Here is a 55490-nt window from a genome sequence, read left to right as displayed (position 1 = left end):
GCATCCCCCGAACGCGCCGCCGATGGGCGTCATGACGGCAATGTCAGCGCCGCGGAAATCGCCCGTTTCGATACGCTGGCCTCGCGCTGGTGGGATCCCGACGGCGAGTCGCGCCCGCTGCACGATCTCAATCCGGTGCGCTTCGCCTATATCGCCGAACGCGTCGAGCTGGCGCAGGCGAAGGTGGCCGATGTGGGCTGCGGCGGCGGCCTGCTGAGCGAGGCGCTGGCCCGTGCCGGCGCCCGCGTCACCGGCATCGACCTGGGCGAGAAGGTGATCGAGATCGCGCAATTGCACCTGCACGAATCGGCGTTGTCGGTGGACTACCGCGTGCAGTCGTCCGCCGAGCTGGCCGCGGCCGAGCCCGCCTCGTTCGACGCCGTGTGCTGCATGGAACTGATCGAACACGTGCCCGATCCGGCCGCGCTGGTGGCTGACCTTGCCGCGATGCTGAAACCCGGCGGCCAGTTGTTCATGTCCACCCTCAACCGCACGCCGGCTGCATTCGGCGCGGCTATCGTGGGCGCCGAGTACGTGATGCGCATGCTGCCGCGCGGCACCCATCACTACGCGCACTTCCTGAAGCCGTCGGAGCTGGGCCGACTGCTGCGGCAGTCCGGCCTGGAGCTGGAGGACGTCAGCGGCCTGGGCTACAACCCGCTGGCACGCAAGGCCTGGATCAGCCGCTTCACCGCGATCAACTACGTGCTCAGCGCGCGCAAGCCGCTATGACGCCGTTGCCGGAAAACATCCAGGGCGTGCTGTTCGACCTGGACGGCACCTTGCTCGACAGCGCCGCCGATCTGTACGGCGCATTGGTCGAGCAGTGCGCCGAGGAAGGCGAGGCCGCGCCCGATTACGACGCCGTGCGCCAGGTGGTATCGCGCGGTTCGACCGCGATCCTGCAGCAGGGTTTTCCGTTGCGCGACGACGCGGAACGCAAGGCGTTGCTGCCGCGTTACCTGGCGTTGTACCAGCGCATGCTGGCGCAGCAGACGCGCGCGTTCGACGGTGTGGACGCGCTGCTGCAGCAACTCGAACAATGCGGCCTGCGCTGGGGCATCGTCACCAACAAGCCGGGCTTTCTTACCGACGAGCTGGTGCAGCGGATCGGCTGGACGTCGCGCGCCGCCGCGGTGGTTTCCGGCGACACCTTGCCGGTGAAAAAGCCCGATCCCGCGCCCGTGCTGCTGGCCTGTGAGCGGGCCGGGCTGCAACCCGAACGCTGCGTCTTCGTGGGCGACGATCGCCGCGACGTGCTGGCCGGCGAAGCGGCGGGGTTGTACACGGTGGCGGTGAGCTGGGGCTATCTCGACGGCGGCGACCCGCATCACTGGGGCGCCGACGCGGTGGTGGACCAACCTGCGCAACTGGCCGCGCTGCTGATGCCGTCATCGGTCGCCGCATGAGCGACGGAGACACAAGCAACGCGGCGTGGCAGGGCTTCATCGACAAGTGGCTGGCGGCGCAACCCCAGCAGCGTGTGGCGCTGGTGTTCGTCGATGGCCATCGCCATCCCGGTCACATCGCGCTGGCTGCGTTGGAGCAGGAGTTGCTCGATGCCGCCTACGGCATCCGCGAGCCGCAGGTGGCTGCTGCCAAGCTGGGTTGGTGGGCGGAAGAATTGTCCGGTGCGGCCAGCAGTGGCGGCCGGCATCCGCTGACCCAGGTGTTGTTCGACGACGAGCGTGCACAGGCGATTGCCGCCGAGCAGTGGGTGGCGCCGGTGCTGGCGGCGATGGCGCAGCTCGAACAGGGCACCGCCGCGGATTTCGCCGCGCAGGTGGATGCGGCGATGCCGCTGCACGGCGCGTTGGCCGCGCTGGAAACCGCCTGGTGGTATGGCGCGGCGGCGCCGAGTGATCGTGCCGCAAGGCTGGCCACGCTCGATCATTTGCTGGATGCACTGCTGCGCACCGAAGCCGACGCCGGTCGCGACCGCCTGCCGCTGTCGATGGCCAACCTGGCCCGTCACGGATTGAGCCGGTCGCAACTGGGCCAGGCCAGCGCCGCGCGGCAGCAGGCGATCCAGGATCAATTGCGCGAGCTACTGCAAAGCTGGCGCGAAGCGGCCCGCCTGCCCGGACCGCTCAGCGTGTTTCGCGCGCTGGCGTCCAGCCACGGTATGCGGATGGCGCAACGCGCGCTGCGCGCGCCCGATGCGCTGGCCAGTCTCGGCGCCGAGCGCCCGCGCATCCGGCCGGTGACCGCATGGCGGGCATGGCAGTCCGCGCGCGCGTGGCGCCGCAACGCGTCGTGAGTCGCGGCGAAAACGCAGCGTTTCCGCCGCGGCTATTGCACCGGGGCGCTGATGCCTCAAACTTGAACGTCGCGGCGCCATGCGTTTGCTCCGCCACGACGATCCCCAGGACAAAACCATGACCAACCAGGAAAACACCGCCCGCCTGCTACCCGATGTGGCCGTGCACGCACAGCCGCATCTTGCTGGCGCGCTGGACTGGGTCGGCATGGCCGAGATCCAGGTGCCGGTGCGTTTCGATGCCGGCGACGGCGATGTGCAGCGCGCCAGCGCGCGGGTGGGTGCGTTCGTCAACCTGAAACGGCCGGACAAGCGCGGCATCCACATGTCGCGGCTGTACCTGCAGGCCGAGCAGGCACTCAGCACGCAAACGCTCGGCGCCGACACGCTGCAGGCGCTGCTGCGCGGTTTTCTCGACTCGCACGCCGACCTGTCCGACCGCGCCTGCCTCAGCATCCGCTTCGAGCACCTGGTGCGCCGGCCCGCGCTGCGCAGCGCCAACAGCGGCTGGCGCGCCTATCCGGTGACCATCGAAGCCAGCCTTACCGGCAGCGCGTTCCTGCTGGAGCTGGGCACCGAGGTGGTTTATTCGTCCACCTGTCCCGCGTCGGCGGCGCTGTCGCGGCAGTTGATCCAGGACCAGTTCGCCAGCGATTTCGCGGCCGACGCCACGCTCGATCGCGCCGCGGTGCTGGAGTGGCTGGGCAGCGAAAAAGGCATCGTGGCCACGCCGCACGCGCAGCGCAGCGTCGCCTGCCTGCGGGTGCGTCCCGCGGCGGGCGCGCCGTTGCAGCTGATCAGCCTGATCGATCGCGTCGAGACGGCACTCGGCACGCCGGTGCAGACGGCGGTGAAACGCCAGGATGAGCAGGCCTTTGCGCTGGCCAACGGCGGCAACCTGATGTTCTGCGAAGACGCGGCCCGCCGCATCCAGAAAGCGCTGGACGCCGATGCCGCGCTGGACGATTTCCACATCCGCGTGGAGCATCAGGAAAGCCTGCATCCGCACGACGCCGTGGCCTATGCCAGCAAGGGTATCGACGGCGGCTACGGCGGCGCCAAGTTCTAGCGCTGTTTCGCCGGCGCCGCGCTGGCGCTGGCCGTATTTGTTTTGCGATGGATGATGTGCCGTGGCCGGTGCCTCGTCGTTGCGTTCTCGATCGAAGACACCATGCAGACCCGCGCCGAAAACATCCCCTTGTCCGCTGCTCCGGAAGCGTCGCCCGAGCGCACGCAGTTCGCCGTACTCGGCGGCATCAGCGTGGCGCACATGCTCAACGACATGATCCAGTCGCTGATCCTGGCGATCTACCCGCTGCTGAAAAGCGACTTCCACCTGAGCTTCGCCCAGGTCGGCCTGATCACGCTGACCTACCAGCTCACGGCCTCGTTGCTGCAGCCGCTGGTGGGCATGGTGACCGATCGCAAGCCGATGCCGTATTCGCTGCCGATCGGCATGGGCTTCACGCTGTGTGGCCTGCTGCTGCTGTCGGTGGCTCCCACGTTCCCGATCCTGCTGCTGGCCGCGGCCCTGGTCGGCACCGGTTCGTCAGTGTTCCATCCGGAATCCTCGCGGGTGGCGCGGATGGCCTCGGGCGGCCGCCACGGCTTGGCGCAATCGCTGTTCCAGGTGGGCGGCAATACCGGCTCATCGCTGGGCCCGTTGCTGGCGGCGTGGCTGATCGTGCCGCACGGGCGCGGCAGCGTGGCGTGGTTCTCGCTGGCGGCCTTGCTGGCGATCGTGGTGCTGCTGCAGGTGGGCCGCTGGTACGGCCGGCACCACCTCACCTGCGGCAAGTCGCAGTCGCGGCATCTGGCCGTAGTGGCGTTGCCGCGCAACCAGGTGATCGCCGCGCTGGGCGTGCTGGGCCTGCTGATCTTCTCCAAGTTCTTCTACCTGGCCAGCCTCAGCAGTTATTACACCTTCTACCTGATGCACAAGTTCGGCGTCTCGGTGCAGAGCGCGCAGGTGCACTTGTTCGTGTTCCTGTTCGCAGTGGCGGTGGGCACGCTGGTTGGCGGCCCGGTGGGCGATCGCATCGGACGCAAATGGGTGATCTGGGTTTCGATCCTGGGCGTGGCGCCGTTCACCCTGGCATTGCCGCACGTGGGCCTGATGTGGACCGGCGTACTGACCGTGATCATCGGCCTGATCCTGTCCTCGGCCTTCTCGGCCATCCTGGTCTACGCGCAGGAGCTGGTGCCGGGCCGTGTGGGCATGATCTCGGGCCTGTTCTTCGGCTTCGCCTTCGGCATGGGCGGCATCGGCGCCGCCGTGCTCGGCGCGCTGGCCGATGTGCACGGCATCGAATACGTCTATGGCCTGTGCGCCTTCCTGCCGCTGATGGGCCTGATCACGGTGTTCTTGCCGAACATCGAAAAGCGTGCCCACGCCTGACGTTTTTGTAGGAGCGCACCCTGTGCGCGATGCTCTTGCTTCAAGGCTGCACAAAACCAGAAAGCATCGCGACTGAAGTCGCTCCCACGGGTGCAAATCATTTTCGTGCGGCCGCACTCCTGTCGCGGATGGCGCGGAATTCGGAATCCTTGCTCCAGTCCGGCCATGCGTCGGCATTGGCCAGGTCGTTGCCCACGGTGTAGAGCAACTGCAGGTCGCGGGCCATGCCGGTGAACGGCCAGTCGGCCTGCCATTCATCGGCGGGCTGGTGGTAGCGCTTTTCGGTGTAGTCGTCTTCGGCGGCCTTGCCCGCGGCGATACCGCCGTCGATCCAGTCATTGCCCGAGCCGAACGAGACGGCGGGTACACCACGCTTGGCGAACGAGAAATGATCGGAGCGGAAGAAGTAGCCGGCTTCCGGTTTCGGGTCGGGGGTGTAGACCATGCCGTACGACTTCGCCGCCGCGATCAGGTCGTCCAGCAAGCCCAGCCTGGCACTGCCGGAGATGGTGAAGTTGCGGGCGGGGCCGTGCGGGTCGAGCGCGTCGACGTTGAGCACGCCGGCGGTTTTCGCCAGCGGGTACAGCGGATTGGCGGCGTAGTACTCGGAGCCGAGCAGGCCTTTTTCCTCGGCGGTGACGTTGAGGAAGATCACCGACCGCTGCGGCCGCGGGCCATGCGCGAACGCACGCCCCAGCTCGATCAGCGCCGCGGTGCCGGTGGCGTTGTCCACGGCGCCGTTGTAGATGCGGTCACCGCTGGCGTCGGGTGCGCCAACGCCCAGGTGATCCCAGTGCCCGCTGTAGATCACAGTTTCGTCGGGGCGCTTGCTGCCTTCGACGCGGCCGACGATGTTGTGCGAGGTGATCACCCTGGTGTCGGCCTTGAAGTGAGCGGAGAGGCTTTCGCCTTTCAGCACCACCGGATGGAAATCGCGGGTTTGCGCCTTCTGTTTCAGCGCCTCGAAATCCAGCCCGGCACCCTTGAACATGGCCACCGCCAGATCGCGCTGGATCCAGCCTTCCAGCTCGGGATGCACCTCGGCCGGTTTGTCGCGCACGATGTCGAACATCGTATTGGTGTTGGAGTTCTTCACCGTGGCCCAGCCATAGGAGGCGGGCGCGGTTTCGTGGATCACCAGCATGCCCAGCGCGCCTTGCCGCGCGGCTTCCTCGTACTTGTAGGTCCAACGGCCGTAGTAGGTCATGGCCTTGCCGCCGAAATCACCCTTGCCCGTTTCGAAATCGGGGTCGTTGATCAGCACCACGGCGATCTTGCCGTGCAGGTCCACGCCCTTGAAGTCGTCCCACTGGCGCTCGGGTGCGTTGACGCCGTAGCCCACGAACACCAGCGGCGCATCGGCGATGGTTACGCTGTTGCTGCCGTTGGTGGGGGCGCGCACCGCGATCTGCTCACCCTGGGTCAGCGTTTGCGGTTTGCCGTCAATGGTGAGGGTCAATGCCGGCGTGCCGACGATCGCGCTGCGCAACAGCGGCACGGCCTGGGTCCAGCTGCGCTTGCCGTCGACGATGTCGCCGCCCGGCTGCACGCCGGCTGCCTTCATCTGCGCCACCACGTAGTCGATGGTGCGCGTTTCCGCCGGTGTGGCCGGGCCGCGGCCCTCGAACGCGTCGGAGGACAGCGTCTTCACTTCGGCGGACAGGCGCCCGGTGCTGAAGGTCGGCGGGGTGGCGGCCATGGCCAGCGCGCAGGTGGACAACGCCAGCGAGGAAAGGATCAGTCGTTTCACGGGCAACTGCCTGTCGGAAAGGTTTTCCGATAGTAGTCAGCGCGGCGGGGCGTATCCATGTGTCGGTGGGCATGGTCGATCTACCGACGCGGCCCAATTCGAGGGCGATACCTGCAGCCGCAGATAGCCTTCGGCCACCAGCGCATCCAGATCCGCGGTCAGCGGAAGGTCGGCGGTTTCGGCCGTCGGCGTATGCAGCTGGCGCACGCCGACCCAGCTGTTGCGACCGTTGTGCTTGGCCGCGTACAGGCACTGGTCGGCCAGGCTCACCACGTCCTCCCAGCTGAATCGCCAGGGCTCGCTGGGCAGCACGGGGTAGCTGGCGAAGCCGATCGAGCAGGTGCGACGAATGAACACGCCGTTGCCGAGATCGAATTCATGCTGCGCCATCAGGCGGCGGATATGTTCGGCAATTACCGGCCCCGACTCACTGTTGGTGCGGCGGGCGATGACCAGGAACTCCTCGCCGCCCCAGCGCACCGGTGTATCCGTTTCGCGGATGGCGGCGAGGGTGATGTCGCGCAGTTGCGCCAGCACGCGGTCGCCTGCGGCATGGCCGTAGTGATCGTTGACGTCCTTGAAGTGGTCGATGTCGATCAGCAGGAAAAGCAGGTTGATGTTGGCAGCGGGGCCTTGCGCTGCGTTCGGGCCAAGGTCGCGATAGAGGCGCAATACCGAGGCGACGTCGCGGCCCACGTTTTCCAGCGCGTAGCGGCGGTTTTTCATGCCGGTGAGCGCATCGGTGATGGTCTGCCGCTGCAGCGCGCTGTTGGCTTCCTCCAGCGCGTGGTTCGATGCGGAGAGCTCCTCGGTACGCTGCTCGATCAGGCGCGCCAACTCGCGGTTGCGCCGCTGCAGCACGGCGGAGCGCAACTGGATGCCCAGTGCAGCCACCATGTAGGCGAGCACGAAATAGCCCAGGTAGGCCCACCAGGTGCGATACCACGGTGGCAGCACCTGGAAGGCGAATTCCGCATCGGCGCCGATGTTGCCGCGCAGATCGCGCGAGCGCACGCGGAAGCGGTAATCGCCTTCGTGGATGTTGGTGTAGTCGCGATAGGTTTCCGCGCTCCAGTCCGACCAGCGCGCATCGGCGCCTTCCAGTTGCACCTGGAAGGTGCTGGCGGTGCGTGCGCGGAAATTCGGCGAGGCGTAATCGAAGCGCAGGCTGTTGTTGCCCCACGGCAATTTCAGTGTCGGCGGTGCAGTGCTTGCGCCACCCCACAACACATGGCCGCTTCCGTCGGAAATTTTGCGCAACAAGGTGGGCAGCGGTTTGTCCGGGGGCGCGGCGATCGAGGAGTCCAGTCGATACAGGCCATCACTGGAGCCGAACCAGGTGATGCCGTCGGGCTCGGCATAGAGCGTGTACATCTCCACCCCGGACAGCTCGCGCAGCGGTTGCGGCTCCCAGTGGTAATGGCCCTTGGCGTCGGCCACGGCCACGCCGGTTTCGCGGATGGTCTTGGTGCCGTCGGCGGTGTACATCCAGAGGTGTCCGGGCACGCTTTCGCTGAGTCGCGAAAGCCGCCTCGCACCCTGCGGGAACAGGCTGGCGAATGCGGTATCCGGCTGCAGCCTGGCGCGCTTCTCGTCGTAGAGATAGATGCCCTGGGCGGTAACCACGCGCAACCCGGCGGCGAGCGACGTCACGAACGCATAGTTGGGGCTGGCAACCGAATCACGGTGCTGCTGGAACGACTGTGTCTGCGGTGGCACGCCGTCGCCTGGCTGCCATTCGTCCGGCAGGGCAACGCGGATGGCGCCGTTGCTGAGCGTGCCCAGCCAAAGGTTGTCGTGGTCATCGTGGGCCAGCGAGCGGATGTCGCCGGAAATGCCCGGAATCCTGCCTTCGTCGATCCACTTGTCGCCATCGCGGCGCATCACCGCCAGGCCGTTGCGCAGGCCCACGAAAACGCGCGAGGGGTCGCGGATCGAACGCAGCAGCGAAAAGGCCACGTCACCGGAGGTGCATACCGGCGCCGCGCAGGGTTTCGCGACGACATTGCTCACTTCCACCACACCTTGGGATGTTGCCGCCAGCAGCGAGTCGCCCATGTCCAGAAAGCTCCAGACCTGCGCGCGGACGCCATCCAGCGCCACGAATTCCGCGTTGCCGTCGATCCCGCTGTGCAGCAGGAACAGGCCCTTGGTGGTGCCGACGTAGAGCCTGCCCTGGAAACGCCGCATCGCCAGCACGGTGCCGTCCAGCCCGGAGTTGCGCGAAAACAGGGTCAGCGGGGATGCCACGTCGAGGCGGCTGAGGCCGTTGTCCAGCGCCAGCCACAAGCCATGTTCCCGGTCCTGGAACATCGACAGGACGGTGTCGTTTATGAGGCCTTCGTTGCGGCGCAGCCGCTCCAGCAGATGGCCCATGCGATCGACCAGCAGCACGCCGCCCTGCAAGGTGCCGATGGCCAGGGTGCCATTGGCAAGCCATTGCGCGTCGTACAGCTGGTCGTCGCGCAGGATCTTGTTCGTCTCGTTGGGCCAGGCGGCAAGGCGGCCCTTGTCCAGCACAAGCCAGCCCCGTTCGCGGGTGCCGACCAGCAGCGGCCCGTCGTGGTCGGTCTCGTCGCCCCAGGCCACCAGTGCGTGGATCCTTTCGTGCGCAAAACGCGCACCGCCCTTGACCATCTTCAACTGGTCGCCGATGACCTCCATCAGCCCGCGACCTTCGGCGCGCACGTAGAACCGGTCGCGAACCTTGAAGAAATAGTCGAACGAGGTGGTGGCCGTCCAGACGTCCATATGCTCGCCGCGCAAGCGGAACAACTGGGCCACCGTGCCGAAATAGACCCCGTCGTCGGTGACGAAAATGCGCCACACGTCGGCAAAATTGCGGTAGGCAGGGGCGATGCGGTCAAGCAGGGAGACGTAATGCATGCGGCCATGCACATCGGGTTCGAGATAGCCGAACTCGCCGATGCACCCCACGTACACGCGGCCGTTGGCGTCGACCGCCAGCGAGCGCACGGAGCTCTGGTTGGGCACGGGGATGCGGCGCCAGCGGGTGCCGTCGTATTCCAGCACGCCGTCATCGCTGTTGCCCACGTAGATCACGCCGCGCCGGTCCTGCGTCACCGCCCAGTTCTGCGGTGCGGCGCCGTAATCGAGCGGGCTGAAGTTCTGCAGCAACGGCACTCCGGCCTCGGCGGCGTGTTTGCTCTCGATGGTGGATTCCGCTTTGGCCAGGCCCGCGCCAAGCCACAGCGAGGCCAGCAAGGCGGCGATTTTCATCCACACCATGCCGGCGCGCCTTGCACAGGGCAAGGCGTGCGCAGCAGGGCCAACAACGCATGGCGCCGTCGACGATTGGATGACCACAGTCATGCTGAACGTGACTCCGGCTGATTTTGCTCAGCCATCGTTGAAGACAAGGCGCCCCCGCGGCCCGATCCGTGCCGATAGTGCGTCGGCCATGGCCGCTGCTTCCCCATCAACGCTGTTTCTCGTCCAGCTTCCGGTTTCAAACCTGCCCCTGCCCCTGCCGGCTCCGGCACAAACATCCATCGGCGATGGGCGCACGGATACCTGAGCGGCCATTATTGGCAAAACTTTAGGTGTTGGAGCGAATGGGGCGCTCCGCAGGGCGGCTGACGCCGCGAGGGGCAGGGTGGCGAGGACGCGCCATCGAAGGCGCGGAGGCCTCCGATGGCGGTGGGTTGGAGCGGGACTCAATCTTTGCCGATGACCTTGCCGGTGCTCGGGTCCAGCCGCAACTTCACCTTGTTGCCCGCTGCATTTTTTGCCTTGGCCTTCCACACCCCGTCATCGAAGTCCACGTCGTGGACATCGGTATAGCCCTGGGTGGACAGCGACGCGCGCACGTCCGCCTCGCTCAACTTCGACACCTCGTCCTCCGGGTATACCTTGCCGGTGGCCGGATCGATGCGCACGTCCACGTCGTTGCCATCCGCGCTTTTCGCGTCGGCGTGCCACATGCCGTCCTTGAACTCCACGTCGTGGATCTTGGTGTAACCCTGCTCGGTCAATCTGGCCTGCACCTGCGGTGCCGTCATCGACTGTGCCAGCGCTGCCGCGGAAACGCCCAGGCCGAAAGTTAAAGCCAGCGGAGCGGCCGCGATTTTCATCCATCGCATCTTGCGGGTGCTGCCCGAAATCATCTGCGTCATGTCCGACTCCTCGTGATGGGTGAGGCCGGGAGTGTTGGGCGCGATCCATCAAGTTGCGGTGAACAACACGCGACGGGAACCCGTGCCCAACATGTTTTCCACGCCCTCGCGACACCGCGAGCGCGACACTCCGGGGACGGTCGGCGCGAGCCGGCGCTCTTCGGACCATGCCCATGGGCAACACCAATCTCCCCCAGTTCGGCGCCGCCGGCACCGACAACAGCCGCGACACCTTGTCCGGTACCGAACAACTGACCGACCGGCAACGCAAGCAGTCCCGTTCGGCTGCCGGCAGTACCGAGCCGCCACCGGATTCGGTGCCGGCGCCCGGGCGGTCGCGCGATGCCGCCCATCAGCGGGGCGTCGACCGCAAGGGCGAACCCGAACCCGGCACGGCACCGGCCATCGACGACCCGCGCGCTTACGTGGGGCACCACAACACGGGCCACTCGCCCTCCGACGCTACCTGACCACTGGAGCAAGCCATGTCCAACGATCGACTCCGTAACGATCGACCGCAGAACGATCGACCGCAGCACCACGCGCAACCTGGCGAGCGCGGGCAAGGCGGCGACGGCCTCCACGCCGATGCCGTGACGACGCCCGCGCCGCAAGGCGGCCTCGGCGGGCTAAGCGGCACCGGCCAGGCCACGCCACACCACGGTCTGCAACCGCCCGGCGGCAAGGCCGCATTGAATCCGCCGGTGGGCGGCTCGGTGCCCGCGTCCGGCGTCGGAGCGAGCTACCAGGTCGGCGGTACCCGACAGGACCGCGCGCAGAAGGACGCCGAGCGCAAGGCTGACGAAGCCGGCCGCTCACCCGCCGACAGCCGTGGCGCCGCCGATCCGGCGCCCGGTTCTGCGCCCGATTCGAAAGGGCGGAACCCGTAGTGCGCCACCCTCGATACATCCGCGCAGGAGCCCCAGCGCGCAGGAGCCCCAGATGAACGACAACGCCCGTAACGACCACGATCGCAGAACCGCCGGCGAAAACGTGCAAAGCCAGGGCGGCATCGGCCCCAAGGCTGCCTCGGCAGTTGGCGAAAACGTGAACCCGCACGCGGGCTCGCCGCGCGGCGCGGTCTCCGTCCCCGGTCCCTCGCTGGACGAAGGCGGCGAGCGTACACGCGACAACCGCGCGCACCACGGTTTGACCGGTGACGACGGCCGGCACCAGGCGACCGACAGTTCCGGCACACCGCCGTCGGCGCAACCGGGCACCGGTACCGACCTGGGCGCTCAGGGCGACCAGCGCCGCCACGCGATTCCCGGCGATCCCGCCGAACGCGCCACTGGCGCCGACACCCCGAACGAAGGCGGTATCGCCGGTTCGCGCGGCGGCCCGAAAAACGCACCGGAGCGCGTGCCGGGACAAGACCGCGACTCCGATGCCACCACCGGCGGCAGCCAGAGCGGCAACGACCCGCAGCGCGATCAGCAGATCTGATCCCGACCCACGAATATCGGCCGGCGTGGTGCAAGCGGTAGCCGCAGGATGCGAAGACGCCCTCGACACGCTGCGCGCGCCCGCCCTTGGAACGCCGTGGAATTCCTGCAAGCCCACAAAGAAAAGGGCTCGCATCGCTGCGAGCCCTTCTCATGCATGGTGGCCGGGGACGGAATCGAACCGCCGACACGGGGATTTTCAATCCCCTGCTCTACCAACTGAGCTACCCGGCCGGAAACCTGGAACCATGGGCGAACCGTGCGGTTGCCAATGATGCGTGGGAGCCGCGCATTAGACCGAATGCGCGGGTTTTCGTCAAGACTCCGTGTCGGACGGGACGAAGCCGGGCGGCATGGCGGACTCGCCGCCGAACAGGAATTTCTCCATTTCCCCGCTCAGGTACTTGCGCGCTTCGGCGTCGAGCGGGTTGAGCCGGTACTCGTTGATGAGGATGGTCTGGCGCGCCAGCCATTGCTGCCACGCGGGCTTGGATATCTCGGCGTAGATGCGCTGGCCCAGCGGGCCGGGCCAGGGGGCGAAGTCGAGGCCTTCGGCGTCGGCGTCGAGCTTGGCGCAGTGAATGGTACGGGTCATGGGGTTTCCTGAAAGCTTCGCGGAATTTTGCGGGAGTGCGCTGCGTTGCGCCCTGATCGGCATCAAGCGCATCGCGCACGGATGCGCGTCTACGCGGTGTTCTGCAGCAGGGTGCGAACCGGTGCCGGCAGGCCGAGCGCGGCCAATTCGGTGGCGCTGCACCAGCGCAGGTCGGGATTATCGGCGACGGCGGCGTGCGCTGTCGTCCGATCGAACAATAGCGGTTCGATCGCGAGGCGGTAGTGGCTGAAGACGTGGGTGAAGGGGGACAGGGCCTGGGCGTCGTCGATCCGTGCGTGCCGTTGCGCGAGGCGCCAGGCGTCGTCGGTGCTGGCGGCTTCGGGCAGGCTCCACAGGCCAGACCAGACGCCTTGCGGGCCGCGCCGTTCCAGCAGCACGCGGCCATCGTGGTCGCGCAGCACCAGCATCACGGTGGCGCGGGTGGGCAGGGCTTTCGACGGTTTGCGGCTGGGTAGCTGCGCGGTGAGGTTGTCGCGGTAGGCAACGCAGTCGCCGGCCAGTGGGCAGGCGTCGCAGCGCGGGCGCGAGCGCACGCAGAGCGTGGCGCCCAGATCCATGATGGCTTGCGTGTAATCCGCCAGCCGCGTGGTGGGCGTGTGGCTTTCGGCGTGCTGCCACAGCAGCTTTTCCACTGCGCTCTGGCCGGGGTGGCCGTGGATGCCGTGGTAGCGGGTCAGTACGCGTTTCACGTTGCCGTCGAGGATCGCGAAGCGCAGGCCATGGGCTTGCGCCAGGATCGCGCCGGCGGTGGAGCGGCCGATGCCGGGCAGGGCGCTGAGGGTGGCAAAATCGCGCGGCAGATCGCCGCCGTGCTGATCGACGCAGATCTGCGCGGCACGGTGCAGGAAGCGCGCGCGGCGGTAATAGCCAAGGCCGGACCACAGTGCCAGCACGGTGTCTTCGTCCGCGGTGGCCAGGTCGCGCAGCGTGGGCAAGGCCTCGGTGAAGCGCTGGAAATAACCGATGACGGTGGCGACCTGGGTCTGCTGCAGCATGATTTCCGACAGCCACACGCGGTAGGCATCGCGGCCCTGAGCATCGCCCGACTGCCATGGCAGATCCTTGCGGCCATGCAGGTCGAACCAGCGCAGCAGGCGCGCCGCGACGGTCGGCGCGCGCCGGGTCGTGCTGTGGGTCACCTGGAAACCGCCGGCTTTTTTCCCTGCACGGGGGCGGGTGACGCCGGAGCGGCGGCGCTGGCCGTCGCGGGCACTTCGTCACCGGCACGCAATGTGAGGCCTTCGATGGTGATGCCACCCATGTCGATTTTCGCGATGTCGGCGTGGCCGCTTCCCGGCGGTACGGTCAGCTGGGTGTTGTCGCCGCTGCCCACGTGGCCCCACCAGCGCGCCAGCGCGAGCGGTGGCAGCCGCAGGTCGGCGTGGTTGTCGGGGCCGTCGAGCTTCAGCGAAAGCAGCAGCGGTTTGCTCTGGTCGGCGGGGGTCAACGCCAGCGAAATCGCGTATTGCCCGGCCGTCGCATGGTCGAGTGTTCCGGTGAGGCTGGCGGCCGCATCGGCGGCGCCATGCCAGCGTGCGCTACCGGCCAGTTGCATGTGGGTGGCGGCGCCTTGCGAGAGATACAGGGCGATGTTTTCCAGTTGCAGCGCGTTGCCCTGGATGCGCGGCGTGGCGGAGAGGCGCAGCTGAAGCGGCATGCCGTCGGCGGTGTTGGCGGAGACGCTGAGCGGAAACGGCACGCCGGACGCGAGGCTGCCCGCTTCCAGCGAAAGATTGCCCAGCAGCAACTGATCGCCGCGCACCACGCTGCCGTGATCGATGCTGACGCCGGTGTCGATGCGCGGGATGTCCGGCGGCGTGTCCTGGCCGCGCGCGGGCAGCGCGTTGATCCAGGCTTGCAGTGCATCCAGATCCACGCGGGGCGAGTTGATCTCCAGCCGGGTGATGACCGTGGGGCCGCCGAGCAGGGTGCGCCAGGGCAGTGCCAGCCGCCCGCCGGAGGCCAGCAGGATGGGGCGGTTGGCCCCTTGCGCATTGATGGTGATGCCGTGCAGGTCCAGCGCCGGGCGCGGGAACAGCGATGGACTGGCCGGGCGCGAAAGGTTGAGCTCCAGCCCTGCGTTGGCGGCCTGGTTCTGCAGCATCGCGGTGAAGCGGTCCGGTTGCAGCAGGAAATAGACCGACCCCGCCAGCAGCAGCAACGCCGCCAGGGCGGTGGCGCCGACGATCGCAAGTATTCGTCGCAACCGTGGGCTCATCGCTCAGCCTCGCGCCGCCAAGGTCGCCGCCATCCGCACGTGGCGCTGGCTGCTCCGGATGGACGCCGGCTCAATCACGACCGAGGCTGGCCGGCAGCAGGCCGTCGACATAGGCCTGGGCGTCGAAGGTGCGCAGGTCGGTGGCACTTTCGCCCAGCCCGACGAAGCGGATGGGCAACCCGAACTCGCGCGCCAGGGCAAACACCACGCCGCCCTTGGCGGTGCCATCGAGCTTGGTCACCACCAGGCCGGTGACGCCCACGATCTCGCGGAACTGGCGCACCTGGTTGACCGCGTTCTGGCCGGTGGTGCCGTCGATCACCATCAGCACCTCGTGCGGCGCCTCGGCGTCGATCTTCTTCAGCACGCGGGCGATCTTGCCCAGTTCGTCCATCAAGCCGCCCTGGGTATGCAGCCGGCCGGCGGTGTCGGCGATGAGCACGTCGGCGCCGCGTGAACGCGCTGCCTGCAGGGCGTCGAAGATCACGCTGGCCGCGTCGGCATCCTGGCCTTGCGAGATGACCGGCACCCGGTTGCGCTCGCCCCAGGTTTTCAGTTGCTCCACCGCCGCTGCGCGGAAGGTGTCGCCAGCGGCCAGCATCACCGCGTGCCGCTCGTCGCTCCAGCGCCGCGCCAGCTTGCCGATGGTGGTGGTCTTGCCGGCGCCGTTGATGCCCACCACCAGCACCACGAAGGGCTGCCTGCCCGATACCTGCAGCGGTTTCTCGACGGGCTGCAACAGCGCGACCAGCGCCTGGCGCAGCGCGTCGAGCAGCGCTGGCGCATCGGCGAATTCGCGCTTGTGCATGCGCTTGCGCAGGGCTTCCACCAGCGCGGTACTGGCTTCAACGCCCACGTCAGCGGTGATCAGCGTGGTTTCCAGCTCATCCAGCAGGTCGTCGTCGAGCTTGGGGTTGCGCACGAACAAGGTGCCGAGGCTGCGGGCGAACGCGTTGCCCGCCAGGCGCTCGCGCCAGCCGCGTCTGGCCGGCGCCTCGGCGCTGGCGGCCACGGCCGTTTCCGCGGCGGGAGCTTGTTCGTGGGGTGTGGGCGCCTCGGTCAGCGCCACCGGCAAACCCTGCGGGGGGCTTTCGGGGGCGGCGACATCGGCCTTGGTGTCGAGCTGCGGCTCCTGCGCGTCCTCCGTTGTGGCCGATGCGGTTTCGGTCGGCTTTTTCTTCCAGAATTTGAGCATTGCGGGCGCGATTCAAAGACAATGGGCGGCATGCTATCACCCCAACCTGTACTGCCCGCTGAGGATGTTTCGGCCGTCCCGCGTGCCCGCCGCGGCGATGGGTGGTGCTTGTGAGCACCGCCCGGCACGGCGCTCCCGGCCGCATCCGCATCATCGGCGGCAGCCTGCGCAATTCGCGGCTCGATGTGGCGGACATGCCGGGCCTGCGACCCACGGCCGAGCGGCTGCGGGAGACCCTGTTCAACTGGCTGGCGCCCATCATCAGCGGGGCGCGCGTGCTGGATCTGTGCGCGGGTACGGGCGCGCTGGGCATCGAGGCCTTGTCGCGCGGTGCGGCCAGCGTGCAGTTCGTCGAGCGCGAGGCGCGGGTGGCGCGGGCGATCGAGCAGAATCTCGCCCGGCTCAAGCAGGCTGATGGCGCGGTGGCGGCAATGGATGCGGAGGCTTTCCTGCGCGGGGCAGGGCGGCCGCACGATCTGGTCCTGCTGGACCCGCCGTTTGCGTTGGGGTTGTGGAAAGCGCTGGCGCAGCAGCTGGAACAAGGTGGCTGGCTGGCCACGGCGGCATTGATCTACGTGGAATCGCCGCGGACGGTGACGCTGACCCTGCCGCCGAACTGGCAACTGCAACGGGAGAGCCATGCCGGCGATGCGCGCGGGGCGCTCTATCGGCGCACCTGACCGGCATGCCGCGGCTGGGCGGAGCGGGCGCGTCGCGCCATGCCGCCGGTGCATCCGTTAAGCTAGGGCCCCTGGCGGTTTCCCCGTCCAGGCTCCAGGGCCCTGGCCTTCATTCACTGGCGTTGTTGAACTCGTGAACAAACCTTTGGGCAATCCGCGTCTGGCTGTCTACCCAGGCACGTTCGATCCGATCACCAATGGCCATGCCGACCTGGTGTCGCGCGCCGCCACGTTGTTCGATCACGTGGTGGTGGCGGTGGCCGACAGCTCCAGCAAGGGGCCGGTTTTCAGCATCGCCGAGCGCATCACCCTGGCGCGGCTGGCGCTGGCCGATCTGCCGAACGTGGAAGTGTGCGGCTTTGACTGCCTGCTGGCCACTTTCGTGCAGGACATTGGCGCCGGCGTGATCATCCGCGGTTTGCGCGCGGTGTCGGATTTCGAATACGAATTCCAGCTGGCCAGCATGAATCGCCATCTGATTCCGCAGGCCGAGACGCTGTTCCTGACGCCGGCCGAGCAATACAGTTTCATTTCCTCCTCGCTGGTGCGCGAGATCGGCCGCCTCGGCGGCGAGATTTCCGGTTTCGTGCATCCGGCGGTACAACAGGCCATGCGCCAGCGCTGGCAGAAGAGCCGCACCGGCTCAAACAACCAACCCGAAAAAGAAGGTGACCACCATGCGTAAGTTCGCTCTCCTCGCCGCCGTCGCACTGGCCGCTGCTTTGACCCTGTCCGCTTGCGGCAAGCATGAGGACGAGCAGCAGGCCGCCTCCGCCCAGGCGGCCCAGGCAACCCGTCCCACCGACAAGAGCGACGCCGAAGGCTGGAACAAGTACCTGGTGCAATTGCTGCAGAAGAACCTGCAGGGCATGAGCGCGTCGCAGCCGTATGCCTACCTGGTCACCGCCGGCGACACCGACGAGGCCAAGGCGCAGAACGAACGCCAGCTGTCCACCGTGCAGGACACCGTGGCGCGCGGCGTGCTGCCGGGCAACCTGCTGGCCTTTGCCGGCCCGGATTCGGCCAAGACCGCCGACCTGGTCGTGACCGCCTTCACCGGCGCCAGGGCTGGCTCGTTCAAGGACGTGATCGTGCTGTTCATCGGTGACCAGGCCGACCAGCAGCGGGTGGAAGAGGCGATCAAGCCCACCGGCGCCACCTTCCGTTTCGTGCAGATGTAAATACCGGGAGTGAGTGGTGAGGAGCGAGGTGCGGGGGTAAAGCCGGATAGGCGGCGGCTCTTGCTTTCTCACTCTTCTTCACTCACTCCTCGCTTGCCATCATGTCCCTGAAAATCCTCGACACCTGCGTCAATTGCGATGTTTGCGAACCGGCCTGCCCCAACAAGGCGATCTCGCTGGGCGAACAGTTCTACGTGATCGACCCGGCCTTGTGCACCGAGTGCGTGGGCCACCACGACGAACCGCAGTGCATGGTGGTCTGCCCGGTCGAGTGCATCATCATCGACCCTGAGCACATCGAGTCGCATGATCAACTCGATCTCAAGTATCGCCAGCTGATGGCGATGGAGCCTGCCGCATGATTTTTTCGCGTTGGTCCGCGCTGCCGGGACGCGCCTTTCTGGCCAGCCTGCTGTTCACCTGCGGCGTGGCGCTGGCCGCCGATGGCGCGCCCCGAACGGCGCCGGCGAAAACCCCGGTGGTGGCGCAACCGGCCCAGCACCCGGGGCATTCCGCCGTCGCCAGCGCGAATTTCCTGGCGACCGATGCGGGGCTGGAGATCCTGTCCAAGGGTGGCAACGCGTTCGATGCCGCGGTGGCGGTGGCGTCCACCCTGTCGGTGGTGGAGCCGGAAAGTTCGGGCATCGGCGGCGGCTTCATGGCCGTGCTGCACCGGGCGAAGGATGGCCACAACGTTTTCATCGACGCGCGCGAGACGGCGCCCGCGGCCGTCGACCCCAAGGATTACCTCAACCCCGACGGCACGCCCAACCGCGATGCGGCCTTGAAGGGCCCGCTTTCGGCGGGCATTCCCGGCGAGCCGGCCGGTCTGGTGCTGATCGCCGAACGTTATGGAAAGCTGTCGCTGGCCCAGTCGCTGGCGCCTGCGATCCGGCTGGCCCGCGACGGCTTCAAGCCTGACCCGCGGCTGCGCGAGGCGATCGCGGGGCAGCAGAAGGATTTGCGGCGCTGGCCCGCTTCGGCGGCCAAATTCCTGCCCGATGGCAAGCCGCCGGTGGAAGGAAAGCTGTGGCGCGACCCTGACCAAGCGAAGACGCTGGAAGCGATTGCCGCGCATGGCAACGACGGCTTCTATCGCGGCCCGACGGCGAAGAAACTGGTGGACGCGGTGCGCGCCGCCGGTGGCAACTGGAGCCTGGCCGATCTTGAAAGCTACCAGGCCAAGGAACGCGAGCCGATCAGCGTCGATTACCGCGGGTATCGCATCATCACGGCGCCGCCGCCGTCGTCCGGCGGCGTGGCGATCGCCGAGATCCTCAACATCCTTTCCGGCTTCGAGCTGGACAAGCTCGACCAGGCCCATCGCGTGCACCTGATCGTGGAAGCGATGCGCCGTGCGTTCCGCGACCACAACGATTACCTGGGCGACCCGGACTTCGTGAAGATGCCGCTGGACATGCTGCTGTCGCCGTTCTACGCGGATGGCCTGCGCCAGAGCATCCTGCCGGGCAAGGCCACGCCGTCGTCGATGCTGCCGCACGAAACCGTCCGCGATCCGGGCATGCACACCACGCATTTCTCGATCATCGACAAGGACGGCAACATGGCCGCGGTGACCTCCACCGTGAACTACGTGCTGGGCTCCACCTTCGTGGCCGAAGGCACCGGCGTGCTGCTGAACGACGAGATGGACGACTTCGCGCTGGTGCCGGACAAGCCGAACGTCTACGGCCTGCTGGGCAGCGCGGCGAACGCGCCGAAGGGCGGCAAGAGGATGCTGTCGTCGATGTCGCCGAGCCTGGTGATCGGCGCCGATCGCAGCGCGGTGATCGGTTCGCCCGGCGGTTCCACCATCATCACCCAGGTGCTGGAAGGCATCCTGCATTTCATCGACGGCGAAAGCGCGCAGCAGATCGTGGCGCACAAGCGTTTCCATCACCAGTTCCTGCCCGACGTGGTGGACGTGGAGCCGGGCATGTTCGACAAGGCGACCAGCGCCGACCTCACCGCGATGGGTTACACCTTGAACGACCGCAAGCCGTGGGGCTTCATGAACGTGGTGACCTGGGACCATAGGACCAACAAGCTCGATGCCGCCAGCGATCCGCGCCGGCCCTCCGGGTCCGGCAAGGTGCGGTAGGCGCAGGTGGCCTGGTTGTGACAGGGCGCGCGGTCGCGGCGGTGCCATCTCCGGCAATCTGGTTGGCGATCGTCCCGTGACGCGGCAGTGGAGTATCAAGTTGTGAAGGAACCGGTCCCGCCCGCAGGCAATATCACCGCCACAGGCGTCCGGGTGCGCGTGGTTCATCGACGTGCGCGCCGGGGATGGTTCCGTCAGCTCGTTCCGCATCGGGCGCCGGGCTGATGCTGCCGGCGTGGGACGACGCCATGCGTGGGCGCCTGTTGCGGCTGGTGGGTGCGCTGCTGTTGCTGGCCGGCATTGGCTGGGCCGCGACCACCGAGCGCGGCATCATCACCTATCGCGAAGCGATGAACCGCCATGGCGGGCAGCTGGTGGATCTGGGCGCATCCGCCCTGCCGCAAGCGGGCCAGGCCGGTTATCTCGCGCGGTTGAGCGGGGTGCCGCGGGTGGTGGTGGCGCCGCGTGATCCGGAGTTCAACCTGCGCCGGGATACGCCCGTGCTGATCCGCCACGTGGAAATGTTCCAGTGGCGCGAGGTTCGCTTCGGCGGCAATACCGACTACGAATTGGACTGGGTGGATCAGCCGGTCGATTCCAGCAAGTTCGAGCGACCGGCTGGACATGCCAACCCGGGCGCGTTTCCGATCGCCGCACGCCAGTTCGACGCCGACCGGGTGCAATTGGGTGGTTTCGCGCTGGACCGCAGCCTCCTCCATGCGCTGCCTGGCGTGCAGCGGGTGGAGCCGGACGTGAAGTCATTGCCGGCCAATCTCGCGGCCACCTTCGTGCCGTACAACGGCTATCTCGTGACCAGCGCCAACCCCGGCGACCCGCATCGCGGTGATTTGCGGGTGAGCTGGGAGGAGGTTCCGCTGCAGCTGGTGACCGTGGTGGCGCGCATCGATGGCGATCGCCTGGTGCCCGCGACGAAGACCACCGACGGCAAGGGCTTTGCAGTGGAAGTGGGTGATCGTTCGCTGCTGGACATGTTCCCCGGCCTGCCCGAGCCACCCACGTTCATCTACCTGTGGCGGGTGCTTGCCGTGTTTCTTGCCGCGCTGGGTGCCTACCTGATGCTGTCAGGGCACCGCGGGATCCAGCGTGATTTTCCGCTGTCGCTGGCGGTGGGCACGCTGGTGGTCAGCGCCACGGCAACGGTGCTGTGGCTGGGCAGCGACACGCTCCCCATGCTGTGCTGGCTGCTGGTGGCGCTGCTGAGCGTGCTGGCGACGATCTGGTATTTGCGGCATACCAGTTGAGCGTCGGGATCGGGGATTTGCAGGAGCGACTTCAGTTGCGATGCTCTTTCTTCGAGGCTCCAGAGCAAGGGCATCGCGACTGAAGTCGCTCCCACAGGCGTTCGACCTGGATCAGTTCTCGGTCTGGCCGTTGGCGCTGGCGTAGACCTGGTCGGCCCACTGTGCGGCTTCGAGATAGATGGTGGCCATGCGCTGGATGCGCTGCGGCTGCGCGTGTTCGCTGGTCATCTTGCCGGCTTCCCACGCCAGGATCTGGTCCAGCAGCGGCCCGAACGGACCGGCGCGGCGGGTCAGCGCGTCGCTGATTTCCGGCACCAGGCGCAGGTGGGTGAGCAGGAACTCCATCGGCGCGCACATCAGCGTGTCCAGCAGTGAGAACAGGCCCACGGTGAAGGCCATTTCCTCGTGGCCGTGCGGCATGCCGCCGGCCAGCTTCTCGCACATGTGGGCGCGGATCAGGGCGGCGCGCAGCAGCTCGGGCGGCCTATCGTCCATGCTGCACAACGACATCGTGTCGATCCAGTTGCGCATGCGGGTGACGCCGAAGAAGATCGCCGCCTGCTGCACCGACTTCAGTTGCCGCGGCAATGCGAAGTAGGCGGAGTTGACGCAGCTGAGCAGCTTGTAGCTGAGCACCGCGTCGTCGCGGATGATGTTGCCCAGCTCCACCGGGCCCGGATTGTTTTCCTGCAGCGCGCGCATCAGGCGCAGCATGCTCAGTCGGCTGGCGGTGAGCACCGGCACGGCGACCGGTTGCGGAATCAGCAGATAGCGGCCCTGGATGGCCTGCAGCGGCAGTTCGAGGCAACGCTCGTAAGTAGTGTGATCGTTGACCTGGTCGGCAACCACCCAGATGCCGCGGGCGTGCAGCAGTTCGGTGCGCTGGCGCAATACCTCGGGCGACAGCAGGCTGGCGTCCAATCGAACGAACTGCACGATCTGCATCAGCGATTCGATCGCCAGGCTGCCATCCAGCTCCAGGTCGCCGGCATCGAGCATCAGCTGGCAGCCGCGCTGCGACATCAGTTGCAGGCGCTTCATCAGCGGGGTGTTGTCGGCAACCTGCGGCTGCAGCAGCAGGCCGATGCGCGGCTGGTGCAGCAGCACGTCGGAATCTTCCGGCAGCAGTTCGGTGGGCAGGTTGAGGAAGGCGCGATTGCCGCGGACCAGCCGGGTGAGCGCGCCGTCGGTCAGCGTGGAAAGTACGCGTTGCAGCAGGGTCTGTTCGTCGTCCGGCTCGCGATGGAAGGTGATTTCGTAGGCAAACAACTGCCGCTCACGATCCAGCATGGGTACGCGCAATACCGGTAGCGGGGTGGTCATCGCTATGGGCAGGGGGATGTTGGCGGCGTCGGGCAAAGCAGACATAGGGAGAGAGCCGTTCGGGGAAACGTCGAGTTTGCTCATGCTTCTTCAATCGCGATAAATACGAAAATACGTGCGGTACGTTCTTGCGACAGGGGCGACACAGTCTGCGATGAAGCGGACTGCATCATGGTCAGGCCTGTGCCAGCACTTGCGATCGGAGGCTGCCGCGGAGTCCGCCGGTGGGGCCATACAGGCCGGTTTCGCCGGCGTGTCCGGTCAGTACGGACAGGGCCTGGCGTACCTGGCCAAGGCGCTGGTTCACGGCGCGGCCGTTGCTCTGGTTGAGTTGCTGGCAGCGGCGCAGGGCCAGCAGCACCTGTGACCAGGTGGCGTCCAGCCTGGCCGCGGCGGCGGGCGCTTCGCGACTCAACTGTTGCCGCTCCGCATCGAGCTGCTCCAGTTGCAGCATGAGCTTCTGCTTGCTGGCGCCGGCTTCACCGAGCGCATCGCTGTTGCCGGCATTCAAGGCCGTGCGCTCGTTCTCCAGCACCTGCGTCAACTGGGTGATGGCCTGCTGCATGTCGCTGAGTACGGCACCCAGTGCGTCGCTCAGTTCGCCCTGCAGCGGCCGGTTCATACGGCACCCGCGCCGATCTGGCGCTCGAACGACAACATGCGGTCCGCGATCCGGCCGGCGTCGATCTGGTAACTGCCGCTGGCCAGTGCCTCGCGGATCTGTTCGACCCGCTTGGTGTCGATGGCGGACGACGTGTCCAGACGCGCGGCTTCCTGCAGTGCCCGGGCCGAATCGGTCAACTTGAGTTGATCGTCCGACTTGGGCGTGACGGCGGCACTGCTGTCGGCGGCGGCGGTAGTGGATACCGATGCATTCCCGGTGGCGCCGGTTGCCTGGGGAAAATTCGGCAAACCATTGTTTTGAATGGAAGTGGTCATCGATCCTTCTCGCTGCAATATGAACCCTGTGTCTGACAAATCGGCCGGACCGGGGGAAACTTTAGTGGTGGTCGACACGCATCAGGGCAGGGCGGTGACCACGCCGGGCGCGCTGACCATGGCGTCGACGATCTTGCCGGAGTTTTCGTTGCGGACACGCAGGCGGGCGCCATTGTCGCCGCTGCCCAGTGCCACACCGTCGGCACGGACCTCAATGCTACCGAGCCGGGCTACTACCTGTACATGGTCGCCCGCGCGCACCATGCGTCGTCCGCCCAGTGCGCCGGGGCTCAGCACGGTGTCTTTTGGCAGTGCCCGCGACAGGGTGCGGCCAGCCACCTGTTGCAGGTTTTCCACGTAGCCATAACCCAGGCGGGTGATGTCGCGCTCCTCCGTCCGCACGTCGGCCAGGCTGAGGCCGTCGCCGCGTTGCAAGGCGTGGCTGCTCACCAGCACGGTCCGGAACAGCTCCAGTTTCACCGGCACCCGCACGCTCCAGTTGCGCGGCTGCGTGCATTGCACCTGCACGCTCATGTGTGAGGGCGGGGTGGCGCGGTCGGGCACGGTGGCGATCAGCGGTTGCGCGCAGTCGTCCAGCTTCAACCGCAGGTCGAGTGCTTCGGTGTGTACCACGACGCGGTTGCCGGGCATTGCGTAGTGTTCACGCACGGCCTGCTCGGCGGCGGCCCGTATGGCCTCGGGCGACTGGGCCGCCCACGCGGGAGCGGCGCAGATGCCTGCCCACGACAACGCACACCACATGGCGGCGTGCCGGAGGCGGGAACCTGGCGCGTCTCGCTTCATGCTTCCGCCAGCAGCGTGCCCAACTGGGTCAGCAATGCCTCGCGTCCGGCTTCCAGTTGTTGCGACAGCTGCGAGGCTTCCTCCAACTGGCCGTCGCAGACCAGGGTGATGAAGCGCTGGCTCTGTTCGCACAGCAGGGTGCCGCTTTCGTCGAGTGCCGCGCTGGCCGGTTTGCCCGGGTGCTTGGCGGTCAGTCGACGGACGGTGCGGTTCAGGGAATGGGTGTCGAACCAGCGTCGGTCCAGCGCGCTGGGGTCGAGCAGGGCCAGTTCCATGGCCTGGCGCAGGCTTGCGGCGCTCTCGCGCACAGTCAGGCTGAGGCTTGCCGCGTCGTTGCCGCTTTCGCTTTCCAGCCAGTCCAGGCCCAGCCGGTGCGCCAGCAGCGCGGCGCGGTTGAGGGATTCGGCCTGCCGCCGCGCCTCGATGCCGCGGCGCTGCAGCGCGCCGAGGGCTGCCTGGGCCGTGGTGGCGCGCGCATGTTGCGCGTCATGGTTTTGCAGCACGCCGGCCACGCGGCCGTGGGCCGTGCGCAGTGCTTCGCCGCCATCGTGCAGGGCGGTGGTGGCCTGGCCGACGCCGGTTTGCGCGCGCTCCAATTGCTGCAGGCCGTGCTGCACGTCGCCGTCCAGTTGCAGCGAGAAATCACCGATGGAGCCGGTAACGGTCTCGATCTCGGTAGTGGTCAGCGTGGTTTTTTCCGCCAGCTGCTTCACCTCGTCGGCGACCACGGCAAAGCCGCGGCCCGCCTCGCCGGCACGGGCGGCCTCGATGGCGGCGTTCAGCGCCACCAGGTTGGTCTGGTGGGCGATTTCCTGCACCACGCCGGTGAGCTTGCGGATCTGCGCCACCTGTTCGGCCAGCCGGCTCTGGTTGCGGTTCATCGCCGACAGCGCGCTGCGCAGCAGGCGCAACTGGCCGTCCAGCTCACTGACGCTGCCTTCGCCGGCCTGTCCGGCCTTGGCGGCCAGGTCCAGGTCGGTGCCGATCTGGCGCAGTGCCGTCGAGATCCCGGCGCTGCCATCCGTCAAGCGATCGACGCTGCCGCGGCTTTCGGTGGCGGCCTTGTCCAGCGCGCTCTGTTCGCGCGAAAGCTGCTGCACCGCGGCCAGCACCAGGCTTTGCTGCTCCATGGCCTGCAGCGCGACCGCCGCCGGCGGCTGGCTGGCGGCACGGGCCAGCAGCGGCGCGATCACCCGCGCGGTGCGCGGATACTTGCGTCGCAACGCCGCGACCTGCGCCTCGTCGCCAGCGGCGGCTGCCTGCACCAGGGCGGTGAGGTGCGAGTTCCAAATCAAGCTCATGGGCAAACGGTGACCTTTGGATAGGCGAGGGTGCTATGGATGGATCGTCAGTTGATGTCGAAACTTGAGCAAGCAAGTCACATGCCACCTTATCTGTTGTGCGCGGCACAGGGCACTGCCTCAAGTGCGCGGCGGTGTGGCCGATAGATTCAACTGGAACCGCGCAGTGCGGTTGGGCGTCGAGGAATCTGCATGAGCGGCACGCTACTGGACACGGTGGAACGGCATACCCGGCTGGCCGGGCACAACCGGGTGGCGATGCTGCTGTTCACGCTGGGCGACCAGCAACTGTTCGGCATCAATGTGTTCAAGGTGCGCGAGGTGCTGCGCCGGCCGCCGCTGGAACGCATGCACGGTGTGCATGAATTGCTGGCCGGCAGCTGCGATTACCGCGGCCAGACCATTCCGGTGATCGACCTGGCCGCGGCGCTGGGCTATGCGCCGTTGCGCGACGTGGATTCGGCCCACCTGATGGTCACCGAGTTCAGCCGCTCGATGCAGGGTTTCCTGGTGTCCGACCTGCAGCGCATGGTGCATTGCGACGGCGAGTCGCTGGTGGCGCCGTCTGGCGCGCTGGGGTTTGGCGCGCGGGTGAATGCGGTGACCCGCATCGACGGCGCACTGATGGCGGTGATCGACGTGGAGCATGTGCTGGCCAGCATCGACTCGGGCCCGGCCGAGCTTTCGGCGCAGATGCAGCGCATTTCCGACGACACCATGCTGAGCCCGCGACGGATCATGGTGGTGGACGATTCGGTGATCGCCCGGCGCCGGCTGGTGGCCCTGTTCAAGCAGATGAATATCGAATGCGTGGTGGCGCAGGACGGCCGCGAGGCGCTGGAAAAGCTGCTGGAATTGGCCGATGCGGACGCCGACGAAGGCGTGAAGCTGGTCGTATCCGATATCGAGATGCCGCGGCTGGACGGTTACGCGCTGACCCGCGCCATCCGCGAAACCCCCTCGCTGCGCCAGCTGAAAGTGGTGCTGCACAGCTCGCTCAGCGGACTGTTCAACGAGGCGATGGTGAAAGAGGTGAATGCCGACCGCTTCGTGGCCAAGTTCCAGCCTGATCTGCTGGCCAAGGCGGTGCTCGACCTGTTGCCGGAGCACGAAGAGGCGTAGCAAGAGCGCCCTCTTCCGCCCTGTCGGGCACCTTCTCCCGCAAGCGGGAGAAGGGAATGGCTGGCGCTTGCGACGCTTTCCCTTCTCCCGCTTTGCGGGAGAAGGTGCCCGTCAGGGCGGATGAGGGCGCTTTTACCCAGCGTCAACAAACCGTCTCCACTCCCGCGTCTTCTTTCCGACGCTCCGCCGGAAAGCGCGCAAACCCAGTCCTAGCAAGGCTTCCACCGCGGTGGCATGCAATTTGCCTCCTGCTCCGTGCGGCAACAGCACGCGGAGCGAAACGATGAGCCTGATCCCCGACAACCTGTTTGGCATTCATACCCGGGCCCTGGACCTGTGGCAGAACCGTACCGAGGTGCTGGCCAACAACCTGGCCAATGCGGACACGCCGGGGTTCCAGGCGCGCGACATCGATTTCCGCAAGGTGCTGGCCGCGGCCAGTGACAGCGCGGGTGCGGCGGGCAACGTTGCGTTGCAGGCGCCCACACCGGGACAGATCGGACCTGGACAGACCGGCGCCGGTTCGACGACGGCCGCCGCCACGCAGCTGTCCTGGCGCAATCCCACCCAACCCAGCATGGACGGCAACACCGTCGACGAGCAGGTCGAGCAGGCCGCCTTTGCCGCCAATGGCGTGCACTACCAGGCGAGCCTTTCCTTCATCACCGCGCAGATCCGCATGTTGCGCACCGCCATCGAGGGCCAGGGCTGATGTCTCTTTTCTCCATCTTCAATGTGGCCGGCTCCGGCATGGCCGCGCAATCGACCCGGCTCAACACCGTGGCCAGCAACCTTGCCAACGCCGACAGCGTGGCCAGCACGCCGGAAGCGGCCTATCGCTCGCGCCAGCCGCTGTTTGCGGCGGTGCAGAAGCAACTCGGCAGCCAGGCGGTCGACAACGGCCAGGGCGTGCAGGTGCTTGGCGTCACCGAGAGCCAGGCGGCTATCCCTAGTCGCTACGAACCGGGCAACCCGCTGGCCAATGCCGACGGCTATGTCTTCTCCAGCAACGTCAACCCGGTGGACGAGCTGGTCAACATGATTTCCGCCTCGCGTTCGTACCAGAACAACGTCGAGGTGATGAATTCCACCCGCCAGCTGATGCAGAAGACGCTGGACCTGGGCAAGTGATGCATACCCTTTCGAGGCAGATGACATGAGCGACATGAACATCAACGGTGTGGGTTCGGCGGCGGGTACGGCGGCGTCCGGCAGCAAGGACAAGGCGCTCAGCCAGTCCGATTTCCTGAGCCTGCTGGTGCAGCAGATGCGCAACCAGGACCCGACCCAGCCGATGGATTCATCGCAGATGGTCAGCCAGCTGGCGCAGATCGGCCAGGTGTCGGCGACCCAGTCGCTGAAGACATCGTTCGACGCGCTCAGCCTGTCGATGCAGGGCAACCAGTTGCTGCAGGCCAGCAGCATGGTGGGCCGCAATGTCAGCGTTCCGTCGCAAGCGGGGCAACTGCGCGACGGTGGCCTGGACGGCGCGGTGAACGTACCCGAGGGCGAGAAAACCGTGCTGGTGCAGATCACCGACGCCGACGGCAACGTGCTGCGCACGATGAATCTCGGTAACCCCACGTCGGGCCTGGTGCCGTTCCATTGGGATGGCAAGAGCGACGACGGCACGGTACTGGCCAACGGCACGTACGGTCTGAAAGCGCAGGCGGGCAACACCGCGGTGGCGACCTACGTGAGCGGCAAGGTGGCTGGCGTGGGCATGACCGGCGCCGATGGCGCCTATCTGGATGTGGACGGTTTTGGTGGGGTCCTGCTGAGTCAGGTCGCGCAGATCAACTGACGGCCCCACGGGGCTACAACACTTAAGGAATTTCCCGATGGCTTTCAATATCGCACTGAGCGGCCTCAACGCGGCATCCGCCGATCTCGAGGTCACCGCCAACAATATCGCCAACACCGCCACCGCCGGCTTCAAGGGCTCGCGCGGCCAGTTCGCCGAGCTGTTCAACGCTTCCGGTCCCAACCTCAGCGCCACCCAGGTGGGTAGCGGCGTGCGGCTGACCAATGTCGCCCAGCAGTTCACTGCCGGCAGCATCGAGACCACCGACAACAGCCTGGATTTCGCGATCAGCGGCGAGGGCTTTTTCACGCTGAAGGACGGCAAGGGCTACTCCTACACCCGCGCCGGCGCGTTCCAGAAAGATGCCAACGGCTTCGTCACCAACGCCACCGGCCAGCGCCTGCAGATCTTCCCGGCCAACGCCAACGGCAGCTTCGACAACAGCACGCTGAGCGACCTGCAACTGCTTACGTCGCAGAACGCGGCCAAGGCCACCAGCAACGTGCAGATGTCGCTGAACCTGCCCTCGGACGCCACCGCACCCGCGACGGCATTCGACCCCACCGACGCCACCAGCTTCAATCAGTCCACCCCGTTCACCGTCTACGACTCGCTCGGCGCCACCCATAGCGGCACCGTGTATTTCGTGAAGGACGCGGCGGCCAACGTGTGGAATACGCGCTTGTACGTCGATGGCGTGGACACCGGCGCCACCCAGCAGCTGACGTTCAACAGCAGCGGTGCGCTGGTCACCCCGGCCAACGGCCAGCTGGCTTTCCCGGCGGTAACCGTGAGCCCCGGTTCCAACCCGATGCAGCTGAACCTGGACATGGCCAAGGCCACCCAGTTCGGCAACACCTACGCGGCCAGCGCGATCAATCCGGATGGTTACCCCACCGGCATCCTGTCCAGCATCGACGTATCCGCCGAGGGCGTGGTGCAGGCGAAATATTCCAACGGCCAGACCACCTCGCTGGGCCAGCTGGCGCTGGCGCAGTTCTCCAATCAGCAGGGACTGCGCCAGCTGAACAACACCAACTGGTCGGCCTCCTACGACTCCGGCACGCCGGTGATGGGCGCGGCCGGCAACGGTACCTATGGCGTGGTGCAGTCCGGCGCGCTGGAAGCCTCCAACACCTCCGACCTCACCGCGCAGCTGGTCAACATGATCAAGGCGCAACGCAACTACCAGGCCAATGCGCAGGTGATCCAGGCCGACAACAAGTTGACCCAGACCATCATCAACATCGGCAACTGAGCCCCGGCCTCCCGCTGACCCACGGAACCTGACCCATGGACCATTCCCTCTATGTAGCCATGACCGGCGCCACGCAGATGATGCGGGCGCAGTCGGAGGTGGCGCACAACCTCGCCAACGCCGACACGGTCGGTTTCAAGGCGCAGATGTCCGCGTTCCAGCCACTGGCGGTGCAGGGGCAGGGCCTGCCCACGCGTGTCAACGGCGTGGCCTACGGGCAGGGCGTCGACATGCGCCAGGGCGGCCAGATCGACACCGGCCGCGAACTGGACGTGGCGGTGCAGGGCGAGGGCTGGATCGCGGTGCAGGCACCCGACGGCAGCGAGGCCTACACCCGCGCCGGCAGCCTGCAACTCACCGCCGATGGCCTGCTCACCGATGACCGCGGCAACCCGGTGATGGGTGACGGCGGACCGATCACCGTGCCGCAAAGCACGCAGATGACGATCGGTTCCGACGGCACGCTGTCGGTGGTGCCGATGGGCCAGACGCCCGAAACCATCGCCGCGATCGGCCGCCTCAAGCTGGTCAATCCCGGCGTGGATCAACTGCAGCAGGGCACCGACGGCCTGATGCACCTGGTCGGTGGCGGCAACGCCCCCACGGACCCGACGGTCACCCTGAAGTCGGGCGCGCTGGAGTCGAGCAACGTCAACCCGTCCGAGACGCTGGTGCAGATGATCCAGCTGTCGCGCCAGTACGAATTGCAGATTCGCTCGATCAAGAGCGCCGACGAAAACGCGCAGTCAGCCTCGCGGCTGCTGCAGATGGCCTGATTACTTTCACATAGACACCCAGACGTCCAAACGGAGTCAATGACATGTTCTCTTCCCTGTGGGTAGCCAAGACCGGCCTCGATGCGCAGCAAACGCGCATGGACGTGATTTCCAACAACCTGGCCAACGCCAACACCACCGGCTACAAGAGCGCCCGCGCCTCGTTCCAGGACCTGGTCTACCAGAACCTGCGCCAGCCGGGCGGCCAGACCACCGAGCAGACCCAGGCGCCCTCGGGCCTGATGCTTGGCACCGGCGTGCGCGTGGTCGGCAGCGAGAAGCTGTTCACCCAGGGCAACATCGAGCAGACCGGCAACGCGCTTGACGTGGCCATCCAGGGCCGCGGCTTCCTGCAGGTGACGATGCCCGACGGCACCATCGCCTACACCCGCGACGGCTCGCTGCACCAGGATGAGAACGGCCAGATCGTCACCGCCAACGGCTATTCCATCGACCCGCCGATCAGCATCCCGGCCAACGCGCAAAGCATCACCATCGGCAGCGACGGCACCGTCAGCGTGAGCCTGGCCGGCCAGGCCGCCACCCAGCAGATCGGCACCGTGCAGCTGGCCGACTTCATCAACCCGGCCGGCCTGCAACCCAACGGCGACAACCTTTATCTCGAAACCGCCTCCAGCGGCTCGCCGCAGATCGGCCAGCCCGGGCTCAACGGGCTGGGCACGCTGGAGTCGGGCGCACTGGAAAGCTCCAACGTCAACGTGGTCGAGCAGATGGTCAACATGATCCAGACCCAGCGCACCTACGAAATGAATTCCAAGGCCGTGTCGGCTGCCGACTCGATGCTGCAGTACCTGACCAACAAACTCTGAGTGATGCCGTGATGTTCACCCGCTGCCGAATCCTGACCGCTCTTTGCGCCCTGGCCCTGCTGGCCGGTTGCGCCGGTGGCCCCACCGCGCGCGACGACGCACAATGGGCGCCCACGCCGCCGCCCGCGCAGCCGACGGTGGCGCAGGCGGACGGGTCGATCTATCACGACCAGCAGAACATGGAGCTGTTCACCGACCCGCGCGCGCACCGCGTCGGCGACATCCTCACGGTGGCGCTGGTGGAAAGCACCCAGGCCAGCAAGAAGGCCACCACCACCACCAGCAAGAGCGACAAGGCGAACATCGCCTCGCCCACCGTCCTCGGCCATGCGTTGTCGATCGGCGGCAAGGTGGCGGACATCGGACTGGATGGCGAGCGCACCTTCGACGGCGCCGGCTCCAGCACGCAAAGCAACCAGCTGGTGGGGCAGCTCACCGTCACCGTGGCGCAGCGCCTCACCAATGGCAATCTGCTGATACGCGGCGAAAAGTGGCTGACCATCAACCAGGGCCAGGAGCTGGTACGCATCTCCGGCATCGTGCGCCCGCAAGACATCGGCCAGGACAACGTGGTGCCTTCCACCCGCGTCGCCGACGCCCGCATCAGCTACACCGGCCGCGGCACGCTGGCCGACGCCAACACGCGCGGCTGGCTGTCGCGGTTTTTCAATTCCAAGTGGATGCCTTTCTAATGAAAACTCATATATCCACTTGCTCCACGCTTGCGGAAAGGCACGAAGGCACGAACCCGCCCGGCACCTTCGCCCCCTCTCCCCCCCGGGGAGAGGGTTGGGGAGAGGGTGCCCCAAGCACCCTCACCTCCACCTACCACACTCTTTCCAAGTTCACCCAACATCTCATCCGGCCCGCTCGCGCTCCTGCTCCCTCCCCTGCTCGCAGGGGATGGTTGGGGAGGGGTGCTCTTGATCTTGCCCTCGCTCTTGGTCAGCAGATCAAAAGCTTCACCCCCTCCCAGCCTCCCCCTGCACGCAGGGGGAGGAGCCTGATGCTCGCCGCGCTGGTGCTTGTGGCCGGCTTCATCACCCCCGCCCACGCCGACAAGATCCGCGACCTGGCCCAGGTCGCCGGCGTGCGCAGCAACCAGTTGATCGGCTACGGCCTGGTCGTGGGCCTCGACGGCTCGGGCGACCAGACCACCCAGGCCCCCTTCACCACGCAAAGCCTGGAAAACATGCTGCAGCAGTTCGGCATCACCGTGCCGGCGAATGCGCGGCCGCAGTTGAAGAACGCGGCCGCGGTGATGGTGACGGCGGAGTTGCCGCCGTTCGCCAAGCCCGGTCAGGCGATCGACGTCACCGTGGCCTCGATCGGCAACGCCAAGAGCATCCGCGGCGGCCAGCTGCTGATGACACCGCTGCGCGGCGCCGACGGCAATGTCTACGCGATCGGGCAGGGCAGCGTGGTGGTGGGTGGCATCAGCGCGCAGGGCAAGAGCGGTTCCAGCGTGCAGGTGAACATTTCCGCCAGTGGGCGCATTCCCAATGGCGCCTCGGTGGAGCGCACCGTGCCCTCGTCGTTCTCCGGCGGCGGCAATTTGACGCTGAACCTCAACACCGCCGATTTCACCACGGCCGCGCGCATCGCCACGGCGATCAACCAGGCCTACGGCGCCGGTACCGCGCAGGCAATCGATGGCGGTTCGGTATCCGTGCGCGGGCCGCAGGATCCGTCGCAGAAAGTGGCCTGGATGGGTGCGATCCAGAGTCTCGAAGTGCAGCCCGGCGATGCGCCGGCGCGGGTGGTGGTCAACTCGCGCACCGGCACCGTGGTGATCGGCTCCGACGTGCGGGTGAGTGCGGCGGCCGTATCGCACGGCGCCATCCAGGTGACCATCGGTGAGCAGGCGCTGGTCAGCCAGCCGGCACCGTTCAGCAAGGGCCAGACCGCGATCGTGCCCAGCAGCAACGTGCAGGTCAGCGAGGATGGTGGCCACATGTTCAAGTTCGGCCCGGGCGTGAGCCTGGACACCATCGTGCGCGCCGTGAACCAAGTGGGCGCCGCGCCCAGCGACCTGATCTCGATCCTGCAGGCGTTGAAGCAGGCTGGCGCGCTTCATGCAGAGCTCGTGGTGATTTGATCACACCGTCAAGATCATGACAGCCATCAACCCCAACAATCCCGCCCTCGATACCTGGACCGAAATGTCCGGCTTCCAGCAGCTGCGCGCGCAGGCGCGCAGCGATGGAGGCAAGGCGGCGTTGCCGGCGGTGGCCAAGCAGTTCGAGTCGATCTTTACCCAGATGATGTTGAAGTCGATGCGCGACGCCAACGCCTCGATCGGCGAAGGCATGGGCGACAGCAAGGCCGGCGATTCCTACCGCGACATGTTCGACCAGCAGCTGTCGTTGACCCTGGCCAATGGCCGCAACGGCCTGGGTATCGCGAAGATGCTGATCCGCCAGCTGGGTGGAAAGCCCGATGCCGCCACGGCCACGCCGACCGCCGCCGACCTGGCCGCCACGCAGGCGTTGAGTGCAAGTGCGCCGAGTGCAAAGGTCGCGCGCGACGTCAGCGAGGTGATGAACGCCAACGTGCGTGCGCTGCTGCAACTGGGCAGCGATGCCGACAACGACGGCGCCTCCAGCGGCATGCCGTCTGTCACCGACACCAACCCCGGCTGGCGCGACACGCTGGACAAGCTGGCCCAGGGCGCCGCGAACGTGGCCGGCACCGCCGCCCGCTTGCTGCCCGGTGGCGACCCGGTGAATTTCGTGCGCGCGCTGGCGCCGCATGCCGCCGCGGCCGCGCAGAAGCTCGGTGTCTCCACCCGTGCGCTGCTGGCGCAGGCTGCGCTGGAAACCGGCTGGGGCAAGCATTTGCCCAAAGGCGGCGACGGCAGCAGCAGCAACAACCTGTTCGGCATCAAGGCCGGCAGCAGCTGGGACGGCGACAAGGTCACCGTACCCACGCTGGAGTATGAAAACGGCGTCGCCATACGCAAGCGCGACCAGTTCCGCGCCTACGATTCGCCGTCCGATTCGTTCGCCGACTACGCCCGCCTGATCAGCGACAGTCCGCGTTACGCCCGCGCCCTGGGGCAGGGCGAAAACATCGCCGGCTTCGCCCACGCGCTGGTGCGCGGCGGCTACGCCACCGATCCGTCGTACGCGCAAAAGATCACCGCCATCGCCAACAGCCCGCAGATGCGCGAGGCGATGGCGGCGCTGCACCTCGAAGGGGTAGCGCAATGAACCGGCCCATCGCATCTGTAGGAGCGCACCCTGTGGGAGCGGCTTCGGCCGCGATGCTTCTGTCGTTCCCGTGGAAAGGCATCGCGACTGAAGTCGCTCCTACAGCTATCGCATCTCTCGCCGTTAATGGTGGCGTGCGTTGCCGTGTATCCGGCACACCGAGGAAGATCCATGGTTGACATGCTCAACACCGGCGTCTCCGGCCTGCTCGCCGCCCAGGTTGGGCTGAGCACCGTCGGCCACAACGTGGCGAACGTCAACACCAACGGTTACAGCCGCCAGCAGGTGTCGTTCGGTACCGCACTGCCGCAGGGCGTGGGCGGCTATTTCATCGGCGCCGGCGTCAACACGGTGGCGGTGCAGCGCGCGTACAGCCAGTTCCTCAACACCTCGCTGTGGTCGGCTACCTCCAGCTCCGGCCGCGCCAACACCATGGCCAGCCTCACCGGCCAGATCAACAACCAGTTGTCCGGCAGCAGCAACCTGCAGACCTCGCTGGACAGCTTTTTCGGCGCGGTCAACGACGCCGCCAATGCACCGTCGGATACCGCCTCGCGCCAGGTGTTGCTGGCACGCGCCGGCGGGTTGGTGAGCACGTTCCAGTCGCTGTCCGGCCAGTTCAACCAGCTCTCCAGCCAGGTGCAGCAACAGATCGGCGACGCCGTCAATTCGATCAACAGCTACAGCGACTCGATCGCCAAATTGAACGGCCTGATCCGCTCGTCCGTGGCCACCGGTGGCACGCCGCCTTCGGACCTGCTCGACAAGCGCGACGCCCTGGTGAAGGACCTGGCGGCACAGGTGGGCGTCACGGTGGTGCCGCAGAACGACAACACCATCAGCGTGTTCGTGGGCAACGGCCAGTCGCTGGTGTCGGGCACGCAATCGTACGCATTGGCCACCGCACCGAACGTCTACGACGCCACCCGCCAGGAAGTGGTGGGCGCGGCCTCGGGCAGCGTGCTGAGCGGCCGCATCAGCGGCGGTGCCCTGGGCGCCTTGATGGATTTTCGCAGCAGCGTGCTGGACCCGGCGCAGACCCAGTTGGGCCGCACCGCGCAGGCACTGGCCAGCGCCTTCAACGCCCAGCATATGCAAGGCGTGGATCTGAACGGCGACGTGGGCGGCCAGTTTTTCAGTGTGGCCGGCCCCACCGCGCAGGCAGCCAGCAGCAACAGCGGCACTGGCAACGTGGACGCCAGCATCAGCGACATCAGCAAGCTCACCGGCGCCGACTACACCCTCAGCTATACCGGTGGTGCCTGGTCGCTGCGCGACACCAATGGCAGCAGCGTGGCGATGGGCGGCACCGGCACCGCCGCCGATCCGTTCACGGCAGCCGGACTGAGCATGGTGGTGCCGGCCGGCGCCGCTGCCGGCGACAGTTTCCGCATCCAGCCCAGCCGCAATGCGGCCGCCAGTTTCGCCGTGGTGATCAACAACCCGGACAAGATTGCCGCCGCCGCGCCGCTGGCGATCAGCAACGGCATCAACAACACCGGTACCGCCACGGCCAGCGCCAGCCTCGATGGCGGCGCGCTCAGCGGTGGAGTCGTGCAGTTCACCTCCGCCACCACGTACACCGTGGACGGTGGCGCCGTACAAACCTACACGCCGGGGCAGCCGATCAACGCCAACGGCTGGAACCTGCAACTCAGCGGCACGCCTCAGAACGGCGACAGTTTCACCCTGACGCCAAACAGCAACGCGCAGGGCGACAACACCAACGCGCTGATGCTGGGCAAGGTGGCCAACCTGGGTGTGCTCAACGGCGGCGTCACCAGCGTGGGCGGTGCCTACAGCCAGCTGGTGGGCCAGGTCGGCAGCGCGGGTGCCGTGGCCGACGACGAGCAGATCACGCAAAAGGCCGTCTACGACCAGGCGTTCGGTTCGCAGCAAAGCGTGTCGGGCGTGAACCTGGACGAAGAGGCCGCCAGCCTCCTGCGCTACCAGCAGGCCTACCAGGCGTCGGCGCAGGTGATCACCACCGCCAACAGCATGTTCACCGCGCTGCTCAGCGCCGTGCAGGGGTAAGCCATGCGAGTTTCCACCAGCTGGATGCAGCAGCAGTCGATCGGCAGCATGATGGATCGGCAGAGCGACCTGTCCAGGATCAACACGCAGTTGAGCACGGGCAAGCGCATCAACCAGCCGTCCGACGACCCGGTGGGCGCGGCGCGCGCGCTGGACATGAACCACCTCATTGCCGACACCGCGCAATACCAGCGCAACATCACCACGGCCAACGCGCGGCTGGGGCTGGAGGACCAGAGCCTGTCCAACGTCACCAACGTGCTGGGCCGCGTGCGCACCCTGCTGCTGCAGGCGGCCAACGGCAGCCAGACCGACGAGACCCGCGGCGACATCGCCGCCGAGATGGTGCAGCTGCGCCAGCAACTGCTGGGCCAGGCCAACAGCAAGGATGGCCAGGGCGAATACATCTTTGCCGGCAACCGCACCGGGGCCGAGCCGTTCGCGTCGCAAGGCAGCGTTACCTACGTGGGCGACGATGGGCAGCGCATGGTTGCCGCCGGCCCCGGTTTCCAGGTGGCCACCGGCGACCCCGGCAGCGCCGTGTTCGGCAATATCCCCAGCGGCAACGGCACCTTTGCCATCAGCGCCAATGCCGCCAACACGGGCAGCGCGGTGGCCGGCAGCACCAGCGTCAGCAACCCCAACGCCAACCCGTCGGCATGGGATGGCGGCGACTACAGCATCGTGTTTACCGCGGCGGACGCCTACGAAGTGCGTGACGGCGGCGGTGCCGTGCTGGAAACCGGCAGCTACGACAACGTCAAGGGCGGCAGCATCACCTTTCGTGGCGCGCAGGTCGCCTTCGGCGGCGAGCCCGAGGCGGGCGACAGCTTTTCACTGGGCGCATCGCAGCCGCAAAGCGTGTTCACCACGCTGGACAACATCATCGATGTGCTGCGCACGCCCAACGGCGGCGGCGCCGACATGCAGAACGCCCTCAACACCCAGTTCGCCAGCCTCGACCAGGCCATCGACAACATCACCCGCACGCGCGGCAAGGTCGGCGCGCGCATGAATGCACTGGATCAGCAGGCCGGTCTCAACGACGACCTCACCCTTCAGTACAAGAGCGCGCTGTCAGACGCGCAAGACATCAACTATTACGACGCGATCAGCCAGCTTGGGGCGCAAACCACCGCGCTGCAGGCTGCGCAATTGACCTTCAGCAAAGTGCAGGGGTCGAAATTATTTGATTATTTGCGTTGACAAGACTCAAGTTCCGATGTGTTGAGTCGAAACACTGAACAAGGCGGAGGCATTCCATGTGTGAATCCCCGTCCGATTGTCTGGGCCGGCCATCGTCGGCACCCAACCCCGATTCGGAGATACTCCCATGGTCATGAGCGTCAACACCAACATCAGCTCGCTGAATGCCCAGAACAACCTGGCCAAGTCGCAGAGCAAACTGTCCACCGCGATCGAGCGCCTGTCCTCAGGCATGAAGATCAACAGCGCGAAAGACGATGCCGCCGGCCTCGCCATTTCCACCCGCTTCACCACCCAGATCAACGGCCTGAACCAGGCCGTGGCGAATGCCAACGACGGCATTTCGCTGGCGCAGACCACCGAGTCGGCGCTGAACGAGGTGACCAACAACATGCAGCGTATCCGTACGCTGGCGGTGCAGTCGGCCAACGCCACCAACTCCGACTCCGACCGCGCCGCACTCGATGCCGAAGTGCAGCAGCGCCTGGAAGAGATCACCCGCATCTCGCAGCAGACCACCTTCAACGGCCGCCACGTGCTGGACGGCACCTTCGGCAGCGCCGCGTTCCAGATCGGCGCCAACGTGGGCGAGACGATTACCGTCAACCTGAGCCAGGGCGCCGGTTCCAGCCAGGTCGGCCAGGCGGCGGTGTCGACCAGCGGCGACGTCAGCGCGTTGTTCCCGGCCGCTGTTGCCGGCGCGCCGGGTACGCCGGCAGCTCCGGGTTCGGCGACCACGACGGTTGATCTGACTTCGGCGCTGTCCACCGGCATCGCTGTCACCGCGGGCGACCTGACGGTTGGCGGCACCAACGTTGCCGCGGACACCTACACTGATGGCGGCCTGCTTGCGGCCGCCATCGCCGCTGCTGGCGGTGCCGACGTAAGTGCATCGTTCGATGCCGGCACGGGCCTCCTGACGATCACCAATGCGAATGAAGGTTCGGCGGTTGCGCTTGGCGGCACGGACGCTGCCGCGGTCTTCGGCAGCACCAGTTCGGTGGCTGCGCAGACCCCGGAAGTCCCCGCCGGCGCCGGTACGCCCGCGGGCCTCGCCTTGGCAAACGGCGACCTGACCATCAACGGCATCGACATGGAAGGCACCTACGCCGATGCGCAGGCCTTCGTCAGCGCAGTCAATGCCAAGGGTATCGACGGCGTTTCCGCGTTCTACGACAGCGGCAGCAAGTCCTTCGGCATCAACTCGCTCAAGGATCTGACCATCGATGGCAATCTGGCGGGTGCGGGTGCGGGTGGCCTGGGCTTCTCGGGTGCCGGTGCGACACCCATTGCCGCGGACGGCAGCCTGGTAGGTGCCAACGTCAACACGGTGACGGGCGCCAACCAGGTGATCACCCGCATCGACGCGGCACTGTCCACCATCAGCGGCATGCGCAGCGACCTCGGTGCGGTGCAGAACCGCTTCAGCTCCACCATCGCCAACCTGCAGACCATTTCGCAGAACCTGTCTGCCTCGCGCAGCCAGATCCAGGATGCGGACTTCGCGGCCGAAACGGCCAACATGTCCAGCGCCAACATCCTGCAACAGGCCGGTGTCTCGGTGCTGGCGCAGGCCAACGCCACCACGCAGAGCGTGTTGAAGCTCCTGCAGTAATGTAGACCGGAACGGCCGCGATGGGCGCGGCCGTTCCTTTTGACTTCGAGGAAGCCCGAACATGGCGATTACCGTCAATTCAACAACGCCTACCACCGGGTTGCTGACCTCGATGGGCGTGGGCTCGGGCCTGCCGGTTGCCGACCTGGTCAAGCAACTGGTCGAAGCCAAGAAGGCACCGCAACAAACGCAGATTACCGACCAGGCCAAGAACGCCAACACCCAGCTTTCCGGCCTGGGCCAGGTGAGCGCGGCGCTTTCCGCCTTGCAATCGGCGATGGCGTCGATCAGCGACGGCAGCGCTTTCAGCGCGCATTCGGTCAACAGCAGCGACACCGACATATTGAGTGCCACCGCCACCGGTACGGCGGTCGGGGGCAGCTACAAGATTGAAGTCACCCAACTGGCGAGTGCCCTCAAGGCATCGTCCGGTGCGTTCGAGAAGAACAGCACGGCGGTGGGCACGGGCACGCTCAGCATCACCGTGGGCGACAAGACGATGGATCTTTCCATCGACAGCGAGCACAGCTCGTTGGAGTCCATCCGCGACGCCATCAACAAATCCATCGACAACCCGGGCGTCAACGCCACCATCGTCAACGGCACCGACGGCGCGCACCTGGTATTGAGCGGCGAGCGCACCGGTGTGGAAAACGGTTTCAAGATCACCAGCAGCGGCGGCGACGGCGGGTTGGCGGCATTGAACTACGATGCCTCCGCCAGCGAAGGCAACGGGCTGAGCGTGATCAACCCAGCGTCCGATGCCCAGTTCACCATCGACGGCTTGCCCGCCCACAGCGCCGGCAACAGCACCAGCACCGCCATCGACGGGCTCACGCTGAACCTCACGGCGGAGGGCAGCAGCACCGTCACCGTGGCCAACGACACCTCCAAGGCCACCAGCGCGCTGACCAACCTGGTCAACACCTACAACAGCTTCGTGGGCATCTACCAGAACCTCACCAAGTACGACACGGTGAGCGAAACGGCCGGCGCCATGATCGGCGACGCCACGCTCAACGGCATCAACAGCACGCTGGCCCGCATCATGGGCGGCAGCGCCAACGGCGGCAGCATCTCCTCCATCGGCATCTCGTTGCAGGTGGACGGCAAGCTGGCGATCGACAGCGACAAGCTGAAGGAAGCGCTCAGCGACGGCGGCAAGAAGGTCAACGACATCTTCAACCGCGACAACGGCTTCTCGGCGCAGTTGGGCGAGCAGCTCAAAACACTGGTGGGCGACCACGGTGTGCTGGCCGGCCGCACCGACAGCATCAGCCAGCAGTTGAAAGACCTGGACGCGCGGCAGAAGTCGCTGGACATGCGCATGGACAGCCTCACGGCGCGCTACCAGGCGCAGTTCACCGCGCTCGATACGCTGATGTCCAAGCTCAACAGCACCAGCACCTACCTGACGCAGCAGTTCGACGCGCTCACCAACAGCAACAAGAAATAATCCACGGGAGATCAGTGTCATGGGATTCGGCTACGGCGCAGGCGCCTACCAACAGATTCGCTCGCACGGCGGTGTGGAGTCGGCCGACCCGCATGGCCTGATCACGCTGCTGATGGACGGCGCGCTGGAGCGCCTCATCAAGGCCCGCGCCCACATGATGCGCGGCGAAGTGGCCGCCAAGGGCGAAACCATCGGCCGCTGCATCGAGATCATCGGCGGGCTGCGCGACAGCCTGGATCCCAAGGTGGACGCGGCCAACACCAGCCGGCTCGACTCGCTCTATGAATACATGAGCCGCCGCCTGCTGCAGGCTAACCTGCGCGACGACGTCAGCCTGATCGACGAAGTCAGCACCTTGCTGCAGCAAGTGCGCGACAGCTGGGTGCAGATCGCCCCGGCCGCCGCCCAGCGCGCCGCCAGCGCGTGAGCGCCCCGGCCATGTCCCACGAAAGCACCGTTGTCGACCAGGCGTTGCAACTGACCCGCGACATGCTGGGCGCCGGCCAGGCGCAGGAATGGGAGCGGCTGGCCGCCCTGGAAGCCCAGCGCGAACCCCTGCTGCGGCGCGAACACTCCGCCGACGAGGTCTACCAGCTGGGCGAAATCCTGGCCTGCGACCGCGAGCTGCGCGCCCTGGTTCGCCAGGCCCGCGACGAGGCTGCCGCGCAGTGGCAGCGCGAGAATGGTCGGGCACGGGCGATCAGCGCGTACGCCCAGGCGTAGGACGGAGCTGCTTTTGTTGGGGCTTGGCGGTGTGCTGCCCTTCGACTTCGGCCCTGCGGGCCTACGCTCAGGGAGATCGGTGGTTTTGGCGTATACGCTTTGATTGAGCACCGCTGCGGCGTTCCCCCAGCCGATCACCCTGAGCGTAGCGCAGCGAAGTCGAAGGGTTACCGCCGCCTCGGCCTCTGTTTTCGGCCTTGAATGCAATGTAATACAATGCATTCATTCACTGCTGGAGGTCGCCCATGAGTGTCACCACGATTCGCCTGCAGCCCGAGGTCGAGAGCGGCCTTGAGTCCATGTCGGACAAGCTGCATCGCAGCAAGAATTGGCTCGTCAACCAGGCCATTCGGGAGTTCGTTGCCCGCCAGGAGCTGGAGCAATCGCGCTGGAAAGAAACACTCACTGCCATGGAGTCTGCGGCCCACGGCAAGGTAGTTTCAGGGCAAGCCGTTCACGCGTGGCTGGAGTCTTGGGGTACTTCCCATGAGTTGTCTCCTCCACAGGCGGATAAGTGAGGCTCGTTTATTCGCAGGAGGCCGTCGCTGACCTGGTCCGGCTACGTGACTTCATCGCCGACCACGATCCCACTGCCGCTGCTCGCGTCGCTGCAGATCTCATCGCGCGCATTGACAGTCTCTGTGCATTTCCGGAAATGGGGCGCGGTGTTGCGCAAGCTCTTCAACCGGATTCGATTCGCGATTTCATTTTTGGCAAGTACGTCGTTCGCTATACCGTACAAGGCACTGCTCTCGTCATTCTGCGTATCTGGCATCACTTCGAAAGTTCACGAGACAGCGCCTGACCATTCACGCGATGACGCTTCGCGGCGCGGCTCGATTCAGGCGTCAGCCGCCGGTCAAGCCCCGCTACACTCAATCCCAAACCACCACATGATCGGGTGAACATGATGGACGCCAGCAACTGGGACGAATTCGAGCAGCGCGTGAGCAGCGACGAGAGCCTGCACGCGGACAGCGAGGCCATGCCCTGGCCTGACGCCCAGGCGCACCAGTTGCGGCTGGCCGAGCGCAACCTCAATACCTTGTCCGCGATCGCGGCGCTGGAAGAACGCTACGCCGCCGACATGGACGACGACAATCCGGTGATGCTGGAAATGCAGCGGATGGACGCCAAGCTGACCGCGCTGGTCGACATCGTCAACCACTTGCTGGTGCCCACCAGTGCCTTGCCGCCACGGCGGAGCTTGCGCTTCAACGCCGTCGGCGCGGTGCTGCCGGTGGCCTTGGTGCCGGCGGGCGATTCGCTGGTATTGCGGCTGCGCTTCGACGTGTGCCGCAGCCTGCCGCTGGAGTTGGCCGCCAGGGTGGATCGCCGTCTCGACGATGGCCAGGTGTTTGTGCTGTTTGCCGCGCCGGGTGACGTGCTGGGTGACGCCATCGAACGGCTGGTTTTTCGCCATCACCGACGCAAAGTGGCAGAAACGCGCCAACTGACGCTTTGAGTCACCCGCAGGCGGGGGCGGGCCTGTGACCCCGGTCACACTTCGCAATGATTCGGCGAACTTTTGTTGACGCGTTGGTCGTGGCCGTCCTGGCGGTGGCAGTTTCCCGTTTCACGGAATCAACACGTTTCAATTCAGGCATTTAGTGTGATTTCCGGCCATTACGGACGCCCTTCGATGGCTGGCCGGAGGGATGAAAGGCTGACGCACGACGTTTTGCCGTCGCCAAAAAGTCAGCGTTGGCCCCCTTGTTGCTATGTGTTCATCAAACCCGGCGACGTAAACCCGCCGCATCGATGATTGGCCTCACCCAAGACGGGTGTGGCAAACAAGCAACAGGCAGCAGGGGGAATCACCATGCAGAAATTCGACTTCCTGGTTATCGAGTCCGACCGCTCCCGTGTGGATGCCGTGATGTCGGCGCTGCATTTTCTGGGCTATCGACCGCAACGTGGCGATGAGAGCAGTGCTGCCGACGAATCGATGCAGGCCTGGCGCGGGGTCTACATCGGCCAGGTGGATGACGAGGCGGAAGCCGAACGCCAGCTTGCCCTGCTGGGTGACACGGCGACGCATGTGCCGATGCTGCTGGCCGACGACTCCGCCTGGCTGGGCCGCTTCACCGCCACCTCCTCGCCGTTCACCACCCGCGTGGCCACGCTGGCTTTCCCGCTGCGCTACGAGCAGATGGCCGAAGCGATGCGTGCGATGTATGCGCGCCTGCTCGGTGGCCAGGGCAACGGCATCCGCTTCGTGGGCCAGTCCGCGCCGATGAGCCACGTCAACGCCTTGATCCGCCAGGTGGCGCCGTTCGATTCCAGCGTGCTGGTGCTGGGCGAGTCGGGCACCGGCAAGGAAATGGTGGCGCGCTCGATCCACGACAGCTCCCCGCGCCGCGACAAACCCTTTGTGGCGATCAACTGCGGCGCGATTCCCGCCGAGCTGCTGGAAAGCGAACTGTTCGGCCATGAGAAGGGCTCGTTCACCGGCGCCATCAACACCCGCAAGGGCCGCTTCGAAATGGCCGAGGGCGGCACGCTGTTCCTGGACGAGATCGGCGACATGAGCCTGCCGATGCAGGTGAAGCTGTTGCGCGTGCTGCAGGAGCGCGTGTTCGAGCGCGTCGGCGGCAACAAGACCCAGCATTGCGACGTGCGCATCATCGCCGCCACCCATCGCAACCTGGAGCAATCCATCACCGACGGGAAATTCCGCGAGGATCTGTTCTACCGCCTCAGCGTGTTCCCGCTGGAGTTGCCCGCATTGCGCGAACGGCTGGACGACCTGTCCGTGCTGATCACCGAATTCAACCAGCGGCTGGCCCGCCGCGGCCTGGGCGTGGTGCGCTTCGGCACCACCGCGATGCACGCGCTGCAGGCCTACCCGTGGCCCGGCAATGTGCGCGAGCTGTCCAACCTGGTCGAGCGCATGGCCATCCTGTTCCCGCACGGCGAAGTGCGCGCCAGCGACCTGCCCGAGAAATACCGCGGCCAGCAGGTGTGCGATGAAGTGCGCAGTTCCGACCTGCTGGCGATGATGGAAGGCCGCGCCCCCGTCGTGGCCGACATCAGCGAAGCCCGCTCGCCCGTGTCCACCCTGGGTTTGTTGCCGGAGGACGGCCTGGACCTGAAGGACCACCTGGCCGACATCGAAGTGGGCCTGATCCGCCAGGCACTCGACGCCACCGGCGGCGTCGTCGCCCACGCCGCCCGCCTGCTGCACATGCAGCGCACCACCCTGGTGGAAAAGCTGCGCAAGTACGGGTTGCAGGGGAGCATGGCTGCGTGAGGCTGGGAATGGGGAATCGGGATTAGGGAATCGCAAAACCATAAGGCCAAGAGCGCCCTCATCCGCCTGCGGCACCTTCTCCCGCAAGCGGGAGAAGGGAACAGTCGGGGCTTGCGGCGCTTCCCTTCTCGCAAGCTGGGGGCTTGCGGCGTTTCCCTTCTCCCGCTTGCGGGAGAAGGTGCCCGAAGGGCGGAAGAGGGCGCTCCTGATTCTGCTTTGAACGATTCCCGATTCCCCATTCCCGATTCCCGGCATCCCACTGGCACGCCTCGTGCATCCATCTCATGCAAACCCGACACGTGTCGGGATTTTGTCACCCGCTCGCTGTAGATGAGGCAGCCATGAGTACGATCGAAGTCAACAACCTGCTTGCCCAGATGCGCCAGATGACGGCGCAGGTACGTCCGGCGGAAACCGCGTTCAAGGCGGCTCCGGCGGCGGGTCAGCCGGACTTCTCCGCCTTGCTGAAGCAGTCGATCGCGTCGGTGGGGCAGACCCAGATGGAAGCGGGCCGCATGGCGGCGAGTTTCGAGCGCGGCGATGCCGGCGCGGATCTGGGTCGCACCATGATCGCGATGCAGAAGGCCGACTTGTCATTGCGCAGCATGGTCACCGTGCGCAACAAGCTCGTCGATGCGTACAAGGACATCATGAACATGCCGGTCTGACGCACGCTTCGTCCACCGTCGACTCCCTTCATAGAAAACGAGCAGCCCCATGGCCGACAACGGCATCGCGACCACCGACAACAACGGTCGCCTTGATACCTTCAAGCAGCTTTCCCGCAACCCGGCGGCGCGCCAGCTCATGTTGCTGGTGGCCGTGGCCGGCGCGGTGGCGCTGGGGGTTGCCGTGGTGCTGTGGTCGCGCGGGCCGAACTACGGCCTGCTGTATGCGGGGCTCGGACAAAGCGACGCCGCCGCGATCGCGCAGCAGCTGCAATCCACCAATACGCCGTTCCAGCTCAGCAGCGATGGCTCGTCGATCATGGCGCCGGCTGCCGACCTGGCCGCGCTGCGGCTGAAACTGGCCGGCCAGGGCTTGCCGCAGGGCACGGCCTCGTCCACCGCCAAGGGCGGCGATTCGCCGTTCGGCATGAGCGACCTGGCCGAGCGCACCCGCTATCAGCAACTGCTGGAGACCGACCTGGGCAATACCATCGGCGGGCTGCAGTCGGTGCGTTCCGCGCGCGTGCACCTGGCCTTGCCCAAGCCGTCGGCCTTCATCCGCGACAACCGCCCGGCTACCGCCTCGGTGCTGGTGACGCTGTACCCGGGCCGCCAGCTGGACGCCGGCCAGGTGGCGGCGATCGTGCACCTGGTGTCGGCCAGCGTGCCGGACCTGGATACGCACCAGGTGTCGGTGATCGATCAGCAGGGCCAGTTGCTCACCACCGACCCGGACAGCCCCGGCGCCATCGGCGACAGCCGCTTGCGCCTTTCCACCCGTATCGAAAACACCTACGCCGAACGCATCGAACAATTGCTGACCCCGCTGGTGGGGCCGGGCAGGGTGCGGGCGCAGGTGTATGCGGATCTGGATTTCAGCCAGACCGAGAAAGCCACCGAAACCTTCGGCCATGAACACCCGGCGCTGCGCAGCGAGCAGACCAGCAGCGAACGCCGCGGCGATGGCGCCCAGGGCGGCGTGCCCGGCGCGCTGAGCAACCAGCCGCCAGCGCTGGTGGCGCAGCCGACCGCGGCCAATCCGGATGCGGGCGCCGCCAACGCCAAGCCTGATCCGAAGGCGGCCACCGGCACCACCACCACGACTACCAGTACCGCCGATACTTCCAGCAGCGCCACCCGCAACTACGAACTGGACCGCACCATCAGCCACGTCAGCGATCCGGCCGGGCGACTGGCGCGGCTCACCGTGGCGGTGGTGCTGGACAACAAGCTGGTCAGTGGCGGCGTCGACGGGGGCGGCGAGCCGAAGCCGGCCACCAGCGTGCCGTTTACCGCGCAGGAGCTGCAACACCTCACCGACCTGACCAAGAACGCGGTGGGCTTCAATGCCGCGCGCGGCGACAGCGTCAGCGTGGTCAACCAGTCGTTCCAGCGCGGTCCCTCGCCCGAGGCCTTGCCGGATACGCCGTTCTGGCAGCGGCCAGGCATGATGGATCTGATCAAGCAGGGCGTCGGTATCCTGCTGGCGCTTCTGGTAGCGTTCGGCGTGCTGCGGCCTTTGTTGAAAGGGCTGTTGCGAGGGGAGGCCCCGGCGCGCGCATTGCCGTCGCCGATGCCGCAGATTTCCGTACGCGTCGATGACGAACCGCAGGGAGCGGACGAACCGGCGCGGCTGCACAACACGCCCGCGCTTGCCTATGAGCAACGCGTGGGAGCGGCTCGCCGGATGGTGACCGAGAACCCGAAACAGGTGGCTCAGGTGGTAAAGAACTGGGTGAGCGAAGATGGCAGTTGATCAATCCAAGATTTCCGGCGCGCAGCGCGCGGCCATTCTGCTGCTGACACTGGGCGAAGAGGACGCTGCCGAAGTGCTCAAGCACCTCAGCGCGCGCGACGTGCAGGCGGTGGGGTCGGCCATGGCCGCCCTGTCCGGCGTCTCGCGCGAGCAGGTCGAGGTGGTGCTGAACAAGCTCGACGCCGACATGGGTCAGCAGACCGCGCTGGGCGTGGGCACCGAGGAGTACATCCGCAAGATCCTGGTCAACGCGCTGGGCGAGAACAAGGCCGGTGGCCTGATCGACCGCATCCTGCTGGGTCGCAGCAGCAAGGGCCTGGAATCGCTGAAGTGGATGGAGAGCCGCGCCATCGCCGAGATGATCAACCAGGAGCATCCGCAGATCATCGCGCTGGTGCTGGCGCATCTCGAACCGGATCAGGCCGCCGAGGTACTTGGCTACCTGCCCGAGCGCGTGCGCAGCGACGCGGTAATGCGCATCGCCACGCTCGACGGCGTGCAGCCGCATGCGTTGAACGAGCTCGATGAAATCATGGAGCGCCAGTTCTCCGGCACCACCAAGAAGCTGAAGTCCGCCAACGTGGGCGGTCTCAAGGCCGCCGCCGACATCCTCAATGCGATGGAGGCCAGCCGCGAAACCGAGTTGATGGGCGCCATCCGTACCCACGACGAGGCCCTCAGCGGGCGCATCGAGGACTTGATGTTCGTGTTCGAGGATCTGGCCGAGCTGGACGACCGCGGCATGCAGACGCTGCTGCGCGAAGTGCCGTCGGGCACCTTGATCACCGCGTTGAAGGGCGCCGAACCGGCCATCCGCGAAAAGATCTTCGCCAACATGTCCAAGCGTGCCGCCGACATGATGCGCGACGACCTGGAGGTGAAGGGTCCGGTGCGCCTGAGCGACGTCGACGCGGCGCAGAAGGAAGTGCTGGTGATCGCCCGCAAGCTGTCCGATGCCGGCCAGCTCAGTCTGTCCTCCAGCGGCGATGAGTTCGTCTGATGGTTGCGGTCGTCGGCAACGGGCCTGATGTGCAGCGTTGGGAATTGCCCAACGTTGGCAACGGCGAGTTGCCGAACCGCCGCAAGGACGATCCGCCGCAACCGACCGTGCGTGAACTCGAAGCGCTGGAACAGCAGGCGCGCGAGGAGGGCTACGCCGCCGGCCGTGCCGAAGGGTTGGCCGCCGCGCGACAGCAGCTGCAGCAGAACATGGCGCGCTTCGACGCGCTGTGCGAAGCCGCCGCCCGTCCGTTGCAGGCACTCGATGATCGCACCGAGCAGGAGCTGGCGCGGCTGGCGATCGTGATGGCGCGACGCGTGGTTGCGCGCGAGCTGCAACTGTCGCCCGACCTCATCGCCAAAGCCGTTCGCCAGGCCGCAGCGGCCTTGCCCGCCGCCACGCGCGACCTGCGCGTGCATCTTCACCCCGATGACCTGGCCTTGCTGCGCGAGCTGGGCGCGGTCGAAAGCCATTGGCAGCTGCATGCCGACGCCAGCCTGACGCGTGGCGGTTGCCAGCTGGAAAGCGAACGCTCCCGCCTCGATGCCACCGTCGAAGCGCGCCTGGCCGCGGTGGTCGACGCGGTGCTCGGTGACGATGTGGACGACGAGGCTGGCGCATGAACGCCCAGGCCGACACCGTCGCGCGGCAGCTGTCGTGGCAGCAGAAGCTGGCCCGGCGCACGGCGCGTGCGGAGACCGTGCGTACGCTGGCGGTCGAAGGCTGCCTGCGGCGGGTCGTGGGATTGACGCTGGAGGCGGAAGGTTGCGAAGCCGCGCTCGGCGCGCGCTGCCTGGTCGACACCGCCGACGGCGCGCAACTGGATACCGAAGTCGTGGGCTTTGCCGATGAACGGCTGCTGCTGATGCCGGTCGGCGACATGCACGGCGTATTGCCCAACGCCCGCGTCCGCCCCTGTGCACACACCCGCGGCCTGCCGGTGGGCCATGCGCTGCTGGGCCGTGTGGTGGGCGCCGATGGCATACCGCTGGATGGTCTGGGTCCGCTGGCATCCGATGAACATGCGGCGCTGAAGAGCGAGCCGATCAACCCGATGGCGCGCAAGCCCATCGATGCGCCGCTGGACGTGGGCGTGCGGGCGATCAATGCCTTGCTTACCGTGGGTCGCGGCCAGCGACTGGGCCTGTTTGCCGGTTCCGGCGTGGGCAAATCCACCTTGCTGGGCATGATGACGCGCTACACCAACGCCGACGTGGTGGTGGTGGGGCTGATCGGCGAGCGCGGCCGCGAGGTAAAGGAATTCGTCGAGCATACGCTGGGCGAGGAGGGCCGCCGCCGCGCCGTGATCGTGGCCGCGCCGGCCGACGCGCCACCGCTGAAACGCCTGCGCGGCGCGCAATACGCCACCGCCATCGCCGAGTGGTTCCGCGACCGCGGCATGCGCGTGCTGCTGCTGATGGACTCGATCACCCGCTACGCCCAGGCCCAACGCGAAATCGCGCTCGCCATCGGCGAGCCGCCGGCCACCAAGGGTTACCCGCCATCGGTGTTCGCGATGATGCCGGCACTGGTCGAGCGCGCCGGCAACGACGCCGAGGGTCGCGGCTCGATCACCGCGTTCTACACCGTGCTTACCGAGGGCGACGACTACCGCCATGATCCGATCGCGGATGCGGCGCGCGCCATTCTGGACGGCCATATCGTGCTGTCGCGCGACCTGGCCGAAGCCGGGCATTACCCGGCCATCGACATCGAGGCGTCGATCAGCCGCGTGATGCCCGCCGTGGTGGCGCGCGAGCATCTGCGCGCGGCGCAGCGTTTCCGCCAGGTCTATTCCGCCTATCGCCAGCAGCGCGACCTGATCGCGGTGGGTGCGTACCAGAAAGGCTCCGACCCGCAGGTCGATCTGGCCATCGACATGTGGCCGCAACTGCGCGCCTTCCTGCAGCAGGAGGTGGATGAACCGATGACGCTCGAAATGGCCATCGCCAAACTCGATGCTCTGGCCGAGCAGGTGCCCGGATGAGCTCGCGCGCCGTGCAATTGCAGCCGGCGGTGGACCAGGCGAAGCAGCGCACCGAGGATGCGCTGGCGCAATTGGCCTTGCAGCAGCAGCAGCTGGCCAAGGCCGAGCACCAACTGGGCGAGCTGAAGCGCTACCGCCAGGAATACGCCAGCAACGGCGACGGCAGCTTGACCGTGAGTGCGCTGCTGAACCGTCAGAAATTCGTCGAGCGCATCGACCAGGCGATCACGCAGCAGACCGGCGAGGTCGCCCGCCTGCAGCGCCTGCTCGACCAGGTGCGCGGCCGCTGGCACCAGGCACATGCGCGCGAAAGCGCACTCGACAGCGTGATCGAACATTGCCTCGAAGAGGAGCGCCAGGCCGCCGACCGCCACGAGCAGGCCGAGATCGACGAACGCATGCAATACCGGCGGCCACGCTGATGGCGCGGATCTTGCCTTTCATTCGGGGTATGCAGGGTGCGCCGGGCGCACACCTGCCGCCTGTTTTTCGCTACCCGGCGTGCGCACGGCCGGTTGTCGCCCACGCACGCCACTGCTGACGGAGTCACTTCGCCATGACCGCTACCGCCGCTGTTCTCCCCGCCGCCGTTCCGCGCGCCACATCGACGCCCGAGCCGCGCGACGCGGCATCCAGCCCCGGCAAGTTCGATCGGCAACTCGACGCCGCCCGCCAGAAGCAGGCCTCGCCCGCTGACGACGGCAAGAAGGCGCCGTCCGGCGATCAGGCCAACAAGACGGCGGACACGCCGCCCACCGCGAACGCGCCGGCGGCCGTGCCCGCCAAGACCACCGCCGGAACCGCGGTCGAAACCACCGCGCTCGCCAAGGACATCGACGACGACGCGCCGGCCGATGGCGACACCCCGGCCGCGGCCCTGGCCGGTGCGATGCTGGCCCTGCTCGGGCCTGCCACCACCACCTTGCGGTCGCCGCTTGCGGGCCTCGCCGACGCGAAGGTCGGCGTTGCCGGCAAGGCCGTGGCCGGCGATGCCGGCGCGGCGGCCCTGCTGAAATTGAACACGGCCGCCACCGGTACGGCGGCCAACGCGAACATCACGGCCTTGCCACCGGGGGCCGGGATCATGCTTGCCGCGGGCGAGGCCCGGCTTGCCGGCAGCGAAACCCGGCTCGCCGCCATCGACAAACCCGGCGATGCAGCAGCCCAGCCAGCCGCCGCGCTGACTTCGCACGGCACGGGCACCCAGGCGGCACCGGGGGTGCATCAACTGCAGATTCCCACACCCGCAGGCAGCCACGGCTTTGCCCAGGAGCTTGGCCAGCACGTGGCCTGGCTGGGTGGCCAGGACGTCAAGCAGGCACGTATCCGGTTGAATCCGGAGGATATGGGCCAGCTCGACATCAAGATCAGCGTCAACCACGGTCGGGTCGACGTGGTGTTCAACGCGCAGCACCCCGGCGCGGTGGCGGCCGTGCAGCAAAGCCTGCCGCAACTCGATCAGATGCTGGGCCAGCACGGACTCTCGCTGGGCCACACCGAAGTCGGCCAGCACGATCGCGGCAGCCACAACGGTGGTGAACGTCAAACCACCGAAGGCGCCGGGATCGATGACATCGGCGAAATCCATGGCATGACGGCATCGCCCGTTTCGGTCGGGCTGCTGGATGCGTTTGCCTGAGGGTGGGAATGGGGAATAGGGAATAGGGAATCGCAACAGCAGCGCCCGCCGCGGACATGCACGTTCTTGTGGGAGCGACTTCAGTCGCGATGCCCTTTCTTTGGAACTCCAGAGCAGGAGCATCGCGGCTGAAGCCACTCCCACAGTTTTTGTTGCGCCGCACGCCGCCTGTGCCCTTGCGAATCCCGAATCCCGAATCCCGGCAGCAAAGCGTCACGTCAACCTGCCGCCAGGCGTCAAGAAAGCGCCACGTCGCCCGCACGCTTCCGCCAGATCCCCGCTGCCATGCGCTTTTCGTCGATGGCACACGGTTTGCTTCTGATGGGCATCGCCCGCTAGCACGGGCTTTCCCCTGAAACTGAAATCGAGGTTTTCCATGGCTGTAGCCGACGAAGAGCTGGTTGGGGCACCGCCTGCGCCCAGGAAGAAAAGCCGCCTCCCGATGATCATCGGCCTGGTGGTGGTGCTGTTGGCGCTTGGCGGGGGCGGCCTCGCCTACAAGACGATGCACGCCAAGGCCGCGGCCAAGAACGCCAAGCCGGCGCCGAAGGCGGAGCTGTACCTGCCGCTCGATCCGCCGTTCGTGGTCAATTTTCGCGACGATGATTCGCTGCGTTACCTGCAGGTCGGGGTCACGCTGATGTCGCATGACGCCGATGCGCTGGCCGCGGCCAAGGCCGCCGAGCCGGTGATCCGCGATGCGCTGGTGTCGCTTTTCAGCAGCCAGGAATACTCGATCATCAGCAACACCGCCGGTCGCGACAAGCTGCAGGCGCAGGCGCTGGTGGTGGTGCGCAAGATCGTGCAGGAGCGCCTGGGGAAGCCCGGCGTGGATGCGTTGTACTTCACCAGCTTCGTGATGCAGTGACCGGGACGCCGCGATGAGCGATCTGCTTTCCCAGGACGAAATCGACGCGCTGCTGGATGGCGTCGAAGGTGGCGATGTCACCACCGGCACCGACGAGCCGTTGCCGCCGGGCACCGTCCTTTCCTACGACTTCACCCAGCAGGACCGGCTGGTGCGCGGGCGCCTGCCGACGCTGGAAATGGTCAACGACCGCTTTGCCCGGTTCTTCCGCACCGCGATCTTCAACGTGCTGCGCAAGACCTGCGAAGTGTCGGTGCTGGGCGTGAAGATGGTGAAGTTCACCGAATACGTGCACGGCCTGGCCGTGCCCAGCAACCTGAACCTGGTGCGCATCAAGCCGTTGCGCGGCAGTGCGCTGGTGGTATTCGAGCCGCGGCTGGTGTTCACCGTGATCGACAACTTCTTCGGCGGCGACGGCCGCTACCACGCGCGCATCGAAGGTCGCGATTTCACCGCCACCGAGAACCGCGTCATCCAGATCATGCTGACCGAGCTGTTCGGCGCGATGACCGAAGCGTGGGCGCCGGTGCTGGGGCTGGATTTCGAATACATCAACTCCGAGATCAACCCGCAGTTCGCCAACATCGTCAGCCCCACCGAAACGGTGGTGGTGTCGCGCTTCCACGTCGAGCTCGATGGCGGTGGCGGCGAAATCCATCTCACCTTGCCGTACGCGATGGTCGAGCCGATCCGCACCTTGCTGGACGCCGGTGTGCAGAGCGATCGGGTCGACCGCGACGATCGCTGGGCCGAGTTCCTGCATGAGGAAGTGCTCGACGCCGAGGTGGCGCTGAGTTCGCTGCTGCTCGAAACGCGGCTCAGCATCGGCGAGTTCCTGCACCTGCGCCCGGGTGACGTCATCCCGATCCAGCTGCCTGAACTGACCACCGTCTATGCCGAGGACGTACCGGTGTTCCGCGGCAGCTACGGTCAATCCAACGGCCGCAATGCGGTGCGTTTCCATACCCAGGCCGGCCGGCGCGAGAGGCGCGCGGGCGGCGATCATCCGACAGAGAAGAAACCAGCATGAACCAGTCCACCGAAGACAGCGCGGTTGCCGACCCGAGCGATCGCGTCCAGTTCGATTCCCTGCAGAACCTCCCCGGCGGCCTGGGCGAGGTCAACCTGGACATGATCCTGGATGTGCCGGTGACCCTGGCGATGGAAGTGGGGCGCACCCGCATCAGCATCCGCAACCTGCTGCAGCTCAACCAGGGCTCGGTGGTGGAGCTGGATCGCGCCGCGGGCGAACCGCTGGACGTGTTCGTCAACGGCACCCTGGTGGCGCACGGGGAAGTGGTGGTGATCAACGAGAAGTTCGGCATCCGCCTGACCGACGTGATCAGCCCCGCCGAACGCGTACGCAAACTGCGATGAGCACGCTGGCCCTCATGCTGGCGGTCGCGCCGGCTGCCGCCGAGTTCGATCCCGCCAGCGAGCTGGTGCGGGTGATTCTGAGCCTGTTCGGCATCATCGCGTTGATCGTGGTGGCCGGCTGGCTCACCCGCCGGTTGCAGCGTCGCCCCGGCATGGGTGGGCGCCGCATCCGCTGCGTGGAAACCTTCGCCGTCGGTGCGCGCGAGCGCCTGCTGCTGATCGATGCCGATGGCAAGCGCCTGCTGGTGAGCATGGGCGCGGGCGGCACCCGCACGCTGCACGTGTACGACGGCGAAGTACCCGCGCAAAGCGAGCCGGAGCCGCTCAAGCCCCTGCCCAGTGCGAGCGACCTGCTGGCACGCTGGAAGCGTCGCTCATGAAGCGTTGGCGCTGGATCATTGCAGCACTGCTGGTGGTGCTGCCGCTGGGCGCGTGGGCGGTGACGCCGGGCATCCCGGTGCTGAACGTGCAGACCGCGGCCGACGGTGCCAAGAACTGGACGCTGTCGCTGCAGGTGCTGGCGTTGATGACGGCGCTGACCTTGCTGCCGGCGATCCTGCTGATGATGACGTCGTTCACCCGCATCATCATCGTGCTGGGCTTCCTGCGCCAGGCGCTGGGCACGCAGTCCACACCGCCCAACCAGGTGCTGCTGGGGCTGGCGCTGTTCCTCACGTTGTTCGTGATGTCGCCGGTGCTGACCAAGGCCTACGACGAGGGTGTGAAGCCATACATGGATGGCAACCTCAGCGCGGAACTGGCGCTGCCGGCGGCCACCGCACCGTTCAAGCATTTCATGCTGGACCAGACCCGCGATGCGGATCTGCAGCTGTTCACCCGGTTGGCCAAGGAAAAACCATACGCCAGCAAGGCCGACGTGCCGTTCAAGGTGGCAATGCCGGCCTTCCTCACCAGCGAGTTGAAGACGGCGTTCCAGATGGGCTTTCTGCTGTTCGTGCCGTTCCTGATCATCGACCTGGTGGTGGCCAGCGTGCTGATGTCGATGGGCATGATGATGGTCTCCCCGATGATCATCTCGCTACCCTTCAAGATCATGCTGTTCGTACTGGTCGACGGCTGGACGCTGCTGCTGGGCACGCTGGCCGGGAGTTTCTACACGTGACCGCGCCCCCTGTAGGAGCGCACCCTGTGCGCGATGCTTTTTCTTGTGGGAGCGACTTCAGTCGCGATGCTCTTTGGCCGTCGATCAGGAGCAAGAGCTTTCGATCGCCTACGGCGCTCGAGTCACTTTCTCTTTGCGTGGCCAAAGAGAAAGTAACCAAAGAGAAAGGCCACC

Annotated in this window: 58 protein-coding genes and 1 tRNA gene (1 of these 59 running past the window's edge); 46 read left to right on the top strand and 13 right to left on the bottom strand. The window is 66.6% G+C overall.

What is annotated here, in order from left to right; translation table 11 throughout:
• The 5 genes from ubiG to UU9_RS02420 all read left to right on the top strand — a co-directional run.
• Positions 1 to 732, top strand: partial view of a bifunctional 2-polyprenyl-6-hydroxyphenol methylase/3-demethylubiquinol 3-O-methyltransferase UbiG gene (gene ubiG / locus UU9_RS02440; RefSeq protein WP_007080128.1) — the 3' portion only. Its footprint begins 9 nt before the window's first position; only the last 732 of its 741 coding nucleotides appear in the window; the start codon falls outside the window, past its left edge; its stop codon occupies positions 730 to 732.
• The gene (locus UU9_RS02435) at positions 729 to 1409 is read left to right on the top strand and encodes an HAD family hydrolase (protein ID WP_007080127.1); all 681 of its coding nucleotides are present in this window, start codon (positions 729 to 731) and stop codon (positions 1407 to 1409) included. Before ubiG ends, UU9_RS02435 begins: the two co-directional genes overlap by 4 nt.
• Complete coding sequence (locus UU9_RS02430; RefSeq protein WP_007080126.1) at positions 1406 to 2260, top strand: isoprenoid biosynthesis enzyme family protein; 855 nt, start codon at positions 1406 to 1408, stop codon at positions 2258 to 2260. The genes UU9_RS02435 and UU9_RS02430 overlap by 4 nt, the downstream gene beginning before the upstream one ends.
• 118 nt (positions 2261 to 2378) lie before the next feature.
• On the top strand, positions 2379 to 3329 hold the full coding sequence (gene folE2, locus UU9_RS02425; protein ID WP_040670055.1) for a GTP cyclohydrolase FolE2: 951 nt from the start codon (positions 2379 to 2381) through the stop codon (positions 3327 to 3329).
• Between the two features lie 102 nt (positions 3330 to 3431).
• Complete coding sequence (locus UU9_RS02420; protein ID WP_007080124.1) at positions 3432 to 4658, top strand: MFS transporter; 1227 nt, start codon at positions 3432 to 3434, stop codon at positions 4656 to 4658.
• A gap of 97 nt (positions 4659 to 4755) precedes the next feature.
• On the opposite strand, the gene UU9_RS02415 is transcribed toward UU9_RS02420, so the two are convergent.
• From UU9_RS02415 to UU9_RS02405, 3 genes are all read right to left on the bottom strand, one after another.
• Complete coding sequence (locus UU9_RS02415) at positions 4756 to 6408, bottom strand: M28 family metallopeptidase (protein ID WP_007080123.1); 1653 nt, start codon at positions 6406 to 6408, stop codon at positions 4756 to 4758.
• Between the two features lie 36 nt (positions 6409 to 6444).
• The gene (locus UU9_RS02410) at positions 6445 to 9657 is read right to left on the bottom strand and encodes a diguanylate cyclase (protein ID WP_007080122.1); all 3213 of its coding nucleotides are present in this window, start codon (positions 9655 to 9657) and stop codon (positions 6445 to 6447) included.
• 428 nt (positions 9658 to 10085) lie between these two features.
• Entirely contained in the window at positions 10086 to 10544 is a 459-nt protein-coding gene (locus tag UU9_RS02405) for a PepSY domain-containing protein (protein WP_007080121.1), read from the bottom strand.
• A 173-nt stretch (positions 10545 to 10717) separates the two neighbouring features.
• Here UU9_RS02405 and UU9_RS02400 point away from each other — a divergent pair, with 173 nt between their 5' ends.
• From UU9_RS02400 to UU9_RS02390, 3 genes are read left to right on the top strand one after another with little or no spacing between them, the layout of a single operon-like run.
• A complete protein-coding gene (locus UU9_RS02400; protein WP_007080120.1) occupies positions 10718 to 11014 on the top strand; it encodes a hypothetical protein in 297 nt (98 codons plus the stop codon).
• A gap of 15 nt (positions 11015 to 11029) precedes the next feature.
• Positions 11030 to 11434: a hypothetical protein gene (locus UU9_RS02395; protein ID WP_007080119.1), complete on the top strand. Its 405-nt coding sequence runs from the start codon at positions 11030 to 11032 to the stop codon at positions 11432 to 11434.
• A gap of 52 nt (positions 11435 to 11486) precedes the next feature.
• Positions 11487 to 11990 (top strand): hypothetical protein, encoded by a 504-nt coding sequence (locus UU9_RS02390; protein ID WP_007080118.1) that lies wholly within the window; start codon positions 11487 to 11489, stop codon positions 11988 to 11990.
• A gap of 157 nt (positions 11991 to 12147) precedes the next feature.
• On the opposite strand, the gene UU9_RS02385 is transcribed toward UU9_RS02390, so the two are convergent.
• From UU9_RS02385 to ftsY, 5 genes are all read right to left on the bottom strand, one after another.
• Positions 12148 to 12223: transfer RNA gene (locus UU9_RS02385), tRNA-Phe, on the bottom strand.
• Positions 12224 to 12305: 82 nt separating this feature from the next.
• The gene (locus UU9_RS02380; protein ID WP_007080117.1) at positions 12306 to 12584 is read right to left on the bottom strand and encodes an oxidative damage protection protein; all 279 of its coding nucleotides are present in this window, start codon (positions 12582 to 12584) and stop codon (positions 12306 to 12308) included.
• A gap of 89 nt (positions 12585 to 12673) precedes the next feature.
• A complete protein-coding gene (gene mutY, locus UU9_RS02375; RefSeq protein ID WP_007080116.1) occupies positions 12674 to 13744 on the bottom strand; it encodes an A/G-specific adenine glycosylase in 1071 nt (356 codons plus the stop codon).
• Positions 13741 to 14823 (bottom strand): AsmA family protein, encoded by a 1083-nt coding sequence (locus UU9_RS02370; protein ID WP_040670039.1) that lies wholly within the window; start codon positions 14821 to 14823, stop codon positions 13741 to 13743. The genes mutY and UU9_RS02370 overlap by 4 nt, the downstream gene beginning before the upstream one ends.
• Positions 14824 to 14893: 70 nt before the next feature.
• On the bottom strand, positions 14894 to 16018 hold the full coding sequence (ftsY, locus tag UU9_RS02365; RefSeq protein WP_007080114.1) for a signal recognition particle-docking protein FtsY: 1125 nt from the start codon (positions 16016 to 16018) through the stop codon (positions 14894 to 14896).
• 101 nt (positions 16019 to 16119) lie between these two features.
• Here ftsY and rsmD point away from each other — a divergent pair, with 101 nt between their 5' ends.
• The 6 genes from rsmD to UU9_RS02335 all read left to right on the top strand — a co-directional run bounded on the left by rsmD (position 16120) and on the right by UU9_RS02335 (position 21242).
• Positions 16120 to 16698, top strand: coding sequence for a 16S rRNA (guanine(966)-N(2))-methyltransferase RsmD (gene rsmD / locus UU9_RS02360; protein WP_007080113.1), 579 nt, complete (start codon positions 16120 to 16122; stop codon positions 16696 to 16698).
• A 145-nt stretch (positions 16699 to 16843) separates the two neighbouring features.
• Entirely contained in the window at positions 16844 to 17383 is a 540-nt protein-coding gene (gene coaD / locus UU9_RS02355) for a pantetheine-phosphate adenylyltransferase (protein ID WP_007080112.1), read from the top strand.
• On the top strand, positions 17376 to 17879 hold the full coding sequence (locus UU9_RS02350) for a hypothetical protein (protein ID WP_040670037.1): 504 nt from the start codon (positions 17376 to 17378) through the stop codon (positions 17877 to 17879). Before coaD ends, UU9_RS02350 begins: the two co-directional genes overlap by 8 nt.
• Before the next feature lie 101 nt (positions 17880 to 17980).
• The gene (locus UU9_RS02345) at positions 17981 to 18241 is read left to right on the top strand and encodes a YfhL family 4Fe-4S dicluster ferredoxin (protein ID WP_007080110.1); all 261 of its coding nucleotides are present in this window, start codon (positions 17981 to 17983) and stop codon (positions 18239 to 18241) included.
• Positions 18238 to 19980 carry a gamma-glutamyltransferase gene (gene ggt / locus UU9_RS02340; protein ID WP_007080109.1) on the top strand — a complete coding sequence of 581 codons (1743 nt, stop codon included), beginning with the start codon at positions 18238 to 18240 and terminating at the stop codon, positions 19978 to 19980. The genes UU9_RS02345 and ggt overlap by 4 nt, the downstream gene beginning before the upstream one ends.
• Before the next feature lie 224 nt (positions 19981 to 20204).
• Complete coding sequence (locus tag UU9_RS02335; protein WP_007080108.1) at positions 20205 to 21242, top strand: TMEM43 family protein; 1038 nt, start codon at positions 20205 to 20207, stop codon at positions 21240 to 21242.
• Between the two features lie 111 nt (positions 21243 to 21353).
• Here the strand turns inward: UU9_RS02335 and UU9_RS02330 are convergent, their stop codons facing one another.
• The 5 genes from UU9_RS02330 to UU9_RS02310 all read right to left on the bottom strand — a co-directional run bounded on the left by UU9_RS02330 (position 21354) and on the right by UU9_RS02310 (position 25609).
• A complete protein-coding gene (locus UU9_RS02330) occupies positions 21354 to 22610 on the bottom strand; it encodes an EAL and HDOD domain-containing protein (protein WP_050982360.1) in 1257 nt (418 codons plus the stop codon).
• Between the two features lie 130 nt (positions 22611 to 22740).
• Positions 22741 to 23187, bottom strand: coding sequence for a flagella synthesis protein FlgN (locus tag UU9_RS02325; protein WP_007080106.1), 447 nt, complete (start codon positions 23185 to 23187; stop codon positions 22741 to 22743).
• Positions 23184 to 23504: a flagellar biosynthesis anti-sigma factor FlgM gene (gene flgM, locus UU9_RS02320; protein WP_007080105.1), complete on the bottom strand. Its 321-nt coding sequence runs from the start codon at positions 23502 to 23504 to the stop codon at positions 23184 to 23186. Before flgM ends, UU9_RS02325 begins: the two co-directional genes overlap by 4 nt.
• An 81-nt stretch (positions 23505 to 23585) precedes the next feature.
• Positions 23586 to 24266, bottom strand: a complete 681-nt coding sequence (gene flgA / locus UU9_RS02315; protein WP_050982359.1) for a flagellar basal body P-ring formation chaperone FlgA — start codon at positions 24264 to 24266, stop codon at positions 23586 to 23588.
• Positions 24267 to 24304: 38 nt separating this feature from the next.
• Complete coding sequence (locus UU9_RS02310) at positions 24305 to 25609, bottom strand: methyl-accepting chemotaxis protein (RefSeq protein WP_007080103.1); 1305 nt, start codon at positions 25607 to 25609, stop codon at positions 24305 to 24307.
• 192 nt (positions 25610 to 25801) lie between these two features.
• Here UU9_RS02310 and UU9_RS02305 point away from each other — a divergent pair, with 192 nt between their 5' ends.
• From UU9_RS02305 to fliP, 32 genes are all read left to right on the top strand, one after another.
• A complete protein-coding gene (locus UU9_RS02305) occupies positions 25802 to 26731 on the top strand; it encodes a chemotaxis protein (protein ID WP_007080102.1) in 930 nt (309 codons plus the stop codon).
• Between the two features lie 283 nt (positions 26732 to 27014).
• Positions 27015 to 27443, top strand: coding sequence for a flagellar basal body rod protein FlgB (gene flgB / locus UU9_RS02300; RefSeq protein WP_007080101.1), 429 nt, complete (start codon positions 27015 to 27017; stop codon positions 27441 to 27443).
• A complete protein-coding gene (gene flgC, locus UU9_RS02295) occupies positions 27443 to 27862 on the top strand; it encodes a flagellar basal body rod protein FlgC (RefSeq protein WP_007080100.1) in 420 nt (139 codons plus the stop codon). The genes flgB and flgC overlap by 1 nt, the downstream gene beginning before the upstream one ends.
• A 25-nt stretch (positions 27863 to 27887) precedes the next feature.
• Entirely contained in the window at positions 27888 to 28535 is a 648-nt protein-coding gene (locus UU9_RS02290) for a flagellar hook assembly protein FlgD (RefSeq protein ID WP_007080099.1), read from the top strand.
• A 37-nt stretch (positions 28536 to 28572) separates the two neighbouring features.
• Positions 28573 to 29793, top strand: coding sequence for a flagellar hook protein FlgE (gene flgE, locus UU9_RS02285; protein WP_007080098.1), 1221 nt, complete (start codon positions 28573 to 28575; stop codon positions 29791 to 29793).
• Between the two features lie 35 nt (positions 29794 to 29828).
• Complete coding sequence (gene flgF, locus UU9_RS02280; RefSeq protein WP_007080097.1) at positions 29829 to 30569, top strand: flagellar basal-body rod protein FlgF; 741 nt, start codon at positions 29829 to 29831, stop codon at positions 30567 to 30569.
• Between the two features lie 44 nt (positions 30570 to 30613).
• Positions 30614 to 31399, top strand: coding sequence for a flagellar basal-body rod protein FlgG (flgG, locus tag UU9_RS02275; RefSeq protein WP_007080096.1), 786 nt, complete (start codon positions 30614 to 30616; stop codon positions 31397 to 31399).
• A gap of 11 nt (positions 31400 to 31410) precedes the next feature.
• Complete coding sequence (flgH, locus tag UU9_RS02270; RefSeq protein WP_007080095.1) at positions 31411 to 32091, top strand: flagellar basal body L-ring protein FlgH; 681 nt, start codon at positions 31411 to 31413, stop codon at positions 32089 to 32091.
• A 314-nt stretch (positions 32092 to 32405) separates the two neighbouring features.
• A complete protein-coding gene (locus tag UU9_RS02265; protein ID WP_007080094.1) occupies positions 32406 to 33497 on the top strand; it encodes a flagellar basal body P-ring protein FlgI in 1092 nt (363 codons plus the stop codon).
• Between the two features lie 16 nt (positions 33498 to 33513).
• On the top strand, positions 33514 to 34611 hold the full coding sequence (flgJ, locus tag UU9_RS02260) for a flagellar assembly peptidoglycan hydrolase FlgJ (protein WP_007080093.1): 1098 nt from the start codon (positions 33514 to 33516) through the stop codon (positions 34609 to 34611).
• A gap of 171 nt (positions 34612 to 34782) precedes the next feature.
• Positions 34783 to 36645 (top strand): flagellar hook-associated protein FlgK, encoded by a 1863-nt coding sequence (gene flgK, locus UU9_RS02255; protein WP_007080092.1) that lies wholly within the window; start codon positions 34783 to 34785, stop codon positions 36643 to 36645.
• A 3-nt stretch (positions 36646 to 36648) separates the two neighbouring features.
• A complete protein-coding gene (gene flgL / locus UU9_RS02250; RefSeq protein ID WP_040670034.1) occupies positions 36649 to 37851 on the top strand; it encodes a flagellar hook-associated protein FlgL in 1203 nt (400 codons plus the stop codon).
• A 127-nt stretch (positions 37852 to 37978) separates the two neighbouring features.
• Positions 37979 to 39466, top strand: a complete 1488-nt coding sequence (locus tag UU9_RS18490; protein WP_007080090.1) for a flagellin N-terminal helical domain-containing protein — start codon at positions 37979 to 37981, stop codon at positions 39464 to 39466.
• Between the two features lie 61 nt (positions 39467 to 39527).
• Positions 39528 to 40922 carry a flagellar filament capping protein FliD gene (fliD, locus tag UU9_RS02240; RefSeq protein ID WP_007080089.1) on the top strand — a complete coding sequence of 465 codons (1395 nt, stop codon included), beginning with the start codon at positions 39528 to 39530 and terminating at the stop codon, positions 40920 to 40922.
• A 19-nt stretch (positions 40923 to 40941) separates the two neighbouring features.
• Entirely contained in the window at positions 40942 to 41349 is a 408-nt protein-coding gene (gene fliS / locus UU9_RS02235) for a flagellar export chaperone FliS (RefSeq protein ID WP_007080088.1), read from the top strand.
• An 11-nt stretch (positions 41350 to 41360) separates the two neighbouring features.
• Positions 41361 to 41645: a flagellar protein FliT gene (gene fliT, locus UU9_RS02230; RefSeq protein WP_007080087.1), complete on the top strand. Its 285-nt coding sequence runs from the start codon at positions 41361 to 41363 to the stop codon at positions 41643 to 41645.
• 245 nt (positions 41646 to 41890) lie between these two features.
• Positions 41891 to 42163 (top strand): CopG family ribbon-helix-helix protein, encoded by a 273-nt coding sequence (locus tag UU9_RS02225; protein ID WP_007080086.1) that lies wholly within the window; start codon positions 41891 to 41893, stop codon positions 42161 to 42163.
• The gene (locus UU9_RS17440; RefSeq protein WP_007080085.1) at positions 42160 to 42450 is read left to right on the top strand and encodes a type II toxin-antitoxin system RelE/ParE family toxin; all 291 of its coding nucleotides are present in this window, start codon (positions 42160 to 42162) and stop codon (positions 42448 to 42450) included. Before UU9_RS02225 ends, UU9_RS17440 begins: the two co-directional genes overlap by 4 nt.
• Positions 42451 to 42552: 102 nt before the next feature.
• On the top strand, positions 42553 to 43110 hold the full coding sequence (locus tag UU9_RS02215) for a PilZ domain-containing protein (protein ID WP_007080084.1): 558 nt from the start codon (positions 42553 to 42555) through the stop codon (positions 43108 to 43110).
• Positions 43111 to 43467: 357 nt separating this feature from the next.
• On the top strand, positions 43468 to 44898 hold the full coding sequence (locus tag UU9_RS02210) for a sigma-54 dependent transcriptional regulator (RefSeq protein ID WP_007080083.1): 1431 nt from the start codon (positions 43468 to 43470) through the stop codon (positions 44896 to 44898).
• A 341-nt stretch (positions 44899 to 45239) separates the two neighbouring features.
• Entirely contained in the window at positions 45240 to 45566 is a 327-nt protein-coding gene (fliE, locus tag UU9_RS02205; RefSeq protein WP_007080082.1) for a flagellar hook-basal body complex protein FliE, read from the top strand.
• 49 nt (positions 45567 to 45615) lie between these two features.
• The gene (fliF, locus tag UU9_RS02200) at positions 45616 to 47322 is read left to right on the top strand and encodes a flagellar basal-body MS-ring/collar protein FliF (RefSeq protein WP_007080081.1); all 1707 of its coding nucleotides are present in this window, start codon (positions 45616 to 45618) and stop codon (positions 47320 to 47322) included.
• Positions 47323 to 47332: 10 nt separating this feature from the next.
• Positions 47333 to 48322, top strand: coding sequence for a flagellar motor switch protein FliG (fliG, locus tag UU9_RS02195; protein WP_202799793.1), 990 nt, complete (start codon positions 47333 to 47335; stop codon positions 48320 to 48322).
• Positions 48322 to 48945, top strand: coding sequence for a FliH/SctL family protein (locus UU9_RS02190; protein ID WP_007080079.1), 624 nt, complete (start codon positions 48322 to 48324; stop codon positions 48943 to 48945). Before fliG ends, UU9_RS02190 begins: the two co-directional genes overlap by 1 nt.
• A complete protein-coding gene (gene fliI / locus UU9_RS02185; RefSeq protein WP_007080078.1) occupies positions 48942 to 50309 on the top strand; it encodes a flagellar protein export ATPase FliI in 1368 nt (455 codons plus the stop codon). The genes UU9_RS02190 and fliI overlap by 4 nt, the downstream gene beginning before the upstream one ends.
• On the top strand, positions 50306 to 50731 hold the full coding sequence (gene fliJ / locus UU9_RS02180; protein ID WP_007080077.1) for a flagellar export protein FliJ: 426 nt from the start codon (positions 50306 to 50308) through the stop codon (positions 50729 to 50731). Before fliI ends, fliJ begins: the two co-directional genes overlap by 4 nt.
• Positions 50732 to 50865: 134 nt before the next feature.
• Positions 50866 to 51948: a flagellar hook-length control protein FliK gene (locus UU9_RS02175; RefSeq protein WP_007080076.1), complete on the top strand. Its 1083-nt coding sequence runs from the start codon at positions 50866 to 50868 to the stop codon at positions 51946 to 51948.
• A gap of 376 nt (positions 51949 to 52324) precedes the next feature.
• Positions 52325 to 52816 (top strand): flagellar basal body-associated FliL family protein, encoded by a 492-nt coding sequence (locus UU9_RS02170; protein ID WP_040670027.1) that lies wholly within the window; start codon positions 52325 to 52327, stop codon positions 52814 to 52816.
• A 13-nt stretch (positions 52817 to 52829) separates the two neighbouring features.
• Positions 52830 to 53846, top strand: coding sequence for a flagellar motor switch protein FliM (fliM, locus tag UU9_RS02165; RefSeq protein ID WP_007080074.1), 1017 nt, complete (start codon positions 52830 to 52832; stop codon positions 53844 to 53846).
• On the top strand, positions 53843 to 54193 hold the full coding sequence (gene fliN / locus UU9_RS02160) for a flagellar motor switch protein FliN (RefSeq protein WP_007080073.1): 351 nt from the start codon (positions 53843 to 53845) through the stop codon (positions 54191 to 54193). Before fliM ends, fliN begins: the two co-directional genes overlap by 4 nt.
• Positions 54190 to 54573 (top strand): FliO/MopB family protein, encoded by a 384-nt coding sequence (locus UU9_RS02155; protein ID WP_007080072.1) that lies wholly within the window; start codon positions 54190 to 54192, stop codon positions 54571 to 54573. Before fliN ends, UU9_RS02155 begins: the two co-directional genes overlap by 4 nt.
• The gene (fliP, locus tag UU9_RS02150; RefSeq protein WP_007080071.1) at positions 54570 to 55316 is read left to right on the top strand and encodes a flagellar type III secretion system pore protein FliP; all 747 of its coding nucleotides are present in this window, start codon (positions 54570 to 54572) and stop codon (positions 55314 to 55316) included. Before UU9_RS02155 ends, fliP begins: the two co-directional genes overlap by 4 nt.
• Positions 55317 to 55490: the final 174 nt, after the last annotated feature.

This window comes from Rhodanobacter fulvus Jip2 (assembly GCF_000264315.1).
In the GTDB taxonomy this organism is placed as follows: Bacteria; Pseudomonadota; Gammaproteobacteria; order Xanthomonadales; family Rhodanobacteraceae; genus Rhodanobacter; species Rhodanobacter fulvus.
The sequence above is the reverse complement of the archived record's forward strand: the minus strand, read 5'-3'. Positions and strand labels throughout refer to the sequence as shown.

Excerpts from the sequence above, each read along its gene's own strand:
- UU9_RS02435 (WP_007080127.1), top strand. The coding sequence starts at position 729 with ATGACGCCGTTGCCGGAAAACATCCAGGGCGTGCTGTTCGACCTGGAC.
- UU9_RS02430 (WP_007080126.1), top strand. The coding sequence starts at position 1,406 with ATGAGCGACGGAGACACAAGCAACGCGGCGTGGCAGGGCTTCATCGAC.
- folE2 (WP_040670055.1), top strand. The coding sequence starts at position 2,379 with ATGACCAACCAGGAAAACACCGCCCGCCTGCTACCCGATGTGGCCGTG.
- UU9_RS02420 (WP_007080124.1), top strand. The coding sequence starts at position 3,432 with ATGCAGACCCGCGCCGAAAACATCCCCTTGTCCGCTGCTCCGGAAGCG.
- UU9_RS02410 (WP_007080122.1), bottom strand. The coding sequence starts at position 9,657 with ATGGTGTGGATGAAAATCGCCGCCTTGCTGGCCTCGCTGTGGCTTGGC.
- UU9_RS02405 (WP_007080121.1), bottom strand. The coding sequence starts at position 10,544 with ATGACGCAGATGATTTCGGGCAGCACCCGCAAGATGCGATGGATGAAA.
- UU9_RS02400 (WP_007080120.1), top strand. The coding sequence starts at position 10,718 with ATGGGCAACACCAATCTCCCCCAGTTCGGCGCCGCCGGCACCGACAAC.
- UU9_RS02395 (WP_007080119.1), top strand. The coding sequence starts at position 11,030 with ATGTCCAACGATCGACTCCGTAACGATCGACCGCAGAACGATCGACCG.
- UU9_RS02390 (WP_007080118.1), top strand. The coding sequence starts at position 11,487 with ATGAACGACAACGCCCGTAACGACCACGATCGCAGAACCGCCGGCGAA.
- UU9_RS02380 (WP_007080117.1), bottom strand. The coding sequence starts at position 12,584 with ATGACCCGTACCATTCACTGCGCCAAGCTCGACGCCGACGCCGAAGGC.
- UU9_RS02370 (WP_040670039.1), bottom strand. The coding sequence starts at position 14,823 with ATGAGCCCACGGTTGCGACGAATACTTGCGATCGTCGGCGCCACCGCC.
- ftsY (WP_007080114.1), bottom strand. The coding sequence starts at position 16,018 with ATGCTCAAATTCTGGAAGAAAAAGCCGACCGAAACCGCATCGGCCACA.
- UU9_RS02350 (WP_040670037.1), top strand. The coding sequence starts at position 17,376 with ATGCGTAAGTTCGCTCTCCTCGCCGCCGTCGCACTGGCCGCTGCTTTG.
- UU9_RS02345 (WP_007080110.1), top strand. The coding sequence starts at position 17,981 with ATGTCCCTGAAAATCCTCGACACCTGCGTCAATTGCGATGTTTGCGAA.
- ggt (WP_007080109.1), top strand. The coding sequence starts at position 18,238 with ATGATTTTTTCGCGTTGGTCCGCGCTGCCGGGACGCGCCTTTCTGGCC.
- UU9_RS02335 (WP_007080108.1), top strand. The coding sequence starts at position 20,205 with ATGCTGCCGGCGTGGGACGACGCCATGCGTGGGCGCCTGTTGCGGCTG.
- UU9_RS02330 (WP_050982360.1), bottom strand. The coding sequence starts at position 22,610 with ATGTCTGCTTTGCCCGACGCCGCCAACATCCCCCTGCCCATAGCGATG.
- UU9_RS02325 (WP_007080106.1), bottom strand. The coding sequence starts at position 23,187 with ATGAACCGGCCGCTGCAGGGCGAACTGAGCGACGCACTGGGTGCCGTA.
- flgM (WP_007080105.1), bottom strand. The coding sequence starts at position 23,504 with ATGACCACTTCCATTCAAAACAATGGTTTGCCGAATTTTCCCCAGGCA.
- flgA (WP_050982359.1), bottom strand. The coding sequence starts at position 24,266 with ATGTGGTGTGCGTTGTCGTGGGCAGGCATCTGCGCCGCTCCCGCGTGG.
- UU9_RS02310 (WP_007080103.1), bottom strand. The coding sequence starts at position 25,609 with ATGAGCTTGATTTGGAACTCGCACCTCACCGCCCTGGTGCAGGCAGCC.
- UU9_RS02305 (WP_007080102.1), top strand. The coding sequence starts at position 25,802 with ATGAGCGGCACGCTACTGGACACGGTGGAACGGCATACCCGGCTGGCC.
- flgB (WP_007080101.1), top strand. The coding sequence starts at position 27,015 with ATGAGCCTGATCCCCGACAACCTGTTTGGCATTCATACCCGGGCCCTG.
- flgC (WP_007080100.1), top strand. The coding sequence starts at position 27,443 with ATGTCTCTTTTCTCCATCTTCAATGTGGCCGGCTCCGGCATGGCCGCG.
- UU9_RS02290 (WP_007080099.1), top strand. The coding sequence starts at position 27,888 with ATGAGCGACATGAACATCAACGGTGTGGGTTCGGCGGCGGGTACGGCG.
- flgE (WP_007080098.1), top strand. The coding sequence starts at position 28,573 with ATGGCTTTCAATATCGCACTGAGCGGCCTCAACGCGGCATCCGCCGAT.
- flgF (WP_007080097.1), top strand. The coding sequence starts at position 29,829 with ATGGACCATTCCCTCTATGTAGCCATGACCGGCGCCACGCAGATGATG.
- flgG (WP_007080096.1), top strand. The coding sequence starts at position 30,614 with ATGTTCTCTTCCCTGTGGGTAGCCAAGACCGGCCTCGATGCGCAGCAA.
- flgH (WP_007080095.1), top strand. The coding sequence starts at position 31,411 with ATGTTCACCCGCTGCCGAATCCTGACCGCTCTTTGCGCCCTGGCCCTG.
- UU9_RS02265 (WP_007080094.1), top strand. The coding sequence starts at position 32,406 with ATGCTCGCCGCGCTGGTGCTTGTGGCCGGCTTCATCACCCCCGCCCAC.
- flgJ (WP_007080093.1), top strand. The coding sequence starts at position 33,514 with ATGACAGCCATCAACCCCAACAATCCCGCCCTCGATACCTGGACCGAA.
- flgK (WP_007080092.1), top strand. The coding sequence starts at position 34,783 with ATGGTTGACATGCTCAACACCGGCGTCTCCGGCCTGCTCGCCGCCCAG.
- flgL (WP_040670034.1), top strand. The coding sequence starts at position 36,649 with ATGCGAGTTTCCACCAGCTGGATGCAGCAGCAGTCGATCGGCAGCATG.
- UU9_RS18490 (WP_007080090.1), top strand. The coding sequence starts at position 37,979 with ATGGTCATGAGCGTCAACACCAACATCAGCTCGCTGAATGCCCAGAAC.
- fliD (WP_007080089.1), top strand. The coding sequence starts at position 39,528 with ATGGCGATTACCGTCAATTCAACAACGCCTACCACCGGGTTGCTGACC.
- fliS (WP_007080088.1), top strand. The coding sequence starts at position 40,942 with ATGGGATTCGGCTACGGCGCAGGCGCCTACCAACAGATTCGCTCGCAC.
- fliT (WP_007080087.1), top strand. The coding sequence starts at position 41,361 with ATGTCCCACGAAAGCACCGTTGTCGACCAGGCGTTGCAACTGACCCGC.
- UU9_RS02225 (WP_007080086.1), top strand. The coding sequence starts at position 41,891 with ATGAGTGTCACCACGATTCGCCTGCAGCCCGAGGTCGAGAGCGGCCTT.
- UU9_RS02215 (WP_007080084.1), top strand. The coding sequence starts at position 42,553 with ATGATGGACGCCAGCAACTGGGACGAATTCGAGCAGCGCGTGAGCAGC.
- UU9_RS02210 (WP_007080083.1), top strand. The coding sequence starts at position 43,468 with ATGCAGAAATTCGACTTCCTGGTTATCGAGTCCGACCGCTCCCGTGTG.
- fliE (WP_007080082.1), top strand. The coding sequence starts at position 45,240 with ATGAGTACGATCGAAGTCAACAACCTGCTTGCCCAGATGCGCCAGATG.
- fliF (WP_007080081.1), top strand. The coding sequence starts at position 45,616 with ATGGCCGACAACGGCATCGCGACCACCGACAACAACGGTCGCCTTGAT.
- UU9_RS02190 (WP_007080079.1), top strand. The coding sequence starts at position 48,322 with ATGGTTGCGGTCGTCGGCAACGGGCCTGATGTGCAGCGTTGGGAATTG.
- fliI (WP_007080078.1), top strand. The coding sequence starts at position 48,942 with ATGAACGCCCAGGCCGACACCGTCGCGCGGCAGCTGTCGTGGCAGCAG.
- fliJ (WP_007080077.1), top strand. The coding sequence starts at position 50,306 with ATGAGCTCGCGCGCCGTGCAATTGCAGCCGGCGGTGGACCAGGCGAAG.
- UU9_RS02175 (WP_007080076.1), top strand. The coding sequence starts at position 50,866 with ATGACCGCTACCGCCGCTGTTCTCCCCGCCGCCGTTCCGCGCGCCACA.
- UU9_RS02170 (WP_040670027.1), top strand. The coding sequence starts at position 52,325 with ATGGCTGTAGCCGACGAAGAGCTGGTTGGGGCACCGCCTGCGCCCAGG.
- fliM (WP_007080074.1), top strand. The coding sequence starts at position 52,830 with ATGAGCGATCTGCTTTCCCAGGACGAAATCGACGCGCTGCTGGATGGC.
- fliN (WP_007080073.1), top strand. The coding sequence starts at position 53,843 with ATGAACCAGTCCACCGAAGACAGCGCGGTTGCCGACCCGAGCGATCGC.
- UU9_RS02155 (WP_007080072.1), top strand. The coding sequence starts at position 54,190 with ATGAGCACGCTGGCCCTCATGCTGGCGGTCGCGCCGGCTGCCGCCGAG.
- fliP (WP_007080071.1), top strand. The coding sequence starts at position 54,570 with ATGAAGCGTTGGCGCTGGATCATTGCAGCACTGCTGGTGGTGCTGCCG.